Source organism: Haloferax chudinovii, assembly GCF_042663345.1.
Taxonomy (GTDB): Archaea; Halobacteriota; Halobacteria; order Halobacteriales; family Haloferacaceae; genus Haloferax; species Haloferax chudinovii.
The window spans coordinates 1-53,589 of the sequence record NZ_JBHTAB010000005.1 but is presented as its reverse complement, the minus strand read 5'-3'; the positions used below and the strand labels follow the sequence as shown (position 1 = coordinate 53,589).

Annotated in this window: 63 protein-coding genes and 1 tRNA gene (1 of these 64 only partly in view); 29 read left to right on the top strand and 35 right to left on the bottom strand. The window is 68.2% G+C overall.

All coding sequences use genetic code 11. The annotated features are described in order from the left end of the window. Positions 1-1,713, top strand: partial view of a GAF domain-containing sensor histidine kinase gene (locus tag ACFQI8_RS10915; protein ID WP_390244683.1) — the 3' portion only. It extends 570 nt beyond the left edge of the window; the window shows 1,713 of its 2,283 coding nt (coding positions 571-2,283); its start codon lies off the left edge, out of view; its stop codon occupies positions 1,711-1,713. A gap of 70 nt (positions 1,714-1,783) precedes the next feature. Here ACFQI8_RS10915 and ACFQI8_RS10910 read toward each other — a convergent pair whose 3' ends face one another. Beyond that, positions 1,784-2,767 carry a replication factor C small subunit gene (locus ACFQI8_RS10910; protein ID WP_390244681.1) on the bottom strand — a complete coding sequence of 328 codons (984 nt, stop codon included), beginning with the start codon at positions 2,765-2,767 and terminating at the stop codon, positions 1,784-1,786. Between the two features lie 105 nt (positions 2,768-2,872). Here ACFQI8_RS10910 and samp2 point away from each other — a divergent pair, with 105 nt between their 5' ends. From samp2 to ACFQI8_RS10895, 3 genes are all read left to right on the top strand, one after another. Then, positions 2,873-3,073: a ubiquitin-like small modifier protein SAMP2 gene (samp2, locus tag ACFQI8_RS10905; protein ID WP_390244679.1), complete on the top strand. Its 201-nt coding sequence runs from the start codon at positions 2,873-2,875 to the stop codon at positions 3,071-3,073. 6 nt (positions 3,074-3,079) lie between these two features. Continuing rightward, positions 3,080-3,499: a GNAT family N-acetyltransferase gene (locus tag ACFQI8_RS10900; RefSeq protein ID WP_390244677.1), complete on the top strand. Its 420-nt coding sequence runs from the start codon at positions 3,080-3,082 to the stop codon at positions 3,497-3,499. 88 nt (positions 3,500-3,587) lie between these two features. Then, positions 3,588-3,968 (top strand): DUF7344 domain-containing protein, encoded by a 381-nt coding sequence (locus ACFQI8_RS10895; RefSeq protein WP_390244675.1) that lies wholly within the window; start codon positions 3,588-3,590, stop codon positions 3,966-3,968. An 11-nt stretch (positions 3,969-3,979) separates the two neighbouring features. On the opposite strand, the gene ACFQI8_RS10890 is transcribed toward ACFQI8_RS10895, so the two are convergent. From ACFQI8_RS10890 to larB, 4 genes are all read right to left on the bottom strand, one after another. Beyond that, on the bottom strand, positions 3,980-5,353 hold the full coding sequence (locus tag ACFQI8_RS10890; protein ID WP_390244673.1) for a phosphoglucomutase/phosphomannomutase family protein: 1,374 nt from the start codon (positions 5,351-5,353) through the stop codon (positions 3,980-3,982). Between the two features lie 62 nt (positions 5,354-5,415). Beyond that, positions 5,416-5,655, bottom strand: a complete 240-nt coding sequence (locus ACFQI8_RS10885) for a GIY-YIG nuclease family protein (protein WP_390244671.1) — start codon at positions 5,653-5,655, stop codon at positions 5,416-5,418. 94 nt (positions 5,656-5,749) lie between these two features. Next, a complete protein-coding gene (locus ACFQI8_RS19480) occupies positions 5,750-5,899 on the bottom strand; it encodes a DUF7563 family protein (protein ID WP_465261711.1) in 150 nt (49 codons plus the stop codon). Positions 5,900-6,023: 124 nt separating this feature from the next. Beyond that, complete coding sequence (gene larB / locus ACFQI8_RS10880) at positions 6,024-6,785, bottom strand: nickel pincer cofactor biosynthesis protein LarB (protein WP_390244669.1); 762 nt, start codon at positions 6,783-6,785, stop codon at positions 6,024-6,026. Between the two features lie 184 nt (positions 6,786-6,969). Between larB and ACFQI8_RS10875 the strand changes: the two genes are divergently transcribed. Next, positions 6,970-7,137 carry a DUF1931 family protein gene (locus ACFQI8_RS10875; protein WP_004045310.1) on the top strand — a complete coding sequence of 56 codons (168 nt, stop codon included), beginning with the start codon at positions 6,970-6,972 and terminating at the stop codon, positions 7,135-7,137. A gap of 129 nt (positions 7,138-7,266) precedes the next feature. Here the strand turns inward: ACFQI8_RS10875 and rpiA are convergent, their stop codons facing one another. From rpiA to ACFQI8_RS10855, 4 genes are all read right to left on the bottom strand, one after another. After that, positions 7,267-7,959, bottom strand: coding sequence for a ribose-5-phosphate isomerase RpiA (gene rpiA / locus ACFQI8_RS10870; protein WP_390244666.1), 693 nt, complete (start codon positions 7,957-7,959; stop codon positions 7,267-7,269). Positions 7,960-8,008: 49 nt separating this feature from the next. Continuing rightward, on the bottom strand, positions 8,009-9,133 hold the full coding sequence (locus ACFQI8_RS10865; protein WP_390244664.1) for an ORC1-type DNA replication protein: 1,125 nt from the start codon (positions 9,131-9,133) through the stop codon (positions 8,009-8,011). Positions 9,134-9,245: 112 nt separating this feature from the next. After that, the gene (locus ACFQI8_RS10860; protein WP_390244662.1) at positions 9,246-9,515 is read right to left on the bottom strand and encodes a hypothetical protein; all 270 of its coding nucleotides are present in this window, start codon (positions 9,513-9,515) and stop codon (positions 9,246-9,248) included. A 54-nt stretch (positions 9,516-9,569) separates the two neighbouring features. Then, positions 9,570-11,564, bottom strand: a complete 1,995-nt coding sequence (locus ACFQI8_RS10855) for a MutS-related protein (RefSeq protein ID WP_390244660.1) — start codon at positions 11,562-11,564, stop codon at positions 9,570-9,572. 178 nt (positions 11,565-11,742) lie between these two features. On the opposite strand from ACFQI8_RS10855, the gene larE reads away from it, so the two are divergent. Next, a complete protein-coding gene (gene larE / locus ACFQI8_RS10850; protein WP_390244658.1) occupies positions 11,743-12,639 on the top strand; it encodes an ATP-dependent sacrificial sulfur transferase LarE in 897 nt (298 codons plus the stop codon). A gap of 78 nt (positions 12,640-12,717) precedes the next feature. Here larE and ACFQI8_RS10845 read toward each other — a convergent pair whose 3' ends face one another. Next, positions 12,718-13,356: a histidine phosphatase family protein gene (locus ACFQI8_RS10845; RefSeq protein ID WP_390244656.1), complete on the bottom strand. Its 639-nt coding sequence runs from the start codon at positions 13,354-13,356 to the stop codon at positions 12,718-12,720. A gap of 74 nt (positions 13,357-13,430) precedes the next feature. Between ACFQI8_RS10845 and ACFQI8_RS10840 the strand changes: the two genes are divergently transcribed. After that, a complete protein-coding gene (locus ACFQI8_RS10840) occupies positions 13,431-13,913 on the top strand; it encodes an SRPBCC family protein (protein WP_390244654.1) in 483 nt (160 codons plus the stop codon). A gap of 40 nt (positions 13,914-13,953) precedes the next feature. Here the strand turns inward: ACFQI8_RS10840 and tatC are convergent, their stop codons facing one another. Next, positions 13,954-15,327 carry a twin-arginine translocase subunit TatC gene (gene tatC, locus ACFQI8_RS10835; RefSeq protein WP_390244652.1) on the bottom strand — a complete coding sequence of 458 codons (1,374 nt, stop codon included), beginning with the start codon at positions 15,325-15,327 and terminating at the stop codon, positions 13,954-13,956. A gap of 130 nt (positions 15,328-15,457) precedes the next feature. Here tatC and ACFQI8_RS10830 point away from each other — a divergent pair, with 130 nt between their 5' ends. From ACFQI8_RS10830 to ACFQI8_RS10815, 4 genes are all read left to right on the top strand, one after another. Then, positions 15,458-17,614 carry a twin-arginine translocase subunit TatC gene (locus ACFQI8_RS10830; protein ID WP_390244650.1) on the top strand — a complete coding sequence of 719 codons (2,157 nt, stop codon included), beginning with the start codon at positions 15,458-15,460 and terminating at the stop codon, positions 17,612-17,614. Positions 17,615-17,722: 108 nt separating this feature from the next. Next, on the top strand, positions 17,723-17,899 hold the full coding sequence (locus ACFQI8_RS10825) for a ribbon-helix-helix domain-containing protein (RefSeq protein WP_004968933.1): 177 nt from the start codon (positions 17,723-17,725) through the stop codon (positions 17,897-17,899). Next, positions 17,892-18,611 carry a queuosine precursor transporter gene (locus ACFQI8_RS10820; protein ID WP_390244648.1) on the top strand — a complete coding sequence of 240 codons (720 nt, stop codon included), beginning with the start codon at positions 17,892-17,894 and terminating at the stop codon, positions 18,609-18,611. Before ACFQI8_RS10825 ends, ACFQI8_RS10820 begins: the two co-directional genes overlap by 8 nt. Before the next feature lie 56 nt (positions 18,612-18,667). After that, positions 18,668-18,844, top strand: a complete 177-nt coding sequence (locus ACFQI8_RS10815) for a hypothetical protein (RefSeq protein WP_390244646.1) — start codon at positions 18,668-18,670, stop codon at positions 18,842-18,844. 56 nt (positions 18,845-18,900) lie between these two features. Here ACFQI8_RS10815 and ACFQI8_RS10810 read toward each other — a convergent pair whose 3' ends face one another. The 3 genes from ACFQI8_RS10810 to ACFQI8_RS10800 form a co-directional block, all read right to left on the bottom strand. Beyond that, entirely contained in the window at positions 18,901-19,302 is a 402-nt protein-coding gene (locus ACFQI8_RS10810) for a DUF7475 family protein (protein ID WP_390244644.1), read from the bottom strand. Positions 19,303-19,453: 151 nt separating this feature from the next. Next, positions 19,454-20,233, bottom strand: coding sequence for a 23S rRNA (uridine(2552)-2'-O)-methyltransferase (locus ACFQI8_RS10805; RefSeq protein ID WP_390244642.1), 780 nt, complete (start codon positions 20,231-20,233; stop codon positions 19,454-19,456). A 106-nt stretch (positions 20,234-20,339) separates the two neighbouring features. After that, positions 20,340-20,804: an arsenate-mycothiol transferase ArsC gene (locus ACFQI8_RS10800; RefSeq protein WP_390244640.1), complete on the bottom strand. Its 465-nt coding sequence runs from the start codon at positions 20,802-20,804 to the stop codon at positions 20,340-20,342. Between the two features lie 273 nt (positions 20,805-21,077). Here ACFQI8_RS10800 and ACFQI8_RS10795 point away from each other — a divergent pair, with 273 nt between their 5' ends. Beyond that, positions 21,078-21,821, top strand: coding sequence for a DNA polymerase sliding clamp (locus ACFQI8_RS10795; RefSeq protein ID WP_390244638.1), 744 nt, complete (start codon positions 21,078-21,080; stop codon positions 21,819-21,821). Between the two features lie 73 nt (positions 21,822-21,894). Here ACFQI8_RS10795 and ACFQI8_RS10790 read toward each other — a convergent pair whose 3' ends face one another. The 3 genes from ACFQI8_RS10790 to ACFQI8_RS10780 all read right to left on the bottom strand — a co-directional run bounded on the left by ACFQI8_RS10790 (position 21,895) and on the right by ACFQI8_RS10780 (position 25,809). Next, complete coding sequence (locus ACFQI8_RS10790) at positions 21,895-23,661, bottom strand: histidine kinase N-terminal 7TM domain-containing protein (RefSeq protein WP_390244636.1); 1,767 nt, start codon at positions 23,659-23,661, stop codon at positions 21,895-21,897. An 86-nt stretch (positions 23,662-23,747) separates the two neighbouring features. Continuing rightward, positions 23,748-25,106, bottom strand: coding sequence for an MFS transporter (locus ACFQI8_RS10785; protein ID WP_390244634.1), 1,359 nt, complete (start codon positions 25,104-25,106; stop codon positions 23,748-23,750). A 109-nt stretch (positions 25,107-25,215) separates the two neighbouring features. Next, positions 25,216-25,809, bottom strand: coding sequence for a DUF7474 family protein (locus tag ACFQI8_RS10780; RefSeq protein WP_390244632.1), 594 nt, complete (start codon positions 25,807-25,809; stop codon positions 25,216-25,218). A 153-nt stretch (positions 25,810-25,962) separates the two neighbouring features. On the opposite strand from ACFQI8_RS10780, the gene ACFQI8_RS10775 reads away from it, so the two are divergent. Beyond that, entirely contained in the window at positions 25,963-27,063 is a 1,101-nt protein-coding gene (locus tag ACFQI8_RS10775) for a DNA primase (RefSeq protein WP_390244974.1), read from the top strand. A gap of 109 nt (positions 27,064-27,172) precedes the next feature. Here the strand turns inward: ACFQI8_RS10775 and ACFQI8_RS10770 are convergent, their stop codons facing one another. Then, positions 27,173-27,376, bottom strand: a complete 204-nt coding sequence (locus ACFQI8_RS10770) for a DUF7472 family protein (RefSeq protein WP_390244630.1) — start codon at positions 27,374-27,376, stop codon at positions 27,173-27,175. Positions 27,377-27,595: 219 nt separating this feature from the next. Between ACFQI8_RS10770 and ACFQI8_RS10765 the strand changes: the two genes are divergently transcribed. Continuing rightward, positions 27,596-28,243 (top strand): SWIM zinc finger family protein, encoded by a 648-nt coding sequence (locus ACFQI8_RS10765; protein WP_390244972.1) that lies wholly within the window; start codon positions 27,596-27,598, stop codon positions 28,241-28,243. 42 nt (positions 28,244-28,285) lie between these two features. Here the strand turns inward: ACFQI8_RS10765 and hjc are convergent, their stop codons facing one another. Then, complete coding sequence (hjc, locus tag ACFQI8_RS10760) at positions 28,286-28,708, bottom strand: Holliday junction resolvase Hjc (RefSeq protein WP_390244628.1); 423 nt, start codon at positions 28,706-28,708, stop codon at positions 28,286-28,288. A 134-nt stretch (positions 28,709-28,842) separates the two neighbouring features. Here hjc and ACFQI8_RS10755 point away from each other — a divergent pair, with 134 nt between their 5' ends. Further along, positions 28,843-29,541, top strand: a complete 699-nt coding sequence (locus ACFQI8_RS10755) for a DUF3800 domain-containing protein (protein ID WP_390244626.1) — start codon at positions 28,843-28,845, stop codon at positions 29,539-29,541. A 207-nt stretch (positions 29,542-29,748) separates the two neighbouring features. Here ACFQI8_RS10755 and ACFQI8_RS10750 read toward each other — a convergent pair whose 3' ends face one another. Continuing rightward, complete coding sequence (locus ACFQI8_RS10750) at positions 29,749-31,080, bottom strand: adenosylhomocysteinase (protein WP_390244624.1); 1,332 nt, start codon at positions 31,078-31,080, stop codon at positions 29,749-29,751. A 98-nt stretch (positions 31,081-31,178) separates the two neighbouring features. Here ACFQI8_RS10750 and ACFQI8_RS10745 point away from each other — a divergent pair, with 98 nt between their 5' ends. After that, positions 31,179-31,490, top strand: coding sequence for an ArsR family transcriptional regulator (locus ACFQI8_RS10745; protein WP_390244622.1), 312 nt, complete (start codon positions 31,179-31,181; stop codon positions 31,488-31,490). Positions 31,491-31,591: 101 nt separating this feature from the next. On the opposite strand, the gene ACFQI8_RS10740 is transcribed toward ACFQI8_RS10745, so the two are convergent. Further along, on the bottom strand, positions 31,592-32,884 hold the full coding sequence (locus ACFQI8_RS10740) for an amidohydrolase (RefSeq protein WP_390244620.1): 1,293 nt from the start codon (positions 32,882-32,884) through the stop codon (positions 31,592-31,594). Between the two features lie 163 nt (positions 32,885-33,047). Here ACFQI8_RS10740 and ACFQI8_RS10735 point away from each other — a divergent pair, with 163 nt between their 5' ends. Both ACFQI8_RS10735 and ACFQI8_RS10730 read left to right on the top strand, forming a co-directional pair. Then, complete coding sequence (locus tag ACFQI8_RS10735; protein ID WP_390244618.1) at positions 33,048-33,395, top strand: DUF7471 family protein; 348 nt, start codon at positions 33,048-33,050, stop codon at positions 33,393-33,395. Continuing rightward, the gene (locus tag ACFQI8_RS10730) at positions 33,392-33,904 is read left to right on the top strand and encodes a winged helix-turn-helix transcriptional regulator (protein ID WP_004968912.1); all 513 of its coding nucleotides are present in this window, start codon (positions 33,392-33,394) and stop codon (positions 33,902-33,904) included. Before ACFQI8_RS10735 ends, ACFQI8_RS10730 begins: the two co-directional genes overlap by 4 nt. A 28-nt stretch (positions 33,905-33,932) precedes the next feature. Here the strand turns inward: ACFQI8_RS10730 and ACFQI8_RS10725 are convergent, their stop codons facing one another. Further along, positions 33,933-35,027 (bottom strand): M48 family metalloprotease, encoded by a 1,095-nt coding sequence (locus ACFQI8_RS10725; protein WP_390244616.1) that lies wholly within the window; start codon positions 35,025-35,027, stop codon positions 33,933-33,935. A 77-nt stretch (positions 35,028-35,104) separates the two neighbouring features. On the opposite strand from ACFQI8_RS10725, the gene hisG reads away from it, so the two are divergent. Then, positions 35,105-35,950, top strand: a complete 846-nt coding sequence (hisG, locus tag ACFQI8_RS10720; protein ID WP_390244614.1) for an ATP phosphoribosyltransferase — start codon at positions 35,105-35,107, stop codon at positions 35,948-35,950. Between the two features lie 29 nt (positions 35,951-35,979). Here the strand turns inward: hisG and ACFQI8_RS10715 are convergent, their stop codons facing one another. From ACFQI8_RS10715 to ACFQI8_RS10700, 4 genes are all read right to left on the bottom strand, one after another. Further along, the gene (locus ACFQI8_RS10715; protein ID WP_390244612.1) at positions 35,980-36,948 is read right to left on the bottom strand and encodes a CPBP family intramembrane glutamic endopeptidase; all 969 of its coding nucleotides are present in this window, start codon (positions 36,946-36,948) and stop codon (positions 35,980-35,982) included. Between the two features lie 18 nt (positions 36,949-36,966). Next, positions 36,967-37,344, bottom strand: coding sequence for a DUF7473 family protein (locus ACFQI8_RS10710; RefSeq protein WP_390244610.1), 378 nt, complete (start codon positions 37,342-37,344; stop codon positions 36,967-36,969). An 80-nt stretch (positions 37,345-37,424) separates the two neighbouring features. Continuing rightward, positions 37,425-37,994 carry a TATA-box-binding protein gene (locus ACFQI8_RS10705; protein ID WP_004968907.1) on the bottom strand — a complete coding sequence of 190 codons (570 nt, stop codon included), beginning with the start codon at positions 37,992-37,994 and terminating at the stop codon, positions 37,425-37,427. Positions 37,995-38,052: 58 nt separating this feature from the next. Beyond that, the gene (locus ACFQI8_RS10700; RefSeq protein ID WP_390244608.1) at positions 38,053-38,364 is read right to left on the bottom strand and encodes a DUF5658 family protein; all 312 of its coding nucleotides are present in this window, start codon (positions 38,362-38,364) and stop codon (positions 38,053-38,055) included. 156 nt (positions 38,365-38,520) lie between these two features. On the opposite strand from ACFQI8_RS10700, the gene ACFQI8_RS10695 reads away from it, so the two are divergent. Then, on the top strand, positions 38,521-39,477 hold the full coding sequence (locus tag ACFQI8_RS10695; RefSeq protein ID WP_390244970.1) for a methyltransferase domain-containing protein: 957 nt from the start codon (positions 38,521-38,523) through the stop codon (positions 39,475-39,477). An 89-nt stretch (positions 39,478-39,566) separates the two neighbouring features. After that, a complete protein-coding gene (locus ACFQI8_RS10690) occupies positions 39,567-39,776 on the top strand; it encodes a hypothetical protein (protein ID WP_390244606.1) in 210 nt (69 codons plus the stop codon). A gap of 18 nt (positions 39,777-39,794) precedes the next feature. Here ACFQI8_RS10690 and ACFQI8_RS10685 read toward each other — a convergent pair whose 3' ends face one another. From ACFQI8_RS10685 to ACFQI8_RS10675, 3 genes are all read right to left on the bottom strand, one after another. Further along, positions 39,795-40,256, bottom strand: a complete 462-nt coding sequence (locus tag ACFQI8_RS10685; RefSeq protein ID WP_390244604.1) for a hypothetical protein — start codon at positions 40,254-40,256, stop codon at positions 39,795-39,797. Positions 40,257-40,320: 64 nt separating this feature from the next. Next, positions 40,321-40,923 carry a protein sorting system archaetidylserine decarboxylase gene (locus ACFQI8_RS10680; protein ID WP_390244602.1) on the bottom strand — a complete coding sequence of 201 codons (603 nt, stop codon included), beginning with the start codon at positions 40,921-40,923 and terminating at the stop codon, positions 40,321-40,323. Then, entirely contained in the window at positions 40,923-41,948 is a 1,026-nt protein-coding gene (locus tag ACFQI8_RS10675; protein WP_390244600.1) for an AAA family ATPase, read from the bottom strand. Before ACFQI8_RS10675 ends, ACFQI8_RS10680 begins: the two co-directional genes overlap by 1 nt. Positions 41,949-42,089: 141 nt before the next feature. On the opposite strand from ACFQI8_RS10675, the gene rnz reads away from it, so the two are divergent. Continuing rightward, on the top strand, positions 42,090-43,037 hold the full coding sequence (rnz, locus tag ACFQI8_RS10670) for a ribonuclease Z (protein WP_390244969.1): 948 nt from the start codon (positions 42,090-42,092) through the stop codon (positions 43,035-43,037). A 31-nt stretch (positions 43,038-43,068) separates the two neighbouring features. Here the strand turns inward: rnz and ACFQI8_RS10665 are convergent, their stop codons facing one another. Beyond that, positions 43,069-43,413, bottom strand: coding sequence for a DUF8108 domain-containing protein (locus ACFQI8_RS10665; RefSeq protein ID WP_390244598.1), 345 nt, complete (start codon positions 43,411-43,413; stop codon positions 43,069-43,071). A gap of 8 nt (positions 43,414-43,421) precedes the next feature. Then, complete coding sequence (locus ACFQI8_RS10660) at positions 43,422-44,423, bottom strand: prohibitin family protein (protein ID WP_390244596.1); 1,002 nt, start codon at positions 44,421-44,423, stop codon at positions 43,422-43,424. A 173-nt stretch (positions 44,424-44,596) separates the two neighbouring features. Here ACFQI8_RS10660 and ACFQI8_RS10655 point away from each other — a divergent pair, with 173 nt between their 5' ends. After that, positions 44,597-46,597 carry a DUF460 domain-containing protein gene (locus tag ACFQI8_RS10655; RefSeq protein ID WP_390244594.1) on the top strand — a complete coding sequence of 667 codons (2,001 nt, stop codon included), beginning with the start codon at positions 44,597-44,599 and terminating at the stop codon, positions 46,595-46,597. 15 nt (positions 46,598-46,612) lie between these two features. Here ACFQI8_RS10655 and ACFQI8_RS10650 read toward each other — a convergent pair whose 3' ends face one another. Then, positions 46,613-46,990, bottom strand: coding sequence for an ATPase (locus ACFQI8_RS10650; RefSeq protein ID WP_390244593.1), 378 nt, complete (start codon positions 46,988-46,990; stop codon positions 46,613-46,615). 20 nt (positions 46,991-47,010) lie between these two features. Between ACFQI8_RS10650 and ACFQI8_RS10645 the strand changes: the two genes are divergently transcribed. Next, positions 47,011-47,997, top strand: coding sequence for a tyrosine--tRNA ligase (locus ACFQI8_RS10645; protein ID WP_390244591.1), 987 nt, complete (start codon positions 47,011-47,013; stop codon positions 47,995-47,997). A gap of 24 nt (positions 47,998-48,021) precedes the next feature. Here ACFQI8_RS10645 and ACFQI8_RS10640 read toward each other — a convergent pair whose 3' ends face one another. Further along, the gene (locus tag ACFQI8_RS10640) at positions 48,022-48,201 is read right to left on the bottom strand and encodes a DUF7470 family protein (protein ID WP_004973908.1); all 180 of its coding nucleotides are present in this window, start codon (positions 48,199-48,201) and stop codon (positions 48,022-48,024) included. A gap of 102 nt (positions 48,202-48,303) precedes the next feature. Here ACFQI8_RS10640 and eif1A point away from each other — a divergent pair, with 102 nt between their 5' ends. The 5 genes from eif1A (at position 48,304) to ACFQI8_RS10615 (ending at position 52,912) form a co-directional block, all read left to right on the top strand. After that, the gene (gene eif1A, locus ACFQI8_RS10635) at positions 48,304-48,594 is read left to right on the top strand and encodes a translation initiation factor eIF-1A (protein ID WP_004045248.1); all 291 of its coding nucleotides are present in this window, start codon (positions 48,304-48,306) and stop codon (positions 48,592-48,594) included. 99 nt (positions 48,595-48,693) lie between these two features. After that, on the top strand, positions 48,694-49,569 hold the full coding sequence (gene rio1, locus ACFQI8_RS10630; RefSeq protein WP_390244588.1) for a serine/threonine-protein kinase Rio1: 876 nt from the start codon (positions 48,694-48,696) through the stop codon (positions 49,567-49,569). A 102-nt stretch (positions 49,570-49,671) separates the two neighbouring features. Beyond that, a complete protein-coding gene (locus ACFQI8_RS10625; RefSeq protein ID WP_390244586.1) occupies positions 49,672-50,214 on the top strand; it encodes a KH domain-containing protein in 543 nt (180 codons plus the stop codon). A 258-nt stretch (positions 50,215-50,472) separates the two neighbouring features. Continuing rightward, positions 50,473-52,125, top strand: a complete 1,653-nt coding sequence (gene thsA / locus ACFQI8_RS10620; RefSeq protein WP_390244968.1) for a thermosome subunit alpha — start codon at positions 50,473-50,475, stop codon at positions 52,123-52,125. A 373-nt stretch (positions 52,126-52,498) separates the two neighbouring features. Then, positions 52,499-52,912, top strand: a complete 414-nt coding sequence (locus tag ACFQI8_RS10615) for a hypothetical protein (RefSeq protein ID WP_390244584.1) — start codon at positions 52,499-52,501, stop codon at positions 52,910-52,912. A gap of 174 nt (positions 52,913-53,086) precedes the next feature. Here ACFQI8_RS10615 and ACFQI8_RS10610 read toward each other — a convergent pair whose 3' ends face one another. Beyond that, positions 53,087-53,290 carry a hypothetical protein gene (locus ACFQI8_RS10610; RefSeq protein ID WP_390244582.1) on the bottom strand — a complete coding sequence of 68 codons (204 nt, stop codon included), beginning with the start codon at positions 53,288-53,290 and terminating at the stop codon, positions 53,087-53,089. A gap of 171 nt (positions 53,291-53,461) precedes the next feature. Continuing rightward, positions 53,462-53,535 (bottom strand) — tRNA-Arg (locus ACFQI8_RS10605). Between the last annotated feature and the right edge of the window lie 54 nt (positions 53,536-53,589).

The following is a 53,589-nucleotide window of genomic DNA, read 5'->3' as shown; positions in this document are numbered from 1 at the left end:
TACCGAACCAAACGCTCGTTTCTCGTTGACGACGTGCGCGACCATCCTGAAGCCGACCCCAACGACCCCAGCTATCGCTCGGCGGTGAGCGTGCCCGCGGGCGACGATGGGGTGTTTCAAGCCATCTCCAACGAGGTCGGCGCGTACGACGAGACCGACCTCGCGCTGGCCGAACTCCTCGTGTCGTACGTCTCGGAGACGAGGAGCCGAATCGAGTCGGAGGCCGCCGTCAGACAGAGCCGCGAGCAGACCGAGCGACTCCACCGGGGAGCCACCGAACTGGCCGCGGCGACGAGCCTCGACGAGCTGTTCGAGCGGACCGTCGAAATCACAGACGACATCCTGGAGTTCGACATCAGCTACGTCGGCGTCGTCGAAGACGGCGACATCGTCCCGACGGCCATCTCGTCCGACGCCCCGGCCGACGGTGCGGAGCGCGTCCCGCTCGACGACGGCGGCATCGCGGCCGAGGTGTATCTGTCGGGGACCACGGACATCACCGACGACGTGCGTGACCACCCCGAGGCGCGGCCGGTCAAGCGGATGTACCGCGCCGTCCTGAGCGTTCCAATCGGCGACGTCGGCGTCTTTCAGGCGGCCGCGTTCACGCCCGCCGCGTTCGACGAGCGGGACGCCGAACTGGCCGAACTCCTCATGGCGCACGTCGCGGTCACTGCCGAGCGCATCCACGCCGAGTCGCGGCTCCGCGAGGAGCGCGACCGCTCGACAGCGCTGTTCGAACACGTCTCCGACGCCGCCGTCGCCTACGACGTGGAGGGCGGCGCACTCACGGTCCGCGACGTGAACCGGGGGTTCCAGTCGGCGTTCGGCTACGACGCCGACGACGTGGTCGGAAGCGACCTCCTCGGGCGAATCGTCCCGCCGGAGCCGGAGCCGGTGCCCGAACCGGGGGCCGACGAGACCATTCCCGAACTCCTCGTCGCCACCGGCGAGAGCTACCGCGGGGAGGTCCGCCGCCGGACCGACGGCGGCGTCCGCGAGTTCATCCTGAACGTCGTCCCGCTGTCGCCCGGCGAGGAGCGCGGGGCGGGCTACGCCATCTACACCGACATCACGGAGCGGAAGACCCGCGAAAGCGAGCTCGAACGACAGAACGAGCGGCTCGAAGAGTTCGCGAACATCGTGAGCCACGACCTGCGGAACCCGCTTTCGGTCGCCCGGGGAAACCTCGACCTCGCCCGCGAGACCGGCGAGGAGTCGCGGTTCGACACGGCCGAGCGGGCGCTCGAACAGATGGAGGAACTCATCGACGACCTGCTGTCGCTCGCCCGCCGCGGCCAACTGGTCGACGAGACCGAGCGCGTGGACCTCGGGGTGGTGGCCCGGCAGGCGTGGGCGACCACCGACACCGCCGACGCCGAGTTGGTCACCTGCCAGTCGATCGTCGTCGACGCCGACGAAGACCGCCTCGCCGAACTGCTGGCCAACCTGTTTCGGAACGCGGTCGAACACGGCGGCCGCGACGTGCGCGTCGAGGTCGGCGGCGTCGACGGCGGCTTCTACGTCGAAGACGACGGCCCCGGAATCGAACCCGACCGCCGCGACGTGGTGTTCGAACCGGGCGAGACGACCGACAACGGCGGCATCGGCTACGGCCTCGCCATCGTCGAATCCATCGCCGAGGCCCACGGCTGGACGGCCATCGTGACTTCGGGGACGACGGGCGGCGCGCGCTTCGAGTTCCGGGCGTGACGGGCGAGTGAAAACGAGCGGAGAAACCGGAGACCGCGGCGGTCGACGCGGCCGGTTCAGTGTACCGCGTTCAGTTCTGTGAGAGCGCGAGCGACGCGAGGAGCGCTTCGAGTTGGACCTGCTCGTTCGCCCCCTCGGAGATGCGGTAGTCGGCCTCGCCGATGCGCTCCATGAGGCGGACGGCCTCGCGCTCGTCGAGGTCGAACTCCCAGACCGAGCGGTGGAGCTGGTCGATGATGTCGCCGCCGGCCATCCCGGTGTCGACGATGAGCGTCTCCAACTGCTTGCGCGCGGCCGTGAACTCGCCGTCGATGGCGTCCCGGACCATCTCCTCGATGTCCTCGGGGCGGGCCGTCGAGGTAATCATGTAGACTGCCTCCTCGTCGACGACCTCGCCGGTCGTCGCGGCGGCCTGCAGGGAGTTGATGGCGCGGCGCATGTCGCCGCCGGCGGCGTAGACGAGCGCATCGAGGCCGTCTTCGGTGACCTCGATGTCCTCGGCCGCGGCGATGTCGCGGACCTGCTCCGCGACGGCGTCGTCACCGAGCGGCGAGAAACGGAACACCGCACAGCGCGACTGGATGGGGTCGATAATCTTCGAGGAGTAGTTACACGAGAGGATGAACCGGGTGTTGTCGGAGAACTGCTCCATCGTCCGGCGGAGCGCCGACTGCGCGTCGTTCGTCAGCGAGTCGGCCTCGTCGAGGAAGATGACGCGGTAGTCGTGGCCGCCGAACGACGAGCGCGCGAAGTTCTTGATACGGTCGCGGACCACGTCGATGCCGCGCTCGTCGGAGGCGTTGAGTTCGAGGAAGTTGCCGCGCCAGTCGTCGCCGTAGATGGCGCGGGCGATGGCCGTCGCGGAGGTGGTCTTGCCGACGCCCGCCGGGCCCGCGAACAGGAGGTGCGGCAGGTCGTCGCGCTCGATGTAGCTCCGCAGGCGCTCGACGATGTCGTCCTGTCCGTAGACGTCGTCGAAGGTCTGCGGTCGGTACTTCTCGATCCAGATTTCTCGACCCGCCGGGGCGTCGCCCGACTCCGCGGCCTCGCTCATATCCGTTCTACCGGCCGCCCCGCACATAAACCGTCCGAGACGGAGAGCGCCCCCGGCCGACGCCGAGCCGACGGACTGAAACCCGCACCCGACCCACGAGCGACCATGAACGTGACCGTCGAGGTCGTCGGCGAGGGGACGAGCGAGGTCGCCGTCGGCGACGGCGGGACCTACGCGGACCTCGTGCGAGCGGTGGACCTCAGCCCCCACGAGGTGACCGTCCTCGTCGACGGCCGCCCCGTCCCCGAAGACCAGCCCGTCGAAGTCGACCGCGTGCAGGTGCTCCGCCTCATCAAAGGCGGGTAGTCGGCGATGGACGACACCGAGAGAGACCGTGCGGCCGACGGAGGCGACGCAACCACAGTCCGCGAGGGCGACCCAGACGAACTGGTGGCCGTGATGCGCGTGTTCGACGCCGGGCTGTTGGAAGCCGATGCGGGCGAGGTCCGCGACCGACTGGCCGCCGGCGACTGCCTCGTCGCCGAGACATCCGGTCGAGTCGTCGGCGCGCTGGCGCTCGACGGCGACTACGTCGACGCCGTGGCCGCCTCGCCGAGTCGCCGCGGTCGGGGCGTCGGAACCCAACTCGTCCGGGCGGCGCTCGACCGCCGGGGCCGACTCGTGGCCGACTTCGACGGGGGCGTCCGCCCGTTCTACGAGGCACTCGGATTCGACATCGAGGAGCGAAACGGCGGCGAGGGGCGGTTTCGCGGCGTCCTGCGCGACGAGTGACGGCCGCGCCGCCGACCCTGAAGATGTGGGTCGTTAACAATCGACATAGATTTAGCCGCCGGTCGTCAAGGGCTAGGGAGTCAAGGCCATGGCACACCGAGACCGGAGCGACCGTATCCTGACCGACTGGGACTGCGTTTTCGAGGCGCTCGCGGACCCGTCGCGCCGCTACGTGCTGGAGTACCTCCACGACCGGCCGGAGCCGGCGTCGGTCTGGGACCTCGCGGTCGCCCTCGCGGTTCGGACGACCGACCTCCCGCCCGACGAGGTGGACGTGCAGGTCGTCCAGCAGGCGGAGGTCGGCATCGTCCACGTCCACCTGCCGAAGCTTCGGGCCGCAGACCTCGTCGAGTCGGCGGGAGACGGGGTCTCTCTGACCGAGCACGCGGAGACGCTCCCGCTTTTCACGCCGGCGTACCGCGGGGTCGTCAGACCGGTCGGCGACGAAGAAGAGAGACGAGACCTCTGAGCGCGGTCCGCTCAGACGAGCGGTTCGACGAGTTCGCGACCGGCTTCGAGGAGCGACGAGACCGCGTCTTCGCTCCCGGCTTCCGCGTAGACGCGCATCTTCGGCTCCGTCCCCGAGGGGCGGACGAGGAGCCACGAGCCGTCCTCCAAGAGCAGTTTAAAGCCGTCGAGCGTGACGACCTTGGCGATGTCGCGGCCGGCGACCGTCTCGGGGAGCACGCCTTCCAACTCGCCGATGACACGCGCCTTCTCGGCGTCGGGGCAGGCGACGCTTATCTTGTCGGCGACGATTTCGCCGTGTTCGGCCTCGATGCGGTCGAGGCGGGCGTCGAAGTCCTCCTCGGCGGTCGCGGCCGCCGCGAGCAGGCCCATGAGGACGCCGTCCTTCTCGCGGACGTGCCCGCGGACGGAGAAGCCGCCGGACTCCTCGCCGCCCATGAGCGCGTCGTGTTCGCGCATGCCGTCGGCGACCCACTTGAAGCCGACCGCGGTCTCGAACACCTCCTCGCCGTGGGCCTCGGCGATGCGGTCGATGAGGAACGTGGTCGAGACGGTCCGGATGGCCGGCCCGGCGTCCGATTCGAGCAGGTAGTCGTAGACGGCGGCGAAAAAGAGGTTCTCGTCGAGGACGCCCCGGTCGGGCGTGGCGATGCCGATGCGGTCGGCGTCGCCGTCGTTGGCGACCCCGAGGTCCGCGTCGTGGTCGGCCATCGCCTCGGCGAGGCCGTCGAGGTTCTCCGCGGAGGGTTCCGGCGAGATGCCGCCGAAGTCGGCGTCGCGTTCACACCGGAGGCGGACGACCTCCGCACCGGCGGCTTCGAGGAGCGCGTCGGTGACGCCGCGACCGCTTCCGTGCATGGCGTCGTAGACGACCGTGAGGTCCGAGAGGTCGTCGCCGACGAGGTCCATCGCGTGGTCGGCGTGCGGCGAGACCACGTCGACGCGCTCGATGGTGCCGCGCTCGGACTCGGGCAGGAGGTCCGGCTCGGCGAGGCGCTCGGCGACCGCGTCGGTCACGTCGGGGAGCGCCGGCGCGCCGTCCGAGGGGATGAACTTCACGCCGTTGTACTCCGGCGGGTTGTGCGAGGCCGTGACCATGAGCGCCCCCGAGAGGCCGCGCTCGGCGATGGCGTAGGCGACGAGCGGGGTCGGACAGTCGCGCTCCGGCAGGAGCACGTCGAAGCCGTTGCCGGCGACGACCTCGGCGAGCGACTCCGCGAAGCCGGGGGAGGTCTCGCGGGCGTCGTAGCCGACGAGCACCGGCGCGGTGAACCCCTCGTCGGCGAGGTAGTCCGCGACCGCCTGTCCGACGACGCGGACGCGGTCGTCGGTGAAGGTGTCCAGCGTGGCGCGCCACCCGTCGGTCCCGAATGAGATTTCGTCCATACGCGCACCACTCCGCGGCGGGGCAAAAAACTACGTTACGAGCTGACGGGTAGGGAACGCGCTCACGACTCGACGAGCCGCAGTTTCTCCCGTCGGCGGAGCTGTTTGATCTCGTACTCGCGGGACATCGCGGCCGACTTCGAATCGAACGCCTCGACGTGGACGAGTTCGACCGGGGTCCGTCCGCGGGTGTACTTCGCGCCCTCGCCGGCGTCGTGTTCGGCGACGCGTCGCTCCACGTCGGTCGTGTATCCGGTGTACAGCGAGCCGTCGCTACACTCGATGACGTAGACGAAGTGCACGAGAGAATGGTTCAGGGGCGCGGGTATGAACCCTCCGCCCGACCTCGCGCACGTGGTGTTGGCTTCGCGTGGTGGTCTTTTATCGCTTCAGTGGTCATGCAGTGCGGGCACGGTGTCGAGCGACCTCCGCGATACCCGCGTTCGCCGAGCAGTTGGGACAGGCGAGAACCTGGCCGTTCTTGTCGGCGAACACGCGTGCGAAGCGCTCGGAGACGTGTGACCCGCAGTGGTCACAGACTGGCATTGTTGCGGTCCGGCAGCCACCAAGCCGGTGTATGATACACAGTACCCCACCTATATGAGGGCTTCGCGCGTGTGCGTACGCACGCGAAATCGCGCACGATCACGGAGGGACAGCTACCGCCCGCTCAGGCGTCGTCGTCGCGGGCGTCGGCGACCGCGCGGGCGATGAGTCCGGCCTGCGCGCCGGCGATGTAGCCGGCGTCGACGTTCACCACGGAGAGGACGGTACACGACTGGAGCATCCCGAGGACGGCGGCCTCGCCGTCGCCGCCGTGGCCGTAGCCCGTCGAGACGGGCAGGCCGATGACCGGGGTGTCGACGAGGCCGGCGACGACGGTCGGAAGCGCGCCCTCACGGCCGGCGGCGACGACGACCACGTCGGCCTCGCGGAGCGTGTCGAGGTGGTCGAGCACGCGGCCGAGGTGGGCGACGCCCACGTCCTCGATTCGCTCGACGGCCGCGCCCATCTCGCGGAGCACGGCGGCCGCCTCACCCGCGGCCTCGGCGTCAGAGGTGCCGCCGGTGGCGATGGCGACGCTCGCGTCGAGGTCGGGGCGCTCGAACGCCGGCGCGGCCGCGACGACCGTCTTCGCCCGGGCGTCGCGGTCGATATCGGCGTCCGGGAGCGCGTCGGCGACGGCCTCGGCGTGGGCGGTGTCGGCCCGAGTGACGAGCGCCCGACCGCTGGTCTCGACCGCCGCGGCGGCCAGCGTCGCCGTCTCGTCGGGTGTTTTTCCCTCCGCCAGAATCGCTTCGGGGACGCCGCGCCGCGTCTCTCTGGCGGCGTCGAACCGCCCGGCGTCGGTCGTCGCGTACCCGGAGAGTCGTACCTCCGCCTCGGCGGGCGAGAGCGAACCGTCCGCGACCGCCTCCAAAATGTCGCGCATGGCCGCACGTTGGCCCGAGGCGTACTCATACCCGTCGTTCCGCCCTCGCGAGGATAAAGCATATATAAGTGGAGATTGTTCCCGAGAAATCCGTCCTCATAGAAGCGCCATAACCCCCAAATCCGGCGGTATTAACGTCCAATATAGGAAAGTTTATTAAAGGAGAATCGGTAGGACATTCTGTATGGCAGACCTCATTGTCAAGGCAGCCGTCAAGGAAGCGCTCAAGGACAAGAACGTGGCCTCGGACTTCTACGACGCTCTCGACGAGGAAGTCAAGGAGCTTCTCGAAGACGCTGCTCGCCGCGCTGAGCAGAACGACCGTAAGACGGTCCAGCCCCGCGACCTGTAAACTCGGTCTTTAGACCTCTCGTTCTTTTATCGCCGGTCGGTGAGCATCAGCCGTGTCCCCGAAGGGAGTCGGCTCGACCCGTGAGCCGAGCCGGTCGAAGGTGCCCGTTCGAGCGCCCGGCCAGCCGAATCAGAACTCGGTCACGTCGACGCCGTCGTCGGTGCCGACGTAGACCGCGTCCGCGAGGCCGACGAAGAGGCCGTGTTCGACCGCGCCGGGGAGCGACGCGAGGTCGGCCGCGAGCGACTCGGGGTCCGACATCGCGCCGAACTCGCAGTCGAGAACGAGGTTCCCGTTATCGGTGACGACGGGGCCGTCCTTGCGCTCGGCGCGGCGGAGCGTCGCCTCGCCGCCGAGGTCCGAGACGCCCGCCGAGACGGTCGTCCGCGCCGACGGGAGCACCTCGATGGGAACGGCGTGCGAGAGCGTTTCCGCGGTCTTCGAGGGGTCGGCGACGACGAGGAATCGGTCGGCGAAGGCGTCGACCACCTTCTCGCGGGCGTGGGCCGCGCCGCCGCCCTTGACGAGCGCGCCGTCGGTCGTCGCCACCTGGTCGGCCCCGTCGACGGCGAGGTCGATAGCGTCGACTTCGTCGAGGTCGGCGACGGGGATGCCGCACTCGCGGGCGAGTTCGCGGGCCGCGAAGGAGGTCGGGACGCCCCGGACGTCGAGGCCGTCGGCGACGCGGTCGCCGATGGCGCGGATGGCGAAGGCGGTGGTACTGCCGGTGCCGAGGCCGACGACGGTTCCGTCTTCGACCGCTTCGACCGCCGCCGCCGCGGCGCGGCGCTTCTGCGCGTCGGTTCCGCCGGTAGTCTTCATGGCTCAGCCGACTCGGCCGGCGAGTAAAAATGGACCTGAACGCGACGCGTCAGAGGCGGTCTAAGACCGCGTCCGCGTCGTAGGCGAGCGAGATGGCGCGGGTGCGGCCGCGTCCCTCGATTTCGGTGTAGCGCGCCTCGATGACGCCCAGTTGGTCCAGTTTGTTCACGAGCTCGGAGTAGCGCGTGTAGCCGAGGCCGGTCTCCTCGTTGAAGGCGTCGTACACCGCGCCGGCGCGCTCGCCGTCGTACTCGGCGACGACCCGGACGAGTTCGCGCTCGGGGTCCGAAAGCCCCTGCAGACACCGCGAGAGATGGACGTACTTCGACTTGTCGTAGGCCGCCTCCACGTCATCCATGTCGACGGTGCGGGAGGCGCGCATCTCGGCGTGGAGGCCGGCGCGGCGGAGCAGGTCGATGCCGACCCGGAGGTCGCCGCTGTCGGCGGTGAACTCCGCGACTTGGTCGAGTTCGGGCGCACCGATGACGTCCTCGTGGAAGCCGCGCCTCGACCGGCTCCGGAGGATGTCGACGATTTCGTCTACGTCGTAGCGGGGGAAGAACACCTCCTCGGGTCGGAAGACGCTCTGGACGCGCCCGTCGAGTTCGTCGATGACGTCGAGCGAGAGGTCCGACGAGATGATGATGACGCCGATGCGCGCGCCGGAGTGCGCCTCGTGGGCGCGCAACAGCGAGTAGAGCGTGTCGGAGGCCTCGTTCTCGTAGAACAGGTAGTTCACGTCGTCGAGCGCGACGACGAGCACCTCGTCGTCCTCGACGAGGCGGTCGGTTATCTGGCCGAACAGCTTCTTGAACGAGATGCCCGACGACGGGGGTTCGTACTCGAAGATGTGCTCGAAGACCCGCGAGAACACCGCGTAGCGCGTCGAGTCGACCTGGCAGTTCACCCGGACGGTCCGGACGCCCGACTGCGTGCCCAACTCGCCGAACAGTTTCTGGACCGCGGTGGTCTTGCCCGTTCCCGGCGGCCCACGCACCATCGTGTTCAGGGGGCGAGAGCCGCGGACCGCGGGCCGGAGCGCGTACTTCAGGCTCCGCAGTTGGCTCTCGCGGTGGTTGAACGTCTCCGGAACGTGGTCGATTTCGAAGACGTGTTCGTCGCGGAACACCGTCTCGTCCCACGACAGCATCCCCTCTTCGGGGTCCTCCCTCATCGAGTAAAGTACCACGCGCGGGGGACTTAATCGTTTATCGCGGCGGCGTCCGACGGGGGACAGACGGGCGTCGCCGCCGCGGTCCGATGGGAGGTCACGGCCCGTACGTCACCTACTGAAGGAGCCGGACGATTCGGTAGCCGATGGCGACGAGCAGAATCAGTCCGACTGCGCCGATGCCGAGGGCGACCGGTGAGTCGGCGGTCTGCGAGAGCGCGCCCAGCGCCGGGAGCACGAAGCCGAACAGCACGACGAGCCCGCCGAACACCAGAAATAACAGGTACACTGCGGTCCCGAGCACGTCCCAGACGGCGTTCTTCGTGGCGTGGTAGACGAGGTCGTACTGCTGTCGTTCCTCGGGGGAGAGCGAATCGGAGGGCACGGGCGAAGTTGTCGGCGAGTCAAGATAAATCGTGTGTCGCCTCGGGCGACCGCGTCAGTCGAACTTCTCCAGTAGGCGACCGTAGAAGCTGGTCTCGTTCTCGCCGGCCAGTTTCTCCACGATGAGCTCCGGCGTCGACCGCGCGAGGTGGTCCTTCACGGGCGAGCGGTTGACGACGAGTTCGCCGCCCTCCAGCCCGACGGCCTCGATACCGTCGACCGCGACCGACACGTCCGCCGCCTCACGGATGCCGCCGGCGAGGTGGGAGACGAACACGGCCGCCGCGCCCTGTTCGGCGAGTTCTTCGAGGATGCCGGCGATGATTTTGGCCGACGCGCCGGGTTCGGTGATGCTCTCCAGTTCGTCCACGAGGACGAGTCGGTCGGCCGCGCCGTCGGTGAGCGCGGCGAAGTCGCGGAGCGTGCTCTCGAACGCGCCGGCGTCGAGGGTGCCCTGCGACTTGGCGTAGTAGTGGAGTTCGGAAAAGCGCGACAGCCGAACCGACTCGGCGGGGACGGGAAGCCCCATGTGGGCGAGGACGACGACGAGTCCCACGAGGTCGAGCGTCGAGGTCTTGCCCCCGCTGTTGACGCCCGAGAGGAGCGTGACGCCCGACACCTCGTAGTCAACGGGGTCGACGTCCGCGAAGTCCACGTCGAGGAGGGGCGAGCGGCCGGCCTCGATGGCGAACGAGCCGGTCCCGACGTCTCCGGCCGCGCCGGTGAACTCGGGGAAGACGCAGTCGAAGTCGCGGGCGAACCGCGAGACGGCGAGGCGCACGTCGAGTTCGAGCGCGTCGCGGACCAGCGTCTCCACGGGGTCGCGCAGGTCGCCGAGGTCGGCGGCGAGGTCGGCTTTCAGCTTCGCGGCGCGGCGGTCGCGGGCGGCCTTCAGTTCGGTTCGGAGGCGGCCGACCGCCTCCTCGTCGTGGCCGAGCGGGAACGACGGGTCTTCGGGGAACACCCGCTCCGTCAGGTCGGCCTCGCCGGGGCGGAGCGACAGCGACTCGACGAGGTGGTCGCGGGCGGCGGCCAGCGCCTCGTCGAACTCCTCTTCGAGTTCGCGCGACAGCAGGGAGTCGACGCGCGCGCCCTGTTCGACCAGCGAGAGGAAGTCGGTCCCCTCGATGGTCACGTCGCGCTCGCGAATCACGTCGCGGAGGCGGTCGTTGGCGACCGACTCGGCGGTCGCGACGGCGGTGTCGAGGTCGTCGACCGCGTTCGAGAGGCGTTCGAGTTCGGCGTCGCCGAGGACGGTCCCGTCGTCGGCCAACCGGGAGAGCGCGTCGCGAAGGGCGGCGAGGTCACAGGGCGGGTCGAGACCGGCCGCTTCGTGGACCGCGGCGGCCGCCTCCAGCGCCTCGCGGTTCGCGGCGAAGAAGGCGAGCAGTCGCTCGGGGACGACCTCGTCGGTCCGCTCGGCGGCGTCGGGAAGCACGCGCACGTCGCCGTCGACGTCGATGCCGGCGAACGACTCGTCGAGGACGACCACGGTCGAGTACGACCGCGCGAGTTCGGCGATGTCGCGGCCGTTCTCGACGACCTCGATGGAGAGTTCGGGAAACGCCTCCTTGGCGGCGGCGTAGCGCTCCGCGTCGGCGGTGGCGAGACAGCGCTCGCGGACGCGACGCGGCTTCGGGTCCGCGAGGGGTTCGACGCCCGCCAGCGCCGCGAGCACGTCGGGGTCGGGGTCGAGGTCGGTCGCGTCGGCGGCGAACGCCCGGACCTCCTCGATGCGCGAGGCCGACCCGGTCGGAAACAGCGTCTCCAGTCGCTTCTCGGCGTACGTCGTGACCGTCCGCGCCTGCAGGAGACCGAGCGCGTCGCGGGAGAGTTCCGAGGCGCGGTCGGTGGCGAGGAAGCCGCCGGGGTCGTCGTGGTCGCGGCGAATCGCCCCGCGGGCGATGGCCGCCGCCCTGCCCTCCGTGAGCCCCGGTGCCCGCGCGAGCGCCGCCACGTCGCCGTCGGTGAGCGCTCGCTCGGCGTCGTCGAGTTCCGCGAGCGCGGCGGCGGTCTTCTCGCCGACGCCCGGGATGGTCTCGAAGTCCATTCGGCCGGACCTATCGCGGCATAGGACAAAAAGTCGCGGGGTGGGGACTCCGGGACGACGGGCGGGTCACGCCCGCCGAGAGAGCGTCTGTCGCGTCCGGTTCGCCGACTCGGTCGCCCTTCGCGGTCGTTCGCGCCGGGGGCGAGGGGCTTTTGCCCGTCGGCCGGGAAGGGAGGCCATGAGCGAGCGAGACGCCGCGGCGAAGGCCGACGCAGTACGCGAGGCGCTCGCGGAGCGCGAGAGCGTCCTCATCGCCTTTTCGGGCGGTGTGGACTCCAGCGTGGTCGCGGCACTCGCCCACGACGCGCTCGGCGAGAACGCCATCGCCTGCACCGCGAAAAGCGAGACCCTGCCGGACGCAGAGTTGGACGACGCGAAGCGCGTCGCCGAGGAAATCGGCATCGACCACCTGACCGTCGAGTTCTCCGAGCTGGACAACCCCGACTTCGTCGCCAACGACGACGACCGGTGTTACCACTGCCGGACGATGCGCCTCGGCCGGATGTACGAGGCCGCCCGCGACCGCGGCATCGAGGCCGTCTGCGACGGGACGAACGCCTCGGACCCCGGCGAGGGACACCGACCCGGCCTCCGCGCCGTCGAGGAGTTGGAGGTGCTGTCGCCGCTTTTGGCCCACGACATCACGAAAGAGGAGGTCCGCGCCATCGCCGACGACTACGACCTCTCTGTCGCCGACAAGCCCTCGATGGCCTGTCTCTCCTCGCGGATTCCGACCGGGCTCGAAGTCACCGAGGAACGGCTCTCGCGGGTCGAGCGCGCCGAGACGATTCTCCGGACGTGGGGCTTCGAGCAGTTCCGCGTCCGCGACCACGACGGACTCGCCCGCATCGAGGTCGCGCCGGAGGAACTCGACCGCGCGCTCGACGCCGACTTCGTCCGCGCCGCCCGCGACCACCTGAAGGACGCCGGCTTCGACCACGTCACGCTCGACCTCCACGGCTACCGGACCGGGAGCGTCAGCCCCGCGGCCGAGGCGGAGACGGACGCCGACGCGGGCGACGACGACCTCCTCGTGGACGACGTGTTCGCGCAGGACTACCCGATGCGGAAGTAAGCTGAACGCGAGGACTCGGGAGGAATCGGGAGGAAACGCGAGCGCCGCGGGCGCACCGAAAATCGACCGCAGAACGGCCTACGTCGGCAGAAATCGCGTCTCGTTCTCGGCGACGACGTGGACGAGCGGTTCGTCGCCGTCGTCGCTCAGTTCGACTTCGAGCTCGCAGATGCCGCCGTTGTCGAGCGGTTGCGACAGCATCGCCTCGACGACATCGAGCCCCCTTACCTCGCCGAGCGACAGCCGAATCGGCGCGCCGTGGCTGACGACGAGCACCGTCTCGTCGGTGGCGAGCGAGTCGGCGAGTCCCTCGCGGGCGTTGAGGACGCGGCGGCGGACCTCGACGAGGCTCTCGCCGCTCGGGGGGCGCTCGCGGGCGGCGGGCGCGCCGACCGCCGCGAGAGAGTACTGCGGGTACCGGTCCGTGAGCTCGTCGAATTCGAGCCCCTGAAGCGACCCCACGTCGCGCTCGCGCCACGCCGAGTCGAGGACGGGTTCGACGCCGAGTTCGCGGGCGACGGGGCGGGCGGTCTCTTGGGCGCGTTCGATGTCGGAGGAGACGAGGCGGTCGACCTCGTAGGAGTCCGCGACGTGGCCCGCGAGGGCGTCGGCCTGCGCGCGGCCGCGCTCGGTGAGCGACACGGGGGCCCACCCCTGTATGCGTCCGGCGCGGTTCCACGTCGTCTCGCCGTGTCTGGCGAGAAGGAGGGTTGCCATACGTCCGTCTCTTTCCTCACCGGCAATGAACGTTCCGCGCGAGATTCACGGTCTCGGCGCGCCAACTGTTGGGTATGGCACACGAACTCGAAACGAACATCGAGATAGACGCCCCGCCCGAACGGGTGTGGGAGACGCTCGTCGACTTCGACCGCTACCCCGAGTGGAACCCGTTCATGCGAATCGCCGGTCGGCCGAACGAGGGCGCGACGCTCACCGTCCACCTGCGACCGCCGGGCGGCCGCGAGTCGGAGTTCGAACCCGACGTGACCCACTGCGAGAAGCACCGCGAACTGCGCTGGCTCGGCCACCTCGTGGTCCCGGGGCTGTTCGACGGCGAACACCGGTTCCGCCTCGAACCGCTCGACGGCGGCGAGCGCACCCGATTCGAGCAGACCGAGACGTTCTCGGGCGTCCTCGCCGGGCTCCTGTTGCGGTTCGTCGGCGAGCGGACCCGGGCGGGGTTCGTCGCCATGAACGAGGGGCTGAAGACGCGCGTCGAGGGAGTTGTCGCGGCCGAGAAGCGGGAGGCGGCGGCGTCGTCGGACGCGGCGTGAAAACGGATCGGACGAGTGACGTACGCCAGTGTGCGTTGGCTCAGTTCCCGGTCCAGCGCAGGGCCGCGAGCGTCCCCTCGAACAGGACGATCATCGTCGCGCCGATGATGATGGGGGCCATCCCGGTCGGGTCGGGGCTGACGAGGAACGCGAGGCCGAGGAACGCGCCCCAGAACAGCAGGCGGCGGTCTTCGAGCCATTTCCGGGTGACGAGGTTCATCATGATGGCCAGCTCCACGAACAGCGGAATCTGGAAGACGACCGCCATGTAGCCCATCAGGATGAGGATGAGGTTGAACGTCTCCTTGAGGCCGAACGCGACGACCGCGGTCCCCTCGGTGTAGGAGGTGAAGTACGCGAAGATGGCCGGGAGCACCACGAAGTGCGCAAAGAGGACGCCGACGAGCGCGAGGATGAGGCTCGTCGGCACGGCCGCGAGGTAGTATCTGCGCTCTTTCGGATAGAGGCCGGGGCGCATGAACAGGTACGTCTCGTAGACGAACACGGGGAGGCCGATGACGGTCCCGGCGAGGCCGGCGACCTTCAGTTTAGTGAGGATGAGTTCGAGCGGCCCGTAGAGTCGCGGCCGGCGGTCGACGATGGTCTCCGCGCCGGGGATGTGGGCGTTCCAGAGGAAGTTGATGACGTCGGTCGCGCTCGGGATGTGGACGCCGAAGGCGGCCTGCGTGTCGACGAGCGCGTTGAGGATGTCCGCGCCGGGAAAGAGCACGAGCGTAATCGCGCCCGCGACGCCGAGGACGACCGCCAACCGGCGAATCATCTCCTCGATGTGTGCGGTCAGCGGCATCTCCTGGTCGCTCTCGGGGGCCTCGCCGACGAGTCCGCCCACGTCCTCGTCGTCGAAGTCGTCCTCGACGGGCGCGGGCGACGGGGCCACCCCGCTCACCTCGTCCTCGCCCGAAAGAGCGGGGCTCGCACCGTCGGGCGCGGGGTCCGGTCCGGCGGCGTCGGCCGGCTCCTCGCGCGAATCGTCGTACGTCCCCTCGGGGACGTGCGACGTGTGTTCGTCGTCGGCGAGGAGACGAGGCTCGTCGCTGTCGTCCGAGTCGTCGGCGTCGTCCGAGTCGTCGGCGTCGTCCGAGCCGTCAGTGTCGTCCGAGTCGTCGCTGTCGTCCGAGTCGTCAGTGTCGTCCGAGTCGTCGGCGTTGTCGATGCCGTCGGTATCACTGTCGGTGTCGCCGTCCGTCTCGTCGGGAGCGTCGTCCGTCTCGCCGTCGTCAGACCCGTCGGTGACGGCCTCGTCTCGCGGGGTGACTCGACCGTAAACCGGACCGTCGGACGACGAAGGCCCGCCGTCGTCAGACTCGTCGGACGAGCGCTGGTCGGCGTCGTCCGGGGCGTCCGTCTCGTCGTCGGCCGCAGAGAGCCCTGTGTCGCGCTCCTCGTCCGCCATTCAGGTGTCCTACGCTTCCGGCCAGTTATAGGTCTTTTCGCATCGCGCCGAGGAGGCGCGCCGAAGTCGCCGAAATCACGCCCGCGGTGAAAAAGATTGATAACCGCCAGACTGCTTTCGCCACGTACGTATGTCCAGCGCCCTCGACGAGGACACCCAACAGACCATCGCGGCAGGCCGCGAGACCGCCGGTGCGATGCTCCGAGCGGCGCAAAAGGACCTCCAGAAGGTCTTTATCGTCTTCCTCGTCGGGTTCCTCGGCACGTTCTACGCGCTCCGACTCTACGTCTGGGGATTCTTCCGGGGCGTGACCAAGGCGCAGATGGACGCCAGCGTCTCCGGAAACGTCAGCATCATCGCCCAGACGCCGTTCGACGTGATTCTCTTGCAGGCGAAAATCGGCCTCGTCGTGGGGATTCTCTTCGCGGTCCCGCCGTTCATCTACGTCTCGCGGGACGCGCTGAAAGCCCGGGGCGCGTGGCCCAAGTCGCCCGTCGCGCCGTGGAAGCTCGCGCTCATCGGGCTGACGATGGTCGTGCTGTTCGCCGCGGGCGTCGCCTACGGCTACTTCGTCTTCTTCCCGTTCACCTTCGCGTTCCTCGCGCAGAACGCGCTGTCGGCCGGCTTCACGCCGAGCTACTCCATCGTGAAGTGGGCCCAGTTCATCTTCCTGCTCACGCTCTCGTTCGGCCTCGCGAGCCAGCTTCCGCTCGCGATGACCGGGCTCTCCTACGCCGAAATCGTTCCCTACGAACTGTTCCGCGACAAGTGGCGGCACGCCATCGTCGGCATCTTCGCCTTCGGCGCGCTGTTCACGCCGCCGGACCCGTTCACCCAGATCATGTGGGCGGTGCCCGTCATCTCGCTGTACGCGTTCAGCCTCTATCTCGCCCGCGTAGTCGTCACGGCCAAACGCGGGAGCGAGAAGATGGACGTCAAGGCGACGGCGGCGCACCACTGGAACCTCCTCGCGGGCGTCGGCGTCGTCGGCGGCCTCCTCGTCTACGCCTTCTACGAGTACGGCGGCGTCGAACTCGTCAACGACGGCCTCGCCGCGGTCGGAAGCGACTACGTGTTCCTCGACCCCGGCTCGCAACTCGCGTTGGGCGCGTTCGTCGTCGCCGGCGTCGTCGTCGGCCTCGCGTTCGGGCTCGCCTACCTCGTCTACCGCGACATCGAGCGGATCGAACGCACCGAAGTCGGCGTCGGCGACCCCTCGAAGCTCGACCTCTCGGCGCTCGACGTGGCGGGCGTCCGCGCCGCGCCGCCCGAGGTCTTCGCCGACCGCGACGAAGACGAGATTATGAGCCTCGCGTCCGCCGCCATCGACGACGGCGACAAGGACAAAGCGCAGGCACTCATCGACCGGTTCGACGAGGCCGAAGCGGACCGCGAGGCCGAGGCGGCCGACGCCGAAGACGAATCGGGCGAACTCGAAGACCGGACGACTCGCGCGGGCGGCGCGTTCTTCGCCGAACTGACCGAGGGCGAGACCGACGAGGACGACATCGGCGGCTACTACACCGACATCGCGTTCATCGTCGACTCCCTCACCTCGCGGGCGTTCTGGGTCGTCGGCTGGTTCATGGTCGTCCTCGCGGTGACGTTCGGCTGGCTCTACACGGGCGGTATCAGGGACGTCTACGAGGACTTCCTCGGGCGACTCCCCGCGGTCGTGACGCCGGAAGAAGTGCTCAACGTCGTCGCGCTCCACCCGATGGAGGCGCTCATCTTCGAGGTGAAGTTCTCGACGATTCTGGCCGTGCTGGCGACGCTTCCGCTCCTCGCGTACTTCGCGTGGCCCGCGCTCCGCGAGCGCAACATCATCCGCAAGCGCCGCCAGACCGTCTTCCTGTGGACCGGCGCGCTCGCCGGCGGCCTCCTCGGCGGCTTCGCGCTCGGCTACAGCTACGTCGCGCCGACGGTCATCACGTTCCTCGTCGAGGACGCGCTCGCGGCGAACATGATAATCAGCTACCGCATCACCAACTTCTTCTGGCTCATCTTCTTCACCACCGCGGGTATCGGCCTCCTCGCGGACGTCCCAATCCTGATGGTGCTTCTCAACACCGCCGGCATCAGCTACCGGATGATGCGGAAGCGCTGGCGCGAGGTCACGGTGTTCATCCTCGCCATCTCGGCGGTGTTCACCCCGGCGAGCATCACCACGATGTTCATGGTGACGCTCCCGCTGATGGCCGCCTACGGCATCGGCCTCGGCCTCCTGTTCGTGCTGACGGTCGGCGGCCGGCGCGACCTCTCGCCCGCCCGCGGCGCGGCGGAGTGACCGGGAGTCGCCCGGGACCGACGGCCGACTCGCCGACCGAAGACGCGTCAAAAATCGCCGTTGAGACCGTTGAAAAGGCGTTAAGTATTCTCACGAGAATCCCTGAATATGGCCAAGATAAGCGTCGAGATTCCCGACGAGTTGCTCGGCGACCTAGACGAGCACGTCGGCGACGACAAGAAGTTCGTGAACCGGAGCGATGCGGTTCGGGCGTCCATCCGGAAGACGCTCGACATCCTCGACGAAATCGACGACCGACACAACCGCCTCGTCGAAGATGAGTGAGGGGCGCTCGGCCGTCGGGCAGGTCGCCCTCGTCGGGCTGTTCGTCACCGCGCTGACGACGGCGCAGTTGACGGCGTCGAAACTGCTCTCGATTCCCCTGCCGTCGGCGGTGGGCGAACTCCCGTTCGTCGGCGCGGCCATCCTCATGCCGGGTGCGGCGCTGGCGTACGCGCTCACTTTCTTCGCGTCCGACTGCTACTCCGAACTGTACGGCCGCCGAGCGGCGCAGGTGATGGTGAACGTCGGCTTCGCCATGAACTTCGTCCTCCTCGGCCTCGTCTGGAGCACCATCGCCGCGCCCGCCGCCAACCCCGAGTTCGCCGCGCAGTTCGCCACGGTGCTCTCGTCGGGGACCAACATCGTGGCCGGGAGCCTGCTCGCGTACCTCGTGAGTCAGAACTGGGACGTCATCGTCTTCCACGGCATCCGCGAGATGACCGACGGCTCGTTCCTCTGGCTCCGAAACATCGTCTCGACGGCGACGAGTCAGGCCATCGACACGGTCATCTTCGTCGGCGTCGGGTTCTACGTCGCGCCGACGGTCCTCGGCATCGGAGACGTGCTCCCGTGGAACGTCCTCATCGGCCTCGCCGTCGGTCAGTACCTCCTGAAACTCCTCATCGCAATCGTGGACACACCGTTCGTCTACGGAGCCGTCGCACTCCTCCGCGGCGACGACGAGTCCTCGACCGACGGCTGGGTCGCGGACTGAGACGCCGCCCGGACCGACGGACGGCTTATATTTTTTGGTAGCATACCACACGATGTATGACCGACGAGCACCGCCACAGGCTCACCGAGCGAGACGGGATGGAGATGGGGGTTCGCTGTCCGAACTGCGGGACCTACACGTCGTTCGGGGATATCCTCGCCACCGGGACCTGTCGCGGCGGGTGGAAGGGGTGTCGAACGGGACTTCGGCTCGACCTCGTGGTGTACGACTGAAACCGACGGGCGAGACCGACGAGACGCCGAGTCGCGGAAGCGGAAAGAGAGCGCGCTCAGGCGGTCCCGTCGGCGTCCGGAGAGGCGTTCAGATAGAGGTACGCCGCCGCGACGGCGAAGACGGCCTCGCCGCTCTTGGAGAGAATCGCCATCTCACTGATTCGCCCGCTCATGACGACCCACGCCACGATTTGGGCGAGCGCGAACGCGATGGCGACGAGGTAGAACTCGCGCCGCCAGAACTTGCTCAGGTAGACGGCGATGCCCGCGAGGAACCCGACGCCGGCGAGGACGAACAAAATCGCCTGCGTCTGGTTGAACTGCATCAACACCGGCGCGAGCGAGAAGTGGGCGTACACGGACGCCAACGCCCCGAGGATGGCGACGTACGGAACGATGCCTGACGGGAGGCCGGTGAACAGCGGTTGCGAGTCGGTGGTCGTCGTATCTGCTGACATGGGTGACACGAGCAGAGTCGTGTCAAACGGGGATAATGCTTGCCCGAAGTTAGACACAAATTGCGGAGGCGACGAGGCCGCGACGCGGTGGCCCGCGGGCGCGAGACCCGCCGGACTCGACGCGCGGAATCGGCGTGCAGAACCGGCGCGCTCAGTCTTCGTCGTCGATTGGTTCGGCGAAGGCGAACCGCGGTTTCACGTCGGTGACGCGGACCGTCGGCGTGTCACCGGTTTCCGTCCCGGAGACGAACAGCGTGAACTCCTCGACCTTGGCGATGCCGTCGCCCTCGCTTCCCACGTCGACGATTTCCACGTCGAGTTCGTCGCCCTTGCGGACCGGGGCGGTGAGGAAGTGCTTGCCGACGAGGTACTGCTCGGAGGAGCTATCGCGGGAGGCGTCGGGGCGCATCGACCGGACGTACTGGAACTCCCGTTCCATGTCGGCGCGGAGGTCCGCGACGTCCGGGCCGTCGAACACCTTTACGGCGAAGTCGCCGCCGGTCGCTAACAGTTCCTGTGCGACCTCGAACGCCTGCCGGGCGAGGTAGACGGAGCGGGCGTGGTCCAGCGAGTACTCGCCGGTCATGTTCGGCGCCATGTCGGAGACGACGGCGTCGGCCCCGCGCTCGCCGATGACGGCCGTCAGTTCTTCTTTCGTCTCGTCTTCGGTCATGTCGCCGCGAATCGTCTGGACGTTGTCGCGGTCGATACCGCGGATTCGCTGGAGGTCGACGCCGACGACCTTGCCGTGGTCGCCGACCTCCTCGGAGGCGACTTGGAGCCACCCGCCGGGGGCGGCACCGAGGTCGACGACGGTGTTGCCGGGGCCGAACAGCCCGGCGTCCCCGTCGAGTTGCTTCAGCTTGTAGGCCGAGCGGGCGCGGTAGCCCTCCTGTTTGGCCTTGTTGTAGTAGTGGTCCTTGCGCGCCATAGTCTTGACATCAGTAGCGTATCAGGCCGTATACCGGCTTCGGCTTGCGCCGTGAAGCGTGCGGAACAGTCTCATATCCGGCGGCGTCGGCGTCGAGGCGGACGGGTCAGTCGTCGCCGACGAGTTCGTCGAACAGCGCCGAGACGCGCCCCTCGATGTCGTCGCGAATCGCCCGAACCGCATCGAGGTCCTTCCCGTCTGGGTCGTCGAGGTCCCAGTCGCGGGCGTCGCCACGCCACGTCATGGGACAGATGCCCTCGGCCGAACAGCCCATCGTGACGACGATGTCCACGCCCATAATCTCGTCTCGGTCGATTGCGCGGGGCGTCTCGTCGGCGAGGTCGAACCCCGCCTCGCCCATGACCTCGACGACCTCGTCGTGGACGTGGTCGGCGGGGTCGGTGCCGCCGGTGACGACCTCGATTCGGTCGCCGACGCCGCGCTCGTCGCGCTCCCGGCGGGCGAAGGCCGTCGCCATCTGGCTCCGGCCGGCGTTCTGGACGCAGACGAAGGCGACGCGGGTCGCAGTCGCGTCGTCGTCGTCGGCGTCGACATCAGCGGCGTCGCTCATCTCTCGGCACCTCGTCGGCGGGCGGCTGGGTTCGTCTCGTCGTTCCCCATGGGTTGGAGTTACACAATCAGCTATTTGAGTGCTTTGAAGCTCAAAACCGTCGAAATCGTCGGATTAGCTATGTTCGAAGACAGTGACAACAACACGCATGGAGAGCCGAGGGGAACGGTGGGGTGCTCGCGGGAGCGCGCACGCGGGAGAGCGTGCGAACATCATATTGCGGTGAGTCCAAATCAGGAGTATTTTTAAGACCGCTGTCGTACGACGGCACATATGTTCAAGGCCATCGTGAGCGCCGCGACGCTCCGGGACGCGCTCGACTCCGTGAGCGTCCTCGTCGACGAGTGTAAGATTCGACTCAACGAGGAGAGTCTCTCCATCCGCGCTGTCGACCCCGCGAACGTCGGCATGGTGGACCTCACGCTCGACGCGGCGGCGTTCGAATCCTACGAAGCCGACGGCGGCGTCATCGGCGTCAACCTCTCGCGCCTCGAAGAGGTCGCCGGTATGGCGGGCTCGGGCGACCTCATCCACCTCACGCTCGACGAGGAGACCCGCAAGCTCAACATCCGCATCGACGGGCTATCGTACACGCTCGCGCTCATCGACCCCGACTCGATTCGCCAGGAACCCGACATTCCGGACCTCGACCTCGCCGCGAACATCGTCCTCGAAGGGACGCACCTCGACCGCGGTATCAAGGGTGCCGACATGGTCTCCGACCACATCCGCCTCCGCGTCGACGGCGCCGAAGAGACGTTCCACATCGAGGCCGAAGGCGACACCGACGACGTGGACCTGTCGCTTCCCCCCGCGGACCTCATCAGCATCGAGGCCGGCGCGGCCGACTCGCTGTTCTCGCTCGACTACCTCAAGGACATGAACAAGGCGATTCCGACCGACGCCGAGGTCACCGTCGAACTCGGCGAGGAGTTCCCGGTCAAGCTTCACTACCAGATCGCAGAGGGGATGGGCACCATCACGTACATGCTCGCCCCGCGCATCCAGAGCGACTGAGCGGACGTTTCGGCATCGCGTCGTTTCCCGATTTCCCGACCACCCGAGCCGTCCCACTCGTTTCTCTCGATTCTCACCCGCCAGCGTCGGCGTCGTCCGCGCCGTCCCGACACCAAAACGGCAGTCGAACCGTCGCCGTCGTGCCGGTGTCGGCGTGACTCGCCGACTCGTCTGTCGCGTCCCCGTCACCTCCGTCCGACTCGTCCCGTCCGTCTCTCACGTCGAAGGTGAGTTCGCCGCCGAGCGCGTCGACCGTCCACCGGACCGCCCAGAGCCCGAGCCCGCTACCGTGTTGGAGCGGCGACTCGCCGCCGGCCTCGACCACGGAGCGCTCGTAGTCGGGGACGCCCGGGCCGTCGTCCTCGACGACGACGACGAGGTCGGCGTCGACCGCGCGGACCGACACGCCGACCGTCGGGTCGTCGCCGCCGTGTTCGAGCGCGTTCTCGACGAGTTCGTCGACGAGGAGCTTCGCCGCGGACTCGCTTCCGGAGACGGGAAGCGACTCGGGGGCGGCCACGTCGACCGACCCGGCGTCGAACGCCGCTCGGAGCTCTGCGACCCGGTCGCGGGCCGTCGCGGCGACGTCGAAGCGACTTCCATCGTCGATACCGGCCATGACGCGCTCGACGGTCCGAGCCTTCTCGCCGAGTGAGAGGAGCTTGTTCGACCGGGTGCGTATCGTGTCGGTGGGGCCGTGTTGGTCCGGCGGAAGCCGCTCTGCGAGGATGTCGGCGTAGCCGATGACGACGGTCATGTCGTTTCTGAGGTTGTGCCGGAGGACGCGGTTGAGCACTTCGAGGCGCTGGCGACGGCGGACCCGCCCCGTCACGTCGGAGACGGTGACGGTCCGACCGAGGCGGCGGCCGTGCTGGTCGGTGACCGGCGAGAGCGTCACCTCGTAGGTCCGGCGGCGGCGGTCGACCGTCACGTCCACGAGCTGTCGGTCCTCGTCGAGGTCGACGCCCGGAAGCACCGACGACAGCGAGTCGAGCGCCGAGTCCGGATGGACGTCGAGGAGCGACGAGGCGGCCTCGTTGGCGTCGACGACGCGGTGCTCGCGGTCGAGGACGAGAATGCCGACGGCCACGTCGTCGATTGCGGCGCGGCGGCCGAGTCGTCCCGCCGCCGGGGAGAGGCCGAACAGCTGGAATCGATAGAGCGCGTGGCCGAACGTCGCGCCCGTCACGGCGAGCGCGATGGGCGTGAAGTTCACCATCTGAAGCGGGCCGATGCCGAAGGTGTGGGCGACGTGGGCGACCGTCGGCGCAATCGAGCCGACAGCGAGCGTGACCGCCTGCTCGCGGTAGTGCGAGAGCCGCTCGACGAGCATCTCGATGACGAGGACCAACCCGGTGCCGATGATGACGTAGCCGTACACCGCGTGGAGATAGTACCAGAGGTTCGGGTCGAACCGCACCGTGGCCGCACCGAACACCGGGTCGATATGGTAGTTGGTCCACAGCAAGCCGTGGCTCGGGTTCGTGGCGACCGCGACGACGGTGATGGCCGGAAACACGAGGACCGCGGCGACGAGCCGCCGCGAGAGGAGTTCGCCCCGCCCCGTGTAGGAAAGCGAGAACGCGAACCACGCGGGCGCGATGACGGCCTGTGCGATATCGATGGGGAGTTGGAACCAGACCCGGAGTTCGGGGTCGAACACCGTGAGCGCGACGCCGTAGGAGCCGGCCCAGAGCGCCGCCGAAAACAGGAGGACCGAAAGCGACTTCGAGCCGGGTTCGGTGCCCTCGCGCCAAGCGACGGCCGCGATGGAGACGGAGACGAGCGCCGCGACGAAACAGAGGACGACCAACGGCGAGACGGCGACGACCGAAGGCACGGGTAGACCTCAGACTCAGCGCTCCTAACACTTGCGGGCCGCGACGAGCTTCGAGCGGTGACCGTTCCGTGTCACGGCCGCGGCAGTCAGGGCGCTTCCGCCCGCGAGCGGCGCGCCACGGCCGCGAGGACGTAGACCACGGGGATGATGAGCACGGCCCCGACGACGAACGGCGACCAGTACGCGAGGACGTACAGCGCCGCCATCGACGGCGGGCCGAGCGTCCGGCCGAGGCTCCCCGCGCCCTGCGTGACGCCGAAGGCGTTGCCCTGCTGGTCGGCCGACGCCGACGTGGAGACGAGCGTCGACAGCGAGACGTTCAGCGTCCCGTTGCCGAACGACAGGAGCGCCCCGACGAGGAGGAGCGCCACGAGTTCGCGGGTGAGCCACGGCGGCCCGCCGACAGCGGGGAGAAACGCCCCGATGTCGGGCGAAAACGGGAGCAACGCGAGCGAGACAAGGAGTCCGACCGCGCCGACGACCGCCAGTTTCGCCTCCGAGTACCGCCGGGCGAGTCGGCCGACGACGACCCCCTGATTCAGCGTGCCGAGCAGGCCGATGTACGTCAGAAACAGCGCCGTTTCGGTCTCGCCGTAGCCGTACACGTCGGCGGCGAAGGGGATGAACATGACCTGAATCCCCGAGAAGGCGACCGAGACGACGAAAAAGGAGACGACGAGTCCCCGGAGGCCGTCGTCGGCGAGGGCGGCGCGGAACTGCGAGACGAGCGTCGTCGCGGGCGTACCGGCGGGCGCGCGGGTCCGCTCGGGTTCGCGCAGGAAGACGGACGCGAAGCCGAGGCTCACGAGGCTCAGCGCCGCCGCGGTGAAACTCGGTAGTGAAAAGCGCGTCGCGGGCACGAACGGCGGGAACAGGTCGCGGGCGAGCGCGACCACCGGGTCGGAGGCCATCAGGCCGCCGATGGCCGGGCCGAAGATGAACCCGAGGCTGAACGACGCGCCGACGAGGCCGAGCGCGCCGGCCCGACGCGCCGGCGGCGTGATGTCGGCGATGTACGCCTGCGCCGTGGCGATGTTGCCGCCCATCGCGCCCGCGAGCATCCGCGAGGCGAACAGGGTCGCCACCGCGAGCACGGTCCCGAACAACAGGTCGATTTCGCCGGCGACGCCGAAGACGGTCCACGCGAGGACGCTCCCGACGAGCGACAGCATGATGACCGGCCGGCGGCCCCGCCGGTCGGAGATGCGACCGAGGACGGGCGCAAAGAGGAACTGCATGAGCGAGTACGACGCCGCCAAGAACCCGATGTACACGTCGCTGATGCCGAAGCTCCGAACGTAGAACGGCAGGATGGGGATGACGACGCCGAAGCCGAGGAGGTCGATGAAGACGACGGCGATGACGACCGCGAGGGCGCGTCGCGTCCCTCGGGTCTCCTCGGGAATCTCGGCGTCGGAAGCAACGGCGGTCTCGGGGGCACTCACGACACCACAGACGCGAGAGAAGCGCCTAACAGTTACGCCGAGCGGGTCGGAAACTGGAAGCGACTCGAAGGGACAACCGGGTCGAAGCGAGAACGGAACGGGTCGGGCCTCAGGAGCGGTAGCGGTCGATGACGCGCTTGGCCGAGACGGCCTTTTCCTTCCAGCCGTAGCCCGCGTCGTAGACGTGGCGCTTCTTCTCGACGAGTTCGGCGGGCGTCGCCTCCTCGAAGCCGCCGCGGTTCCACGCGCCGGTGTCCCGGAGCCAGTTGACGACGTTCTCGCGCGTCTCGGGCCACGACAGGCCGACCATCTCGTACCACGCTATCATGGCGAAGACGGCGTTGTCGTGACAGCCGGGGACGCTCCCGTACTGGTGGAGCGTCCGCATCGGCTCCCGGGTCGGCTCGGACACCTCCTCTCTGAACTCCTCGGCGGTGAGGAGCCGGAGGACGCCCGAGTTCGCTTCCGACACCCGCTCGTCGCGCTTGAGTCGGCGGAGCGCGGCCTGCTGGAGCGGCCCCCACTCGCCCGGCGCTTCGCGGCGGAGCGTCTCCTCGTCGCACGGGCCGCCCGTGAGAACGGAGACGACGTCGACGTAGGCGCGCTCGACTTCGACCCACGGCGTCCCCTCGAAGCGACAGTCGGCGTCGTGGAGACTGGTCGTGGCGCGGCAGTCCGGACACGGGTAGTCGAAGTGCGGCACGTGAGAGCCTGAGGAAGTGGTCCGTAATAGGTTGTGTGATGCGCCGTCGCCGTCGGTCGCCCCCTACCGCGAGAACCGACCGCACGACCCACGGTCGCCACCGCCGAATCCGTCGCGTTTATCGGTGGGCACCCGGAACGTGGCGGTATGCGGATGCGCCCGCTCCACGCCCGATACCCGTTTTTCGCCGCGGCCAGAGAGGCGGTCGAATCGGCCGACGTCGCCATCGCGACGCTCGTCGCCGAGGACGCCCCGGCCGTCGAGCGTGGCGTCGACCGCGTCGAACGCGCCCTCATGGAGGGCACAGTCGAGCCCGACCCCGACGAGGCCTACGCGTGGGAGACCCAGACGGAACTGCTTTCGTACCCCATCTCGCGCATCATCGTCTCGCTCGTCGAGACGCCCGCGGCGGTGGACAAGTACGCCCGCGCCGAGGCCGACACGGCCTACGAGCGCATGCTCGCCGACTTCGACGCCGGCGACGACGACGTCCACGGCGAGGCCCGCGCGAGCCTCGACGACTTCCTCCGCGAGTTCGACCTCGAAGACGCGGTGCGGGCCGAGTCGAACCGGAACCGGAACAGCCGCCGCGCGCCCGACCACTACTGGGTCGACGTTGGGCCGTACCTGACCTACTCCGACACCGACTGGGGCGCTGAGTGGCGGCTCGTCAACCGCTCGCTGGCCGACGGCGCGGTCCGCGTCACCCGCGAGGAGCTCTCGGAACTGCTCCGCGAGGCGGTCCGCCGCCGGGTCGCCGAGGGGCTTCCCTTCGCCGTCCGCGGGAGCGACGCCGGCGACCGACTCGCCGACGCGCTCAAACCCCACGTCGAGCGCCTGCGGAACCTGCTTTCGGACCGCGGCGCGGTCAACGTCGTCTACGTCGACGCGGTCGACCCCGACCACTTCCCGCCCTGCGTCGAGGCGCTGTTGGCGCGGGCGCAGGACGGCGAGTCGCTCCCGAACGAGGCGGCGTTCGCGCTCGCGGCGTTCCTCGTCGGCGTCGGCCTCGAACCCGAGGCAGTCGGCGGCGTCGTCGGCGACGCGAACGCCGAGGAGCTCACAAAGCGGGCGACCGTCCTCGCGGACTCAAGCGGGTCGCAGTACGCGCCGCCGACCTGCGAGACGATGCAGGCGTACGACCTCTGTGTGAACCGCGACGAGCGCTGTGACACCATCAAGCACCCGATGAACTACTTCGAGACGGCGACGGCCGACACCGACGCGGCCGCCGCGGACGAAGCCGCCGACTGACGAGGGGTGCGAAGAGCGTTTCTGCGGGCCGTCAGGGGACCGCCGAGCGTCGCCGCGACGCGTCGAGCCCCCACGACGGCGACCGCGTCACCGAAACCGACCGGCCGGGTTAGGAAGAACGCGACAGCCAAACGCCGATACCAGCCATCACGAGGACGAACGCCGTGATAGCGCCGACGAGTGCGAACCCGCCGGTGGAGACGAGTCCACTCTGGTTGTAGGTCGCACCGATGCCGACGAGGAGCGCGACAAACACCCCGACTGCGACGATGGAGACGGCAATCTTCCGCCGCATCTCCGCTTCGATAGCCATGCGACGACGTATCCGCGGCCGTTCTAAAAGGTCTTCGATGGGCGGATGCCCGACGAGAGCCACTCACGCGCCCGATTTTCCACGCGGAACGAGGGTTTAGGTCGTTCGGGAACCGACACTCAGGTGACGGAAACCGACCCCGAACGGACGCTCGGAGGGTCGGACTCCCGCACCACCATGACGCACATCGCACACACACCCGCGTCGACTCGCCGCTCGGTGCGCCGCAAGACCACGCTCCCGTCCGACGGACTGGTCGGGCGCGCCCGCCGCGCCCGCGTCGAACCGATGGCCGTCCGGCCGCTCCGCGACGGTCGCTACGTCGTCGAAACCGACGGCGGCACCTACGTCGTCGACGTGGAGGCGCGCACCTGCACCTGCCCCGACAACGCCATCCGGCGCGCCCGCTGTAAGCACCTCCGCCGGGTCGCCATCGAAATCACCCGCGGCGAGGTCCCGCCGCCGGGCCGCCGGAGCGCCACCTGCGCCGTCTGCGGCGACGAGACGTTCGTCCCGATGGACGCGACGGGCCCACAGCTCTGTCCCGACCACGAACACCGCGCCGGCGACCTCGTCCACGACCGCGAGAGCGGGAGCCTCCTCGTCGTCACGCGGGCGCTCGGCACCCGCGCCGACGAGACGCCGACCGAGACGGGACGCCTCGTCTCGGCGTACGAGAGCAATCGCGACTACGGCGACCACGAACCGGCCTTCGAGGCCGTGTATCTGGACTCACTGCCGGTGAACGCCGGCCTCGCCGACCTCGGCGAACTGCACGTCTATCGGTTCCCCGCCTCGCGGCTCAGCCGCGTCGAACGCGGCTTCGTCGGCGCTCGCACGCTCGGCGGACGACTCGCTCGGGCGTGAGCGGAGAACAGCGAGCCGAGAACGAGACGCCGCGCCGCGGCCTCAGTCGCCGCCGAGTCTGGTCTGGGTCGGGCCGCCGGTAAAGGACTCGAAGTCCTCGCCCTCCGCCAGCGCCGTCTCCTTTTTGACGCGGTAGTTCCCGCCGTCTGTCACGTAGAGGTCGCCGGGGTGGAAGAAGTACCAGTCCTCGCGGTCGAATCGGACGGCGATGCGGGCCTTCGCGCCGAAGTTCCGCGAGAAGTAGACGAGCGCTTCGACCTCCTCGCCGCTCAGGTAGATGGGCCGACCGCTGGAGGCCTTCGCCTCGATGGCGTAGAAGATTTCGCCGTTGCCCGCGAGCACGTCGGGGAGTTCGCGCGTCGTCGCGCTCCCGGAGGCGGGAGCGCGCATGACCGCGAACCCGGCCTCGTCGAGAGCGTTGACGAGTTCGCGCTCGCGTCGGTCTCCCTTTCTGTTCGAAGACATGCTCATACGTCAGTAAGTCGCTGTGATAAAATAGGCGGAGCAGTCCGCCAGTAGAGCGTTCGACTGCGGTTCAAACCAGATGAGATATACCGTTTCGACCTACAAATTCCGACACAGTAGGTAGACTGGTCCTGATGAGCGAAACACTGTACATTTTTGTCGACGAAAGCGGGCAGTACGCGCAGGGGAGCCATTACGTTGTGGCAGGGTGTTGGTGTGTTTCCAGTAGTCGACCGGGTAACGTGTTCCAAAATGCGGTGAGCCAGTTAGTTGAATCGCTTACGACCAGTTACGGATACGGTGGCACAGTTAATGAACTCAAAGGGACAAGTCTACCAACCGAACATCTTGGAGAGCTTTTGCGGAACTTAGAACAGTACAGTTATAACGATGGGACAGTCGGCCATGACGGAACGACATGGAATCACGCACGACCGTTTGCTTGTACGTATCATCATCTTAATCCGACTGTCGGAACCGAATTGCTAGCTGATTATCTCCCGAGACCTGACGCTCCGCAAGCGCTACAAACGCTTGCACTTGCAAAAATCCTCAACCCGCTCCACCATCGCGCACGAATCGACCTCAGCGATATCGACACGATACGCTTAGTCCCTGACGCGGAAGTGTGGAATACGCCCGCCTCACGAGTATCGTCTGCACTGCAACAGCATGGTCAACTAGAGATTCCGGATATCGAAGTTAACACGAGAGACAGCGCCAAAACACCCGGAATACAAGTCTCAGATATGATGGCATACAGCCTGCGAACAAACTATAAGAGCGGAAACTGCCAGAGTGCGGAGAGGTTTCTCTCCGAGATTCAGTGTTAAACTAAGAAACTCAGTGGGCTGGGAAGTCTCATACCCCTTCACAGAGGGATCATCGTCTTCTCTTCCACTGGTCGGACAGGCTAGGAAGTCTCATACCCCTTCACAGAGGGATCATCGTCTTCCCTTCCGTCCTCACGATTGAGTGTAGCCCAACCAATAACATAAATGTTGTCACAACCACTCAATCGGGGAAGTACCGTGGAAGTGCTATGTCCCGTGGGCCCAGCTACCCATGTACTCGCGCTGTTCGTCGGTCATCGAGTCGAACTCGATGCCCTCGGCTTCGAGCTTGATTTCGGCGACCTCGCGGTCCAGTTCGTCGGGCACGTCGTGGACGCCGGCGTCGTAGGCGTCGCCGTTCTCGACGAGTTCGCGGACGACGACGGCCTGCACGCCGAACGACTGGTCCATGACCTCGACCGGGTGGCCGAGGGCGATGGGCGACGCGAGGTTGACGAGGCGGCCCTCGGCGAGGACGTTCAGGCGGCGGCCGTCTTCGAGTTCGTAGGCGTCGACGCCGTCGCGGGCCTCGTACTCGTCGACGGCGAGGTCCGACAGTGCGTCGAGGTCGATTTCGATGTCGAAGTGCCCGGCGTTGGCGAGCAGGACGCCGTCTTTCATGTTCTCGAAGTCCTCGCGGGTGATGACGTCGCGGTTGCCGGTGGTCGTGATGAACACGTCGCCGACCGCCGCGGCCTCCTCCATCGGCATGACGTCGTAGCCCTCCATGTGGGCTTCGAGCGCGCGGCGGGGGTCGACCTCGGTGACGATGACGTTCGCGTTCTGGCCGGACGCCTTCTTGGCGACGCCCTTGCCGCAGTAGCCGTAACCGCCGACGACGACGTTCTTCCCGGCGTACGAGAGGTTCGTCGTCATGGCGATAGTGGCCAACGACGACTCGCCCGTGCCGTGGACGTTGTCGAACAGGCGCTTCATCGGCGTGTCGTTGACGGCGAAGACGGGGTAGTTCAGTTCGCCGTCTTCGTCCATCGCGCGGAGGCGGTGAACGCCGGTCGTGGTCTCTTCGGCCCCGCCGACGATGGTGTCGATGAGTTCGGGGTACTCCTCGTGGATGGTGAACACCATGTCCATTCCGTCGTCGACCGTGACGGTCGGCTCGTGGGCGATGACGGCGTCGATGGCCGCGTAGTAGTCCTCTTCGCCGACGCCGCGGACGGCGTAGGAGGTGATGTCGTCGTTGGCGTCGAGCGCCGCCGACACGTCGTCGTGGGTCGAAAGCGGGTTACAGCCGGTGATGGCGACTTCCGCGCCGCCGAGCGCCAGCAGTTCGACGAGGTTCGCCGTCTTCGCCTCGACGTGCATGGCCATCCCGATGACCTCGCCGGCGAGCGGCTGTTCCGACTCGAACTGCTCGCGGAGCTCCTGCAGGATGGGCATGTGCTGGAGCGCCCAGTCCATCTTGCGTCGTCCCTCGGTCCGGGCGGCCTCGACGTCACGAAATTCCATTTCGTGGCCTGCCGAGGAACCCTCGGCAACGTCTTCGAGGTGCTCGGAGACGGGAGCGTAGTGTTCGCTCATACCCGTAGGTTCGGAGAGGGGTCCGAAAACCCTACCGAAGGCGGTCGCCGCCCCCGAATCTACAAGTGTCAACCGGGAGATTGTATCGCCGAGGGCCGATGCTCGTCATAGAAAACGGCAAGACGCTCGCCGAACAGGAGCTGTTCGCCCTGATGAGCGCCCCCGCGGTTCCGGACCTCCTCCGCGTCGCCGACGAACCGCTGACGGTCAAAGAGCTGAGCTGTCGGGCCGACGTGCCGCTGTCGACGGCCTACCGAGAGGTCAAACGACTTCACGAGGCCTCGCTGTTCGAGAAGTCCATCATGGTCGACCACAGCGACGGGCGACACGTCGCACAGTATCACCGGACGTTCGAGCGCATGGAGGTCAGCGTGACCGACGACGGACTGCGCATCGAGTTGGCCGGGTAGCGAGGTCGGAGGGCGGTGCGGGCGGACCGGACGGCGGGGGGTCAGACGGTGGGGGGTCAGACGGCAGGGCTTCAGACGGCGGCGGGCCGGACGGCGGCGGTTCAGACGCGCTCGCGGAGCGACGCGACCGCCTCTCGGGCGCGGGCCATCGCGGCGTCCTCGTCGAGCGTCAGCACCTCGCGGTCCCGCATCAGCACCCGGCCGTCGCAGACCGTGTGGCGGACGTCGGCGCCGCGGGCGGCGTACGCGAGGTGGCTCACGAGGTCGTTGGCGGGCGTGAGGTGCGGCGCGTCGAGGTCGACGACGGCGAGGTCGGCCGCGCCGCCGACTTCGAGCGCGCCGCCGGGGAGGTCGACCGCGGCGGCGGAGCCGGCGGTCGCCATCCGCACCACGTCGGGGGCGGCGACGGCGCTGGCGTCGTCCGCGGCGAGCTTGCCGAGCATCGCGGCGTCGCGCATCTCGTCGAACATGTCGAGGTCGTTGTTCGAGGCCGCGCCGTCGGTGCCGAGCCCGACCGCGACGCCCGCGTCGAGCAGTTTCTGGACGGGAGCCATGCCGGAGGCGAGCTTCATGTTCGACGCCGGGCAGTGGACGACGCCGGTGCCCGCCTCCGCGAGCAGGTCGATTTCCGCGTCGTCGACGTGGACGCCGTGGGCGAGGAAGTCGTCGCCGGTGAGCATGCCGAGTTGCTTCGCGTACGCGAGCGGACGTTCGCCGCGCTCGTCGACGATGGGGTCGACCTCGTCGGTCGTCTCGTTGGCGTGGTAGTGGACCGGGATGCCCTCGTCGTGGGCGTCGGCGACGAACTCGCGGAGGTACTCCTCCGCGACCGTCGTCAGCGAGTGGGGCATCGCGGCGGTTCGAATCCGGCCGTCGGCCGCGCCGTCGAACTCGCGGGCCACGGCGAGGCTCTCGTCGATGTCGGCCCGCGCGTCCGCGTCGTCTTTCCCGAGCGTGACGACGCCGTGGCCGAGGCGGGCGCGGAGGCCGGCCTCCTCGACCGCGGCGGCGATTTCGGGGACGTGGAAGTACATGTCCGCGAACGCGGTGGTCCCCGATTTAATCATCTCCACGAGGCCGAGTTCCGCGCCGGCGCGCACGTCCTCGGGCGTGAGCGCGGCCTCAGCGGGCCAGATGTCCTCGCGGAGCCACGCGTCGAGCGGCTTGTCGTCGGCGTAGCCGCGCAGGAGCGTCATCGCCACGTGGCAGTGGGCGTTCACCAAGCCGGGCGTGACGAGACAGCCCTCGGCGTCGAGCGTCTCGTCGGCGTCGGTATCGAGGTCCGCGCCGACGTCGAGGACGGTTCCCTCGTCTCGGTCCACGAGTACGTCCGCGTCCTCGACCGTCGCGTCGGGGCGGAGCACCTGTCCGCCCGCGATTCGGAGCGTGTTCATGTCGCTCGTTCGGGTCGGCGGGGTGGTGAATCCACCGTCTCGCGGCCGCGGGGGGCGAACAGCCGTTTCGGCGCGGAGCGGGCCGGATACCGGCGGTAGTCCGATTCCCGAAAATCGAGAACGAGCACTCCCCCTTAGGTCCGAACCCCCAGTATCGGGGGACATGGAGCCCCCGTCGAACCTCGCGCTCGTTCCGGGGCACGTCCAAGCGGGCGGTCCGTGGATGACCGCTGTCGTCGTCCTCGCGGGCGTCTCGTCGGTCACGCTGGCCGCGCTCGGCGTCGCCGTCTTCCTCCGGCGGCGGACGCGGTCGCACCTGCTCGTCGCGCTGGCGCTGTTGGCGTTCGCGTCGCGGGCGGCCGTCGCGGCGCTGACGCTCACCGGCGTCCTCTCCGAGTTCGACCACCACGTGGTCGAACACCTCTTGGACCTCGCGATGGCCGGTCTCGTCCTCGCGGCCATCTACTACGCCCGGAGCATCGAGCGCGAGGCGGGGGTCAACGACCCATGAGTGAGACACGAACCCGCGTCGCCGACCACATCAAGCACAGTCCGGGAGTCCACTTCAACGAGCTCGTTCGCGCGCTCGACCTCGCTCCCGGCCAGGTACAACACCACGTCCGCAGACTGCTCTCCGACGAGACGGTTCGTCGCGCCGAGTTCTACGGGCGGACGCACTACTTTCCCCCGGAGTTCGACGCGTGGGAGCGCGGCACGCTCGCGCTCGTCCGCCGGGAGACCGCCCGCGACATCCTCGGCCACCTCCTCGAACACGGCGACGCCCGACCCGACGACGTGGCCGACGACATCGGCGTCGCGCGCAGTACGCTGGAATGGCACCTCGACCACCTCGTCGAGCGCGACGTGGTCCGCAAGGAGCGCGACCTGCACAACCGCGTGACGCTCGTCCTCACCCACCCCGAGCGGACGACCCGACTGTTGGACGACGTGTCGCCGTCGCTCCCCGAGCGGTTCGTCGACCGGTTCGACCGCCTGCTCGACCACCTCGTCGAGGGATAGCGTCGGTCCGCAGGGGGCGTCGACATCTCTACACCTCGCCCGCCTCGGAGCCGTCTCGGAGTCGTTCGATGCGCGACGCCAGCGACGGCTCGAACGAGAGACGCGACCCCGCGCGGCCGGTGTCGACCTCGTCGGCGGTCGCGTCGAGCGCGTCGGCGACGGCCGCGCGTCCGAGCCGTTCTGCCGCCGCCTCGTCGCCCCGGTAGATGAGTCGCTTACTGGCGTACTCGCCGGTCACGAACAGTATCACGCCGATTCCGGCGGAGACCAAGAACGACAGGGCGAATCCGAACGGCGGCCACGCGACGCCCACGAAGACGAGCCCAGCCACCACGCCCACCGTGAACAACCGAAGCTCGAAGACGTACCGAGCGACCCGCCCGGCGTCGACCGCGAGGAGCGCCGAAACCGTCTCGTCGTCGTAGCGGTCGAGAAGCGAGTCGGTGAGAAAGAGCGTCTTCCGACCGAGCGGACCGCGGACGAGGTGGTCCGAGCGGTGGCCGCCGCCGTCGAGGAGGCGAATCCGAGCGACCGAGAGACCGGCGCGGTCGCACAGGCGGTCGAGTCGCTCGCGCGTCGCGTCGTCGGGGACCGCCGTCGTCTGCGAGACGCCGACGAGCGGTGCCGAAAAGACGTATGCGGCGGCGACGAACGCGAACAGGGTGAGCAGGCCGCTGGTCTCCAAGACCCGGAATTCGACTTCTATCACGGTCACCACGCAGAAGACGAGCGCCGCGATGACGAGGTGGTAGCGGAACATCTTCGCGGCGACCGTCCCCGCGCCGATATCGACGCCGCGCACGCGCCTCGCCACCGGAAACGCGCCCATGTACGAGACGGTCGCCACGACCGCGGCACCGACGCCGACGAGCGCCCAGCCGAGAATCGACCACGGCCAGTCGGTCGGGAGGCCGACGGCCGCGAGGAGCGCCCGGTCGGCGTTCGTCCACCAGACGACGCCGACGAACAGTATCGCGGCGTAGAGCCAGTTGCTTCGAACCCGCTTTCTGAACCGCTGGATAGACGAATCGCGACGCTCGTGGAACCCGGCGCTGAGCCGCGACCAGCCGGCACCGAGGAGGGAGACGCCGACGAGCGCGCCGGCGAACGTGACGAGAGCCATACGTGACAATCCACAGACGTGTCAAAAACCGTTCCGGCTTGCGAAAGTCAATTACCTCCGGGCCGTGACGGGGAGGTATGCGAATCGCCGTGCCCAACAAGGGCCGCCTGCACGAACCGACGATTGAACTCCTGGAGCGTGCGGGACTGCACCTCGACAACGGTGCCGAGCGCAAACTCTACGCCGGGACCGTCGACCCCGACGTGACCGTGCTGTTCGCCCGCGCCGCCGACATCCCCGAGTACGTCCGTGACGGGGCCGCCGAGGTCGGCATCACGGGCCTCGACCAGGTCCGCGAGTCGGGCCACGAACTCGAAGACCTGCTCGATTTGGAGTACGGCAACTGTCGGCTCGTCCTCGCCGCGCCCGAGGACGGCGACATCGAGACCGTCGCGGACGTGTCGGGCAAGGTCGTCGCCACCGAGTTCCCGCACATCGCGCGGACCTACTTCGAGGCGGAGGGTATCGACGCCGAGGTCGTCGAGGTCACGGGCGCGACCGAACTGACGCCCCACGTCGAGATGGCCGACGCCATCATCGACATCACCTCGACCGGGACGACCCTCCGGGTGAACCGCCTCGCCGTCATCGACGAGGTGCTGTCGTCGTCGGTTCGCCTGTTCGCCCGCCCCGACGTGGTCGACGACCCGAAGGTCCAGCAGTTGCTCATGGCGCTCGAATCCGTCCGCTCGGCGGAGGGCAAGCGCTACCTGATGATGAACGCGCCGCGCGAGAAACTCGACGCGGTGAAGGAGGTCATCCCCGGTCTCGGCGGCCCGACCGTGATGGACGTCGCCGGCGACTCGACCGTGGCCGTCCACGCCGTCGTGAACGAGCGCGACGTGTTCGAGGTCGTCAGCGACCTGAAGAACGTCGGCGCGAGCGACATCCTCGTCACCGAAATCGAGCGGCTCGTCGAGTAAGCGACGCGGCCTCCTGCCCGTCGCGGCCGTCATTTTTTCCAGCGCAACTCCGGCACCGTGACCGACGGGTCGAACCCGAGGTCGCCGCGACGGGCCCGGACGTAGGCCGCGATGCAGACCGCGCCGAGGACGATTGCGCCGACGCCGAGCAGGCCGGCTTCCGGGCCGAACGCGCCGCCGGTAATCGCGTCGGGGCCGCGTTCGGTCGTCTCGACGAGCGACGTGCCGAAGTCGAGGCCGCTGACCGCGAAGCCGAAGACGCCGCCCTGCACGAAGTTCCACGAGATGTGGACGCCCGTCGGGATGGCGAGGTCGCCGGTGAGCGCGTAGCCGAGGCCGAGCATGACGCCCGCGAGCGTGATGCTGAGCGTGCTCGTCAGACCCGCGTTCGGGTTCGTGTAGTGGGCGACGCCGAACACGGCCGACGAAATCACGAGGCCGCCGGTGACCGCCGCGTCCGGGTCGAACCGCCAGCGGAGGCCCTCGGCGACGTCGGTGAGGACGATGCCCCGGAGCAGGAGTTCCTCCGCGATGCCGACGACGACGAAGAACGCCAGAAGCGAGCCGACGCCGAGCAGTCGGTCGACGCCGAGGGGGGCGGGAGAGACCCCAATCCAGCCGGCGGCGACGCCGACGACGAAGACGGCGGTCATCAACGCCGCCCCGAGCGCGAGGCCGAATCCGAGGTCGACCGCCCACTCGCGGTCGAGTCCGAGCCCGAGGGACGCGACGGTCCGCCTATCGACGTACCGCGCGACGACGAGCGCGGCGAGACCGCTCGCGCCGACCGAGACGAGCGAGACGACGAGCGACACGAACCGGCCGGACTCGGCGAGGTCGCCGAGAGCCGCCGAGAGCGAGAGTCCGACCACGAGCGAGACGACCACGAAGACGACGGGCGTCGCGAGCAGTCGGAACGGGGCGCGGGGCCGGCGTTCCGTGTCGTTCCAGAGGAGGCGACGGGGAGACACGGCGAGGGGTTCGACGGCCTCGGTCAAGAAGGTACGGCGGGTGCCTCAGACGGGCGCGGTCATCAGGATGGCGGAGAGGCCGAACAGGACGAGGCCCAGCAGTACCGAGACGACGAAGTGGATGGTCACCACGTACGCCGACAGGCGATTCGACCGGCCGTAGAGGAACTTGACGAAGCCGAAATCGAGGCCGAGCGCGAGCGCGAGTGCGACGAAGGAGTTCCAGCCGAGGGTGGTGAAGACGACGGCGATGGCCGCCGGGGCCGGCCCGATGGCGAACGCCTTCTTGAGTTCCACGTCGCCGAGGACGTTCCGCGCGGCGATGTGGGCGGTGAGAGAGAGGAACAGCGCGAACAGCGCGAACGTTCCGGCGACGGCCGTGACCGGCGCACCGGCGGCCGTCTGCAAGGTGAGCGCGTCCATATCGGCCCGAGGGACGCGACTGACTTAGGTTCGGTCGATTCGAGTTCCGGTCGCGCGGTGCGGCCGGGCGACCCACTGCGTTAGAACGACCCGTTGAGGAGACCGAGTTCGGAGAGGCGCGAGATGATGACGTCGACCGCCGCCTCGGCGTCTTTCGGCTGTTTGCCGCCCGTGATGACGAGTTTGCCCGACCCGAACAGAAGGGCGACGACGCTGGGTTCGTCGAGGCGATAGACGAGCCCGGGGAACTGCTCCGGTTCGTACTCGATGTTTTCGAGCCCGAGTCCGATGGCGATGGCGTTGAGGTTCAGGTTCTCGCCGAGGTCCGCGCTCGTGACGATGTTCTGAACGGTGATTTCGGGGTCGTCGTCGACCGGAATCTGAAGCTCGCGGAGCTTGTCGAAGACGATTTCGAGGCTCTCGTGGACGTCGTCGGTCGACTTCGCGCCGGTGCAGACGATTTTCCCGGACCGAAAGATGAGCGCCGCCGACTTCGGCTCCTGCGTGCGGTAGACGAGTCCCGGAAACTGCTCGGGGTCGTAGTCGGCGCCCTCGAGGTCCATCGCCACGCTCTGGAGGTCGAGCTCTTGGCCGATTCCCGTGGAGGCGACGACGTTTTCGATGTTGATTGTGTCCTTGGGGTCGGTCATACAACGATTTAAGGCACGTATTTAAGGTTTAAAAAGATTGGTGCAGGGAATTGACAACTTACGCGCGGCGGCGAATAATCCGGGCGTTTCGGGCGGTGACGACCGCGCCGAGAACTGTCAACGAGAGTGGAACTGCGAGGCGAGCGACCGCCGGCCTGAGCGCCCAGTAGGCGGCGAAAAACAGCGCGACTGAGACGAGCTTCAACGCCGCGAACGAGCCGGGGCCGGGGTCGCCCCCGGAGATGCGTCGCACGATGGGGTTTCCTTCCTGCACGCCGGCCGTCCTGACTCCGAGGACGGTCGTGACGTAGTCACCGAGCCCGTAGGTGAGTGCCGCCGCGCCCCAGAGGATGGCGTCGAGAGAGGCCATGCGGGGGGATTCGGAGCGTCCAGTATAAGTCTCGCCGTCGTCGGGCTGTCGGGTTCATCGGGGTCGCGGTCGGTCCGGGCCGGCCGGCGCGCCCGCGGGCGCGACGACGACCGATACCCTCATTTCCGCGGCCCGTCAGGTCCGAGCGTGTACGGACTGGAACTCGCCGGCGAGGAAGACGCCTTCGCCGCCCGCGAGGCCGAGGCGGCCGCGACGGGCGTGACGGTCGTCGCCCCGGGCCTCGCCACCGCCCGCGGCGTCGAACCGGAGCGCGCGCGGCGACTCGCCTACACCCGTCGCGTCGTCGAACTGGTCGGGCGGTGTGACCCCGACATCGAGGCCGCCCGCGCCGTCGTCGCGGCGGCGAACGTCGACCGCGAGGGGACCGTCGCCGTCCGCGCCCGCGACGTGCGAGGGCTCACCGATATCAGTACGACCGACGCCGAGCGCGAACTCGGGTCGGCGCTCGTCGAGCGGGGCTTCGGCGTCGATTTGGACGACCCCGACCACGAGCTTCGGGTCTACTTCTCCGAGGACGCCTGTCTCGTCGGCTGGACCGCCGTCGAGGCCGTCCGCGACTTCGCCGACAGGAAGCCGACCGACCGACCGTTCTTCCAGCCGGGGAGCATGGCTCCCGTGGACGCCCGCGCCTTCGTCAACATGGCCGGCGCGGAGCCCGGTGCCCGGATTCTGGACCCGATGTGCGGTACCGGCGGCGTCCTCCTCGAAGCGGGCCTCGTCGGTGCCGACGTGGTCGGCGTCGACGCCCAAGCGAAGATGGTCGGCGGCGCGCGGGAGAACCTCCGTCACTACGTCGGCTCCGGCGACGTGGTCCGCGGCGACGCCACCGCGCTCCCCTTCAGCGACGACTCGATGGACGGCGCGGTGTTCGACGCCCCCTACGGCCGGCAGTCGAAAATCGCGCGCCACTCGCTTTCGGACCTCGTCGGCGGGGCGCTGGCTGAGGTCCGCCGGGTCGCCCCAGAGTGCGTGATGGTCGCCGACCGGTTGTGGGCGGAGGAGGCCGAGAACGCCGGCTGGGAGGTCGAACGGGTGTTCGAGCGGCGGGTCCACCGGTCGCTGGTACGGTACGTGCATCTCCTGCATCGGTGAGCGGAATCGGCGGCCGACTAGCCGTCGCAATCAACAGTGTCCATTCAGCCGCCCGACATAGCTATCCGCCAGCGCGTCGAAGCGAGCGCATGCTCCGTAGGGTTCGAACCGCTGTCGCCGAGGCGTACGACCCCGACCCGCGGGCGGCGACTATCGTCGCGATGGGGTCGGCGTTCCTGCTGTTTTCGCTCCTGTCGTACCCGAACGGTTCGAATCCGTACTATCAGTTCGCCCTCGTGGTGTCGGTCCTCTCGCTCGTCGTCTCGGTGGCGATGCTCGCCGTCGAGACGCTCCGGTAGTCAAGCGGGCCGAGACAGCTACAGCACTTCCTTCTGGAGCGTGAGGTCGCCGTCCGAGCCGACGCGCACCATCACGAACTCGTAGTCCCGAATCCGTTCGTCGTACGCCACCTCGCCGTCGACGAGGAGTGTCACGTCGCAGGTCTCGGCGTCGACCTGCCGGGTGAGCGTCACCGTCTCGCCGGACGAGAGTTCGATGTCGTCCTCGCGGCACGCGGGTTGCAACACGACCTCGCCGGAGAAACCGCCGCTGACCCGGACGCGAACGAGTTCCGACCCCTCACAGAACTGCGGCCACCCGCAGTCGTCCGCGGTGGTTGCCGCCTGTCCGGATTCGGTGGTCTCCGAGTCGGTGGCGGTCGTGGTCGTGGTTGTCGTCGTTTCGGTCGTCGTCTCAGTTGAGGATTCGGTGGGGTCGCCGAGACACCCGGAAATGAAGGCGAGCGAGCCGAGAGACGCGAGGACCCGTCTGCGGTGCATGAACTGTGTATTTTCTGTCAGAACAACTATCTTGTGTCGGCGGATAGCCCGGACGCTCGTCCGGCTATCGCCGCGCCAGCACCGTCTCGCCCGCCCGCACCGACTCGCCTTTTTCGACGACCACGTCCCCGGAGCCGTATTCCGGCGGCAACAGCACGTCCGCCCGCGAGCCGAAGTCGATGTGTCCGAGTTTCTGTCCGCGAACGAGTTCGTCGCCGGGCGCGACGTACGAGTGAATCCGGCGGGCGAACGCGCCGGCGATGAGCGACACCTCGTGGTCGCCCCCGTCGGTGCCGAGTTCGATGTCGACGCGCTCGTTGCGGTCGGAGTCCTTCGAGAACGCCGGCCTGTGCGCGCCGGGGCGGTGGGTGACGGTCCGGACCGCGCCGGAGACGGGCGCGCGGTTGACGTGCACGTCGGTGACGTTCATGAACACGCCCACGCGGACGCGGCCGTCCTCGACGCGAATCACGGAGACGCGCCCGTCGGCGGGGGCGACGACGCCCGGTTCGTCGGGCGGCGAGCGCTCGGGGTCGCGGAAGAACCAGAGGACGAACGCGCCGACCGCGAGAAGTACGGCCCCGAGCGGCGGGAAGACGACCGCCGCGACCGCCGCGCCGACGAAGGCGGGAAGCGCGAACCGTCGGTAGCCGGGTGCGAACTGCATTATGCCTCGCCGCGGACGTCCGCGCCCCAACTCGTGAGGAGGTGGGTGATGTGCAGGCGGTCGTCGATGCCCGTCGAGATGTCGAGGTCGACCTGCCCGGCGAGTTCGTGCAGGCGGGCGAGTTCGCCGCCGGCGAAGCGCTCGGGGGTGGAGTCGGCGACGCGGAGGATGTCGCGGAGGAGTTCCTGCCCCTCGTAGCCCTCGTCGTCGAGGAGCGTCGTGAGGGTCTTGCGGGCGTCCTTGATGTCGCCCTCGCGGGCGTTGATGAGGAGCGTCTTCAGCTCGTCGTCGAAGCCCACGTCGCCGAGGGCGGCGTGGACCGTGGACATGGTGACCTCGTCGGCCTCGGTGGCCGTCCGCTGGGCCGAGAGGATTGCCTTGCGGACGTTCCCGTTCGAGGCGTCGGTGAGGAACTGAAGGCCGCCGGCGTCGTAGTCGACTCCCTCGGCGTCGAGGATGTCGGCGAGAAGCGCTTCGAGCGCCTCGTCGTCGGGCGCGGGCATGGGAACCGGGAAACACCGCGAGCGAATCGGAGGGATGAGCTTCGAGGGCTGGCGCGTGATGATGACGAACTGCGTGGTCCGGTGGTGCTGTTCCATCACGCGGCGGAGCGCCTGCTGGAAGTCCTCGCGGATGGACTCGGCGTTGTCGAGGACGATGGTCTTGTACTCCCCGGACATCGGGGCGTAGCTGGCGGACTCCTTGAGCACGCGGTTTATCATGTCGCGTTTCGCCATGCGACTGCGGCCGTCGAGGAACTGCTCGAACCGCGGGTCGGCGCGAATCTGCTTTTTGGTCCGGTTGAAGAAGTCCGCGACGTTGAGTTCGATGAGGTCGTTTTCGGGGTCCGAGTGCGCCTCGCGGGCCAGCGCGCGGACGGCGGCGGTCTTGCCGACGCCCGGCGGGCCCTGTACGACGAGGTTCATCGGTTCGTCCACGGCGCGTCGGAGGCGGTCGCGGACCTCCGGCTGTGGGAGGTCGTCGAGCCCCGGCGCGTGCGTCTCAGTCCACAGCGGCGCGTCCATTGGACTCCGGTAGCAGACGGTCGGGTAAGAATCGGTCGGTCCGGGGCGTCGGACGGATTCGGGGGTCCTGTGGGCGAGCCCCGAGGCCGCGACGGATTCGACGCACGTTTAGTCCCGCCGCGATCATTGTGGTGCATGTCCATGCGCGCGACCTTCCTCGGGACCGGCGGGGCCGTCCCCACCACGGCGCGTGCGCCGAGCGCGTTCCTCGTGAACCGCGACGGCGAGCGCCTGTTGTTCGATTGCGGGGAGGGCACGCAACGCCAGATGATGCGCTACGGGACCGGGTTCGGCGTCAGCCACCTGTTCGTCACCCATCTCCACGGCGACCACATCCTCGGCATCCCCGGCCTGATTCAGACGCTCGACTTCAACGACCGCGACGCCTCGCTTGCCATCCACGGCCCGCCGGGGAGCAAGCGCCACCTCGAAAACCTCGTCCACGCCGGCGGCTACCAGCCCGGCTTCCACGTCTCCGTCCACGAGGTCCGACCGGGGAACGTCGCCTACCGCGCCGACGACTACGAGGTCCGCGCGTTCGACACCGAACACCGGACCGCCTCCGTCGGCTACGCCCTCGTCGAGGACGACCGCCCCGGCCGGTTCGACCGCGAGAAGGCCGAGGCACTCGGCGTCCCCGTCGGCCCGGCGTTCGGCCGCCTCCACGCCGGCGAGGACGTGGAGCTCGAAGACGGGACCGTCGTGCGCTCCGAGCGGGTCGTCGGCGACCCCCGGCCCGGGCGAACCGTCGTCTACACGGGCGACACCCGCCCGCTCGACTCGACCGTCGAGGTCGCCCGCGACGCCGACCTGCTCGTCCACGACGCGACGTTCACCGACGAGGAGGCCGAGCGGGCGAAACAGACCGCGCACTCGACCGCCCGCGAGGCCGCCCGAATCGCCCGCGACGCCGACGTTCGACGGTTCGCGCTGACGCACGTCTCCGCCCGCTACGCCGCCGACCCGAGCCCGCTTCTCGAACAGGCCCGCGAGGTGTACGACGGCGAGGCGTTCGTCGCCGAAGACGGCCAGAAACTGGAGCTTCCGTACGCCGACAGCGACGGCGGCGGGGCCGAGACCGGGGAGTAGCCGGACGGCGAGACGCGCGAAAAAAAGAGATTCAGTCCCGGTGGTCGTCGCAGACGGGGTTGTCGCCGTCGTCGAGGAGGACGACCGGGACCCCGAGGACGACCCACTCGCGGACGTACCGCCGGCGCGTCGTCGCGGGCGACCCGCACTCGACGCAGGCGGCGTCCGCGGCCTCGACGGCCGATTCGATGATTCTCGTCCGCGGGCCGACCGCCGTCCGCGGATACGCCGGGCGTTTGGACAGGAGCGCCGCGAGCGCCGCGACGACCGCGAGGCCGACGACCGGCAGGACGAACCGACCGACGCCGGAGCGCGCGAGGACGCCGACGACGACGAGCAACACGACCGCGGCGGCCAGTTCGCGGAGGAGACGCATCGGCGGTGTCAGTTGCTCGTCTCGTTTTCGGAGCCGGACGAGGACGACGACCTCGACGACGCCGAGTTATCATCCGACGACGAACCGGCGGACGAACTCGACGACGAATCCGACGAGGACGACCGGTCGCTATCGAGCGACCGGACGAACTGCGGGTAACCGCCGTCGCCGACCGGGATGTAGACGGTGTCCGTCTCGTCGAGCTTCTCGATGTACTTCTGGGCCAGCACCTCGTCGGACAGCGACTCCGCGAGGATGCGGTTGGCGTCGGCCTGCCCCTGCGCCTCGATGCGCTTGCGCTCGGCCTCCAACTCCTCGACGGCGAGTTCGTCCTGCTTCTGCTGGCGGCGCTGTTCGGTGATTTCCTTCTGTTCGACCGCCTGCGCGTACTCGGCGGGGAGTTCGACGTTGCGGACCTGCACCGCTTCGAGGATGAGGCCGTCCTCGGCGAACTCCTCGGCGAGTTCCTTCTCGGCGGCGGCCTTCAGTTGGGTCTGGCCCTCGCCGGTGTAGATGACGGTGACGGGCAGTCGGCCCGCCTCGGTCCGGAGCACCGACCGAATCGACGGACGAATCAGTCGCTCTTCGGCGGTGTCGAGCGTCCGGTAGTTGCGGTAGAACTCGACGGCCTGCCCGGCGTCGATGCGGTAGCGGACGGTCACGTCGATGTCCGTCCGGAGGCCGTCTTCGGTCAGGACCGTGATGGCGTCGTCGCCCCGTTTGTCGCCTTCGCTCGTCGACGACGACATCGTGTACGACTGCGGTCGCACCGACAGCGACGAGGTCGACTGCGAGACGGGGTTGACGAAGTGCGCGCCGGGTTCGAAGACGGTGCCGGTGGTCGCGCCCCACTTCTTGACGACCTTGACGTTCCCCTCTTCGACGGGTTCCCACGCGAGGAGCCCGGCGATAGGGGCGGCGATAAGGAGGAGGGCGACGACACCGATGAGGGCGATGCGCGTCAGCGACCGGGAGGTCACCGACGGCGGGTCGGGGATGTCAGAACTCATCAGTTCCATTTCAAATAGCCGAGACTTGTTTGTTTCGTGTCAGCCGTGGGTCGCGGCGGCGGTGTCCCCGGCGGAACCCACTCGACGGCCGCGTCGCGCAAACGCGACACCCGGTCGAGTCGGCACCCGCGACCGGCGTGGAGTATATATTCGGCGCGGCCCTAGTCGCCGTCGTGAACGACCGGACGAGTGCGCTCGACTCGGTCGTCTTCGGCGTCGACATCCAGAGCGGCGATATCCGCGGCGACTCGCCGTCGTACGCGCTGGTCGTGTTGGACACCCGAGACACCGAGTCAGACGAGGTCCGAATCGAACGAGACGTGGTCTCCTTCCGCAAGTTACGCCGACTCATCGAGCGCGACGAACCGCGCGTCGTCGCCACGGACAACATGTACGAGTTGGCGACCGACAAGGACGATTTAGTCCGGTTCCTGCGGTGGCTCCCCCACGGGACGCAGTTGGTGCAGGTGACCGGCGCGGAGCGGCCGGAACCGCTCTCGCGGGTCGCCTCGCGCCACGGCGTCCCCTACGGCAAAGACCCGATGAAGGAGGCCGAGGCCGCGGCCCTGCTCGCCCTCGGCAACGTCGGCTACGAGGTCGCCGCCTTCGAGAACACGACGACCGTGAAGGTCTCTCGCGGCCGCTCGACCGGCAAGGGCGGGTGGAGTCAGGACCGCTACACGCGCCGCATCCACGGGTCGGTCAAACAGCAGACCCGCGAGGTCGAGTCGGCGCTGAAGGAGGCCAACCTCGACTACGAGCGGGACGTGACGGAGAAGTACGGCGGCTACTCGCAGGCGCTTTTCACCGTCGAGGCGCGGCCCGAGGACATTCCCGTGTCCACCCACCGCTCGGGCGACACCCGCGTCGAAATCGAGCGCGAGCGCCGCGACGGCATCGAGTTCGAACCCCTCGTGAAGCGCCGCGACCGCGTCATCGTCGGCATCGACCCCGGCACGACCACCGCCGTCGCCGTCGTCGGGTTCGATGGCCGCGTCCTCGACGTGCACTCGACGCGCACCGCCGACACCGCCGGGGTCATCGAGTGGCTCATCGAGCGCGGGCGGCCCAGTCTCGTCGCCGCCGACGTCCAGCCGATGCCCGAGACGGTCGAGAAGTTCCGGCGGAGCTTCGACGCCGCCGGCTGGGCCCCGCCGAGCGACCTCCCCGTCGACGAGAAGCTCCACCGGACCCGCGAGGTCGACTACGAGAACGACCACGAGCGCGACGCGCTCGCCGCGGCGCTGTTCGCCTTCGACGACCACGAAGACCAGTTCGAGCGCATCTCACGGAAGGTGCCCGCCGACGTGGACAGAGAGGAGGTTATCGCCCGCGTGCTCGGGAGCGAGGAGTCGGTCGAGGCCGTCCTCCGAGAGATGAGCGACGACCCCGACGACGGCGGCGACGACTCCGACGAGGAGGCTCACGAGGAACCCGAGCTCACGCCCGAAGAACGCGAGATTCGGACGTTGCGGTCGCGGGTCGAGCGTCTGGAATCGCACGTCGAGGACCTGAAGTCGACCATCGAGGAGAAAGACGAGACCATCGAGGAGTACAAACAGGAGCTCTCGGACGCCCGCCGCGAGGAGCGTCGCGAGGCCCGGGAGCGCCGGGAGGTCACCCGGCTCGAACGCGAGAACGGCCGGTTAGAGCGGAAAGTCGAGTCGCTCGAATCCGACAAGGCGGAGCTCGCCGACAAGCTCGACCAACTGAAGTCGCTGTGGAAGCTCGACCACTCGAACTTCGCGGAGGTGAACACCGACGGCAGTTTGGTGCCGGTCAAAATCGTCGAGCAGTTCACGAACGGCGCGCTCGACCACACCGCCGAGGAGTACGGCATCGCCGGCGGCGACGTGGTCTACCTCCGCGACGCCAGCGGGGCCGGGCGGACGACCGCCGAGCGACTCGCCGCGTTCGACCCCCGCGTCGTCCTCCGGTCGGGCAACCTCTCGGAAGTCGCAGACGAGGTGCTGTTCGAGGCCGACGTGCCGGTCGCACCCGCCGACGGCGTGACGATTCAGGAGATAGACGAACTCGCCGTGGCGAAGGAGTCCGAGGTGGCCGCCGCCATCGACGACTGGGAAGACCGGGCCGAGGAGCGCCAGAAGGAACAGCGCGAGGAGATGGTCGACCAGATCATCTCCGAACACCGCGCCGAGAACCGGCGCGGATAGCGTCGAGTCGGGTTTTCAGTCGGTCGCGTCGTGGCCGACGACGACGGCGACCACGAGGTACAGCGCCGCGCCGACGAGCGGCAGGAGGAAGGCGACAACGGCCCAGAACGTCGCGTTTCGTCCCTTGAGCGTCGCGTCCCTGTGGACTCGGTACGGGAGGTAGACGTGGAACGCGAGGAAGTAGACGGCGAACCCGAGGATGTACGGGAGGAGGTCGCCGCCGCGGACCGACGCCCACATGACCGCGAGCAGGCCGAAGACGACGAGGATGAGCGCGGCGAAGATGATGGCGGGCGCACGCGTCGTGGTTCCTGAGTCGGACATCACCCGGAGTTGGGACCGGTGGGTGTTGTCCGTTTCGCCCGCGAGCGGCTTCCAGAAGTCATATGCCACGCCCCCGACACCGAACACGTATGGACGCATACGACCTGATCACTCGGAACGCCTCCGAAGTGGTCACGGAGGACGAAGTGCGCGCGCTGGCCGACGACCCCGAGGGCAAGCGAGCGTACGTGGGCTACGAGCCCTCCGGCGTCCTCCATATCGGTCACATGCTCACCGCCAACAAGCTCATCGACCTCCAAGCGGCGGGCTTCGAGGTGGTCGTGCTTCTGGCGGACGTACACGCCTACCTCAACGGCAAGGGCACGTTCGAGGAGATTCGCGAGACGGCCGAGCGGATGAAAGCGCAGTTCATCGCCTACGGCCTCGACGAGAGCCAGACGGAGTTCGTCCTCGGCTCGGAGTACCAGCTCGACGAGAGCTACGTCCTCGACCTGCACGCGCTCGAACTGGAGACGACGCTCTCGCGCGCCGAACGCGCCATGGCCGAGATCAAGAGCGGCGACGGCGTCACCGTCGCGCAGGCGGTCTACCCCATCATGCAGGCGCTCGACATCGTCTACCTCGACGTGGACCTCGCCATCGGCGGGATGGAACAGCGCAAGGTCCACATGCTCGCCCGCGACACGCTCCCGGGCATCGGCGAGGAGTCGCCGACCTGCATGCACACGCCGCTCATCGCGGACCTCGGGACGGGCATCGGCAAGATGTCCTCCTCCGAGGGCGTCACCATCTCGATGGAGGACTCCGCGGCGGACATCGAAGACAAGGTCAACGGCGCGTTCTGCCCGCCGACGGCCGACCCCGACCCGACCGACGAGGGCGAGGAACGCGAGAACCCCGTTCTCCAGATTTTCGAGTACCACGTCTTCCCGCGCTTCGAACGGGTCGTCGTCGAGCGCCCCGACCAGTACGGCGGGAACCTCGACTACGACGACTACGAATCGCTGGAGGCCGACCTCGAATCCGGCGAGCTCCACCCGGCCGACGCGAAGGGCGCGCTCGCGGACTACCTCGACGAACTCATCGAACCGGGCCGCGCGAAGATAGCTGAGTGAGCCAACGCGGGAATCGGCGGCCCGTCAGGCCATCCCGAACATCTTCATTACGCCCTCGGCGAGGCCGCTGGCGACGAGACCGAGACCGGCGACGACGAACGCGAGCCCCGCCGCGACGACGGGCGCTTGATAGGCGACGATACCGATACCCAAGAGCAGGGAGACGACGCCGGCGATACCCTTCGTGCCGAGTTTGTCGAGCATACGACGACGGCGGGTCGGGAGCGCCCTAAACGCGTCGTTCCGTCCGCTTCCTACCGGTCGAACGTCGGCGGATTTAACCATACCCACGTCGAACGCTCGCGCATGAGCGACGACGAGAACGAGAGCCGCCGAGACCTTCGAATGCCGAACGACGACGAAGTGTTCGCCGTCGTGACGAACATGCTCGGGGCCAATCGTATTCGCGTCCGCTGTGCCGACGGCGTCGAGCGGACCGCTCGCATTCCCGGACGGATGCAGAAGCGAATCTGGATTCGAGAAGACGACGTGGTGCTCGTCGAACCGTGGGACTGGCAGGACGAGAAGGCCGACGTGTCGTGGCGCTACGAGAAGTCCGAGGCCGACCAGCTCCGCCGCGAAGGCCACATCCAGTAAGGCGTTCGAGACCGCGCCGACCGACCGGCAACCGACCGCCGACCGATACCGACCCGGAGCCTGTGCCCTTTTTATCTCACCTCCCGTAGCCCTAGTCCAATGACTGACGAGTTCGGCATGGTCGAACCCCAAGAGGGCGAGGCGTTCGGCGACGAGTGGGAGGAGATAGACGTCTCCGACGACGAGGCGGACCGCATCGCGCGCCGCAAGGACCGCGACTTCGACGAGTTCCGAATTCGACTGAAGGACGCCGACCAGTTCAAAGTCGAGCAGTCGGTGTTCGACGACGCGACCTTCGCCGCCATCTACAAACTCGTCCAAGACGGGTACATCGACGCGTTCGGCGGCCCGATTTCGACAGGCAAGGAGGCCAACGTCTTCGAGGCGCTCGGCGAGGACGACACCGACGTGGCGGTCAAGATATACCGCATCAACGCCTCCGACTTCCGGCACATGCGCGACTACCTCGAAGGCGACCCGCGCTTCGAGAACATCGGCCACGACAAGGGGCAGGTCGTCCGCGCGTGGGTCAGAAAGGAGTACGCCAACCTCGAACGCGCCCAGCGCGCCGGCGTCCGGGTGCCGAACCCCATCGCGGTCCAACGGAACGTCCTCGTGATGGAACTCGTCGGCGTCGTCGACGACCGGGCGCGACGGCTCTCGGAGGTGCGCGTCGAGAACCCCCAGACCGCCTACGAGGTGGTCCGCGAGTACATGCGCCGACTCCACCGCGCCGGCCTCGTCCACGGTGACCTCTCGGAGTACAACCTCATCATCCACGAGGGCGAACTCGTCGTCATCGACCTCGGACAGGCCGTCACGGTCCACCACCCCAACGCCGAGGAGTTCCTCCGGCGGGACTGTCGCAACGTGGCCAACTTCTTCCGGCGGCAGGGGGCCGACGCCGACGGCGACTCGCTGTACGAGTTCGTCACGGCCGACGAGGCCGAAGACGGGGACGGCGGAGCCGAGTGAACCGAGGAGAGACACAGACCCGCCGCGAGACGGGTGTGCGACCGAGACACGCGGCGAGTCGCCGAGCGAACGCTTAAACCACTCCGCCGGGTATCGGGTGATATGCAGCACGTCAAGGTGCCGCAGGACCGAATCGGTGTTCTCATCGGCGAAGGTGGCTCGACGCTCCGAGAGATAGAGAGTCGCGCGGAAGTCCGACTCGACGTGGACTCGGAGAACGGAAGCGTCGCCATCGACAGCGTCGGCGACCCCGTACTCGGTATGGTCGCTCCCGACGTGGTTCGAGCGGTCGGCCGCGGCTTCGCCCCGGAGGACGCGATGGCGCTCCTCGACGACGAGATGATGATGTTCGAACTCATCGAGATAGACCGGCACACCCGAAACAAAAACGACATGCGGCGACAGAAGGGCCGCCTCATCGGCGAGGACGGCCGCACCCGCGAACTCATGGAAGAGCTGACGGGTGCCGACGTGGTCATCTACGGCTCGACGCTCGGCATCATCGGCCAACCCGAGGAGGTCGAGGTCGTCCGCCGGGCCGTCGAGATGATTCTCGACGGCGCGCCCCACGGCGCGGTGTACTCCTTCCTCGAACGGAAGCACAACGAACTGACCCAGGGCTTCAACGTCCGGCAGAACAACTGAGACGCCACCGCCGACGAGTCCACCGCCGACACTGCACTCGCCCGCATCGTCTTTTCACCGCACTCGCTTCCGGACTGGCCAGACCGCCCGACGAAACCGACGATAACCGACTCATAAACCGTCGAAACCGGCCGCCGTCGCCGGGGGACGACCGCCCCACCGTGTTGCGTTTTGCCATACCAATAAACGAAGCTTTTTTATAGAATCACAAACAATCAAGCGATGACTATGAGCCAGCGAATGCAGCAGGGTCAGCCCATGATCATTCTGGGCGAGGACTCCCAGCGCACATCCGGACAGGATGCGCAGTCGATGAACATCACGGCCGGGAAGGCCGTCGCAGAGGCCGTACGCACGACGCTCGGCCCCAAGGGGATGGACAAGATGCTCGTCGACTCCGGCGGGCAGGTCGTGGTCACGAACGACGGCGTCACCATCCTCAAGGAGATGGACATCGACCACCCCGCGGCCAACATGATCGTCGAAGTCTCCGAGACCCAGGAAGACGAGGTCGGAGACGGCACGACGACGGCCGTCATCATCGCCGGCGAACTCCTCGACCAGGCCGAGGACCTCCTCGAATCCGACGTCCACGCGACGACCATCGCGCAGGGCTACCGCCAGGCCGCCGAGAAGGCCAAGGAAGTCCTCGAAGACAACGCTATCGAGGTCACGGAAGACGACCGCGAAAGCCTCCAGAAGATCGCCGCGACGGCGATGACCGGCAAGGGCGCGGAGTCCGCGAAGGACCTGCTCGCCGAACTCGTCGTCGACGCCGTGCTGGCCGTCAAGGACGAAGGCGGCATCGACACGGACAACGTCTCCATCGAGAAGGTCGTCGGCGGCACCATCGACAACTCCGAGCTCGTCGAGGGCGTCATCGTCGACAAAGAGCGCGTCGACGAGAACATGCCCTACGCCGTCGAGGACGCGAACATCGCCATCCTCGACGACGCGCTGGAAGTCCGCGAGACCGAAATCGACGCGGAAGTCAACGTCACGGACCCCGACCAGCTTCAGCAGTTCCTCGACCAGGAAGAAAAACAGCTGAAAGAGATGGTCGACCAGCTCGTCGAGGTCGGCGCCGACGCCGTCTTCGTCGGTGACGGCATCGACGACATGGCCCAGCACTACCTCGCGAAGGAGGGCATCCTCGCGGTCCGCCGCGCCAAGTCCTCCGACCTCAAGCGACTCGCCCGCGCGACGGGCGGCCGCGTCGTCAGCAGTCTCGACGACATCGAGGCCGACGACCTCGGCTTCGCCGGCTCCGTCGGACAGAAGGACGTCGGCGGCGACGAGCGCATCTTCGTCGAGGACGTCGAGGACGCGAAGTCCGTCACGCTCATCCTCCGCGGTGGCACGGAGCACGTCGTCGACGAGCTCGAACGCGCCATCGAGGACTCCCTCGGCGTCGTCCGCACGACGCTCGAAGACGGGAAGGTCCTCCCCGGCGGCGGCGCGCCCGAGACGGAGCTCTCCCTGCAGCTCCGCGAGTTCGCCGACTCCGTCGGCGGCCGCGAACAGCTCGCCGTCGAGGCGTTCGCCGAGGCGCTGGACATCATCCCGCGCACCCTCGCCGAGAACGCCGGTCTCGACCCCATCGACTCCCTCGTCGACCTGCGCTCGCGCCACGACGGCGGCGAGTTCGCCGCCGGCCTCGACGCCTACACGGGCGAGGTCATCGACATGGAAAAAGAGGGCGTCGTGGAGCCCCTCCGCGTCAAGACCCAGGCTATCGAGTCCGCGACCGAAGCCGCAGTCATGATCCTCCGCATCGACGACGTCATCGCGGCTGGCGACCTCTCCGGTGGCCAGACCGGCGGCGACGACGACGAAGGCGGCGCGCCCGGCGGCATGGGCGGCGGCATGGGTGGCATGGGCGGTATGGGCGGCATGGGCGGTGCCATGTGAAATTGGAGTAGGTAATCCAATTTCACGTGGGCCACCGAGCTTCGCTCGGTGACGCCGATGTAAATCGCGCCCAGAGAGGCCACCATACACCCACACCCCGACTTCGCATCGACTCGAATCGCTCGGCCGAATTCACGACGTTTTTTGCGGCTTCACGTCCGTTAGCGTCTGCTTTGTCCGCTCGCGCGTCGGTTGGGACGCCGTTAATCGAGCGTCCGCGACGCGGCGTCGTCTGCCGCCCCGAGACGGTAGGCGTATCGGCAAGCGGTTCGCAACAGAAGTTGGCAAATATCTATAAAACGTCCGGTAAGATTCGTGAAACGCCGGTATTCGGCTCTATACTTATCTCTCGAGACAGCCTCTGTCGGGACGTATGTCCCCACCCGAGACCCCGGCGACCGACGCCGACTCGGACGCGACCACGCCCGCGAATCGACCGCCGTTTCTGGCCGTCGTCGCGCCCCGTCTCTCCGAGGCGGCGGCGCTCGCGAGCGCGCTCCTCCCCGGTGTCGTCCCGCTCGTCCGCGCGCCGCACAGCACCTCCTCATCGAACCTCCGGGCCACCCTCGCCGCGATGCGTCGACCGGACGCCCCGCTCGTCGTGGCGACCGATAGCGCGGCCGCCGTCCGCGACGCCGACCGCGTCCACGTCGCCGACGGGGGCGTCGTGGTCGAATCCGGCGCGCCGACCGACCTGCTCGCGGTCCCCGGTGTCTACGCCCGGCGCTACGGTGCCGAACTCGGCGCGAACTTCGCTGACCCGGGAAAGGACGTCGCCGACGAATGACCGCCGCGCCGGGATTGCCGCCCAACCTTCATCTCCTTCGCCGAACGAGCTAGCGGTATGGGCGAGAGAGCGTGTTACCGCGAGTTCTGTCCGGACTGCGACGCGCCGGTGACCATCGTCGACGACGAGTGCCCGGAATGTGGACGAGAGTTGGCCGTCGTCTGAGAACCGTCGTCACTCGGGGACTCGCGCGTCGATGTGATGGACCGCGTGCGGGGAGAGATACCGGCCGCCCGGCACCTCGACCCACCCGTTGACGAGCACGCGGACCGGTCCCTCGTGGAGCACGGACTCCATCTCGGCGTCGCCGTAGACGACCGCGTCGTCTATCGTCTGTTCGAATCGCCCCCCGAACGGGGAGTCGGACGCAAAGACCATACACGAGACAACTATCCAACACGTAATGAGAATGGTGGGAGGTCGCGGTGTTCACGACGATTCGGCAGTGTTCGGGGCGACGCGACGAGGGGGCAGTCGCTCTTTGATTCGAATCCCGCGCGTGGCGTTCCGACACGCCTCGCTGTCGCTCGGCGGTCTCCCACAACGAAAAGAGCGCGACGGGATTCGAACCCGCGACCATCGGATTAGAAGTCCGACGCTCTGTCCGACTGAGCTACGCGCCCTCGATGCCCACAAACCGGTCCTGCAAGAAAAACGAATCGGGTTCTACCCGTCGA

Coding starts and splice junctions, on each gene's coding strand:
- ACFQI8_RS10645 (WP_390244591.1), top strand. CDS start 47,011: ATGGACGCATACGACCTGATCACTCGGAACGCCTCCGAAGTGGTCACG.
- ACFQI8_RS10615 (WP_390244584.1), top strand. CDS start 52,499: ATGTCCCCACCCGAGACCCCGGCGACCGACGCCGACTCGGACGCGACC.
- ACFQI8_RS10820 (WP_390244648.1), top strand. CDS start 17,892: ATGAGTGAGGGGCGCTCGGCCGTCGGGCAGGTCGCCCTCGTCGGGCTG.
- ACFQI8_RS10710 (WP_390244610.1), bottom strand. CDS start 37,344: ATGGACGCGCTCACCTTGCAGACGGCCGCCGGTGCGCCGGTCACGGCC.
- ACFQI8_RS10675 (WP_390244600.1), bottom strand. CDS start 41,948: ATGGACGCGCCGCTGTGGACTGAGACGCACGCGCCGGGGCTCGACGAC.
- ACFQI8_RS10705 (WP_004968907.1), bottom strand. CDS start 37,994: ATGACCGACCCCAAGGACACAATCAACATCGAAAACGTCGTCGCCTCC.
- ACFQI8_RS10890 (WP_390244673.1), bottom strand. CDS start 5,353: ATGGACGAAATCTCATTCGGGACCGACGGGTGGCGCGCCACGCTGGAC.
- ACFQI8_RS10895 (WP_390244675.1), top strand. CDS start 3,588: ATGGCACACCGAGACCGGAGCGACCGTATCCTGACCGACTGGGACTGC.
- ACFQI8_RS10740 (WP_390244620.1), bottom strand. CDS start 32,884: ATGAACACGCTCCGAATCGCGGGCGGACAGGTGCTCCGCCCCGACGCG.
- ACFQI8_RS10680 (WP_390244602.1), bottom strand. CDS start 40,923: ATGCAGTTCGCACCCGGCTACCGACGGTTCGCGCTTCCCGCCTTCGTC.
- ACFQI8_RS10730 (WP_004968912.1), top strand. CDS start 33,392: ATGAGTGAGACACGAACCCGCGTCGCCGACCACATCAAGCACAGTCCG.
- ACFQI8_RS10665 (WP_390244598.1), bottom strand. CDS start 43,413: ATGCGTCTCCTCCGCGAACTGGCCGCCGCGGTCGTGTTGCTCGTCGTC.
- samp2 (WP_390244679.1), top strand. CDS start 2,873: ATGAACGTGACCGTCGAGGTCGTCGGCGAGGGGACGAGCGAGGTCGCC.
- ACFQI8_RS10840 (WP_390244654.1), top strand. CDS start 13,431: ATGGCACACGAACTCGAAACGAACATCGAGATAGACGCCCCGCCCGAA.
- ACFQI8_RS10810 (WP_390244644.1), bottom strand. CDS start 19,302: ATGTCAGCAGATACGACGACCACCGACTCGCAACCGCTGTTCACCGGC.
- ACFQI8_RS10825 (WP_004968933.1), top strand. CDS start 17,723: ATGGCCAAGATAAGCGTCGAGATTCCCGACGAGTTGCTCGGCGACCTA.
- larB (WP_390244669.1), bottom strand. CDS start 6,785: ATGCGCGACATTTTGGAGGCGGTCGCGGACGGTTCGCTCTCGCCCGCC.
- tatC (WP_390244652.1), bottom strand. CDS start 15,327: ATGGCGGACGAGGAGCGCGACACAGGGCTCTCTGCGGCCGACGACGAG.
- ACFQI8_RS10750 (WP_390244624.1), bottom strand. CDS start 31,080: ATGAGCGAACACTACGCTCCCGTCTCCGAGCACCTCGAAGACGTTGCC.
- ACFQI8_RS10735 (WP_390244618.1), top strand. CDS start 33,048: ATGGAGCCCCCGTCGAACCTCGCGCTCGTTCCGGGGCACGTCCAAGCG.
- ACFQI8_RS10725 (WP_390244616.1), bottom strand. CDS start 35,027: ATGGCTCTCGTCACGTTCGCCGGCGCGCTCGTCGGCGTCTCCCTCCTC.
- ACFQI8_RS10910 (WP_390244681.1), bottom strand. CDS start 2,767: ATGAGCGAGGCCGCGGAGTCGGGCGACGCCCCGGCGGGTCGAGAAATC.
- ACFQI8_RS10685 (WP_390244604.1), bottom strand. CDS start 40,256: ATGCACCGCAGACGGGTCCTCGCGTCTCTCGGCTCGCTCGCCTTCATT.
- ACFQI8_RS10900 (WP_390244677.1), top strand. CDS start 3,080: ATGGACGACACCGAGAGAGACCGTGCGGCCGACGGAGGCGACGCAACC.
- hisG (WP_390244614.1), top strand. CDS start 35,105: ATGCGAATCGCCGTGCCCAACAAGGGCCGCCTGCACGAACCGACGATT.
- ACFQI8_RS10745 (WP_390244622.1), top strand. CDS start 31,179: ATGCTCGTCATAGAAAACGGCAAGACGCTCGCCGAACAGGAGCTGTTC.
- ACFQI8_RS10770 (WP_390244630.1), bottom strand. CDS start 27,376: ATGGCTATCGAAGCGGAGATGCGGCGGAAGATTGCCGTCTCCATCGTC.
- ACFQI8_RS10865 (WP_390244664.1), bottom strand. CDS start 9,133: ATGAGGGAGGACCCCGAAGAGGGGATGCTGTCGTGGGACGAGACGGTG.
- ACFQI8_RS10610 (WP_390244582.1), bottom strand. CDS start 53,290: ATGGTCTTTGCGTCCGACTCCCCGTTCGGGGGGCGATTCGAACAGACG.
- ACFQI8_RS10690 (WP_390244606.1), top strand. CDS start 39,567: ATGCTCCGTAGGGTTCGAACCGCTGTCGCCGAGGCGTACGACCCCGAC.
- ACFQI8_RS10795 (WP_390244638.1), top strand. CDS start 21,078: ATGTTCAAGGCCATCGTGAGCGCCGCGACGCTCCGGGACGCGCTCGAC.
- ACFQI8_RS10875 (WP_004045310.1), top strand. CDS start 6,970: ATGGCAGACCTCATTGTCAAGGCAGCCGTCAAGGAAGCGCTCAAGGAC.
- ACFQI8_RS10855 (WP_390244660.1), bottom strand. CDS start 11,564: ATGGACTTCGAGACCATCCCGGGCGTCGGCGAGAAGACCGCCGCCGCG.
- ACFQI8_RS10800 (WP_390244640.1), bottom strand. CDS start 20,804: ATGAGCGACGCCGCTGATGTCGACGCCGACGACGACGACGCGACTGCG.
- ACFQI8_RS10805 (WP_390244642.1), bottom strand. CDS start 20,233: ATGGCGCGCAAGGACCACTACTACAACAAGGCCAAACAGGAGGGCTAC.
- ACFQI8_RS10845 (WP_390244656.1), bottom strand. CDS start 13,356: ATGGCAACCCTCCTTCTCGCCAGACACGGCGAGACGACGTGGAACCGC.
- hjc (WP_390244628.1), bottom strand. CDS start 28,708: ATGTCTTCGAACAGAAAGGGAGACCGACGCGAGCGCGAACTCGTCAAC.
- rnz (WP_390244969.1), top strand. CDS start 42,090: ATGCGCGCGACCTTCCTCGGGACCGGCGGGGCCGTCCCCACCACGGCG.
- larE (WP_390244658.1), top strand. CDS start 11,743: ATGAGCGAGCGAGACGCCGCGGCGAAGGCCGACGCAGTACGCGAGGCG.
- thsA (WP_390244968.1), top strand. CDS start 50,473: ATGATCATTCTGGGCGAGGACTCCCAGCGCACATCCGGACAGGATGCG.
- ACFQI8_RS10815 (WP_390244646.1), top strand. CDS start 18,668: ATGACCGACGAGCACCGCCACAGGCTCACCGAGCGAGACGGGATGGAG.
- ACFQI8_RS10755 (WP_390244626.1), top strand. CDS start 28,843: ATGAGCGAAACACTGTACATTTTTGTCGACGAAAGCGGGCAGTACGCG.
- ACFQI8_RS10640 (WP_004973908.1), bottom strand. CDS start 48,201: ATGCTCGACAAACTCGGCACGAAGGGTATCGCCGGCGTCGTCTCCCTG.
- ACFQI8_RS10775 (WP_390244974.1), top strand. CDS start 25,963: ATGCGCCCGCTCCACGCCCGATACCCGTTTTTCGCCGCGGCCAGAGAG.
- ACFQI8_RS10660 (WP_390244596.1), bottom strand. CDS start 44,423: ATGAGTTCTGACATCCCCGACCCGCCGTCGGTGACCTCCCGGTCGCTG.
- ACFQI8_RS10700 (WP_390244608.1), bottom strand. CDS start 38,364: ATGGCCTCTCTCGACGCCATCCTCTGGGGCGCGGCGGCACTCACCTAC.
- rpiA (WP_390244666.1), bottom strand. CDS start 7,959: ATGAAGACTACCGGCGGAACCGACGCGCAGAAGCGCCGCGCCGCGGCG.
- ACFQI8_RS10830 (WP_390244650.1), top strand. CDS start 15,458: ATGTCCAGCGCCCTCGACGAGGACACCCAACAGACCATCGCGGCAGGC.
- ACFQI8_RS19480 (WP_465261711.1), bottom strand. CDS start 5,899: ATGCCAGTCTGTGACCACTGCGGGTCACACGTCTCCGAGCGCTTCGCA.
- rio1 (WP_390244588.1), top strand. CDS start 48,694: ATGACTGACGAGTTCGGCATGGTCGAACCCCAAGAGGGCGAGGCGTTC.
- eif1A (WP_004045248.1), top strand. CDS start 48,304: ATGAGCGACGACGAGAACGAGAGCCGCCGAGACCTTCGAATGCCGAAC.
- ACFQI8_RS10625 (WP_390244586.1), top strand. CDS start 49,672: ATGCAGCACGTCAAGGTGCCGCAGGACCGAATCGGTGTTCTCATCGGC.